At 41.3% G+C, this 56,310-nt stretch carries 65 protein-coding genes, 14 tRNA genes and 2 pseudogenes (1 of these 81 only partly in view); 25 read left to right on the top strand and 56 right to left on the bottom strand.

Annotation, left to right across the window (positions count from 1 at the left end):
• The 3 genes from ABD010_RS04505 to ABD010_RS04495 form a co-directional block, all read left to right on the top strand.
• On the top strand, positions 1–764 hold the 3' portion of the coding sequence (locus ABD010_RS04505) for a PucR family transcriptional regulator (protein WP_343810641.1). Its footprint begins 463 nt before the window's first position; the window shows 764 of its 1,227 coding nt (coding positions 464–1,227); its start codon lies off the left edge, out of view; its stop codon occupies positions 762–764.
• 107 nt (positions 765–871) lie between these two features.
• Positions 872–1,987, top strand: coding sequence for an alanine dehydrogenase (ald, locus tag ABD010_RS04500; protein WP_343810639.1), 1,116 nt, complete (start codon positions 872–874; stop codon positions 1,985–1,987).
• A gap of 332 nt (positions 1,988–2,319) precedes the next feature.
• Positions 2,320–2,481, top strand: coding sequence for a hypothetical protein (locus ABD010_RS04495; RefSeq protein ID WP_343810637.1), 162 nt, complete (start codon positions 2,320–2,322; stop codon positions 2,479–2,481).
• A 39-nt stretch (positions 2,482–2,520) separates the two neighbouring features.
• Here ABD010_RS04495 and ABD010_RS04490 read toward each other — a convergent pair whose 3' ends face one another.
• Positions 2,521–3,930, bottom strand: a complete 1,410-nt coding sequence (locus ABD010_RS04490) for a hypothetical protein (protein WP_343810635.1) — start codon at positions 3,928–3,930, stop codon at positions 2,521–2,523.
• A 112-nt stretch (positions 3,931–4,042) separates the two neighbouring features.
• Positions 4,043–4,606, bottom strand: a complete 564-nt coding sequence (locus tag ABD010_RS04485; protein WP_343810633.1) for a beta-class carbonic anhydrase — start codon at positions 4,604–4,606, stop codon at positions 4,043–4,045.
• A gap of 184 nt (positions 4,607–4,790) precedes the next feature.
• On the opposite strand from ABD010_RS04485, the gene ABD010_RS04480 reads away from it, so the two are divergent.
• On the top strand, positions 4,791–4,964 hold the full coding sequence (locus tag ABD010_RS04480) for a Spo0E family sporulation regulatory protein-aspartic acid phosphatase (RefSeq protein ID WP_343811039.1): 174 nt from the start codon (positions 4,791–4,793) through the stop codon (positions 4,962–4,964).
• Positions 4,965–5,160: 196 nt separating this feature from the next.
• On the opposite strand, the gene ABD010_RS04475 is transcribed toward ABD010_RS04480, so the two are convergent.
• From ABD010_RS04475 to ABD010_RS04465, 3 genes are read right to left on the bottom strand one after another with little or no spacing between them, the layout of a single operon-like run.
• Positions 5,161–6,519 carry an FAD-binding oxidoreductase gene (locus tag ABD010_RS04475; RefSeq protein WP_343810631.1) on the bottom strand — a complete coding sequence of 453 codons (1,359 nt, stop codon included), beginning with the start codon at positions 6,517–6,519 and terminating at the stop codon, positions 5,161–5,163.
• A gap of 18 nt (positions 6,520–6,537) precedes the next feature.
• Positions 6,538–6,924 carry a VOC family protein gene (locus tag ABD010_RS04470; RefSeq protein WP_343810630.1) on the bottom strand — a complete coding sequence of 129 codons (387 nt, stop codon included), beginning with the start codon at positions 6,922–6,924 and terminating at the stop codon, positions 6,538–6,540.
• A gap of 43 nt (positions 6,925–6,967) precedes the next feature.
• Complete coding sequence (locus ABD010_RS04465; RefSeq protein ID WP_343810629.1) at positions 6,968–7,576, bottom strand: hypothetical protein; 609 nt, start codon at positions 7,574–7,576, stop codon at positions 6,968–6,970.
• Between the two features lie 146 nt (positions 7,577–7,722).
• Here ABD010_RS04465 and ABD010_RS04460 point away from each other — a divergent pair, with 146 nt between their 5' ends.
• On the top strand, positions 7,723–8,307 hold the full coding sequence (locus tag ABD010_RS04460) for a TetR/AcrR family transcriptional regulator (protein WP_343810627.1): 585 nt from the start codon (positions 7,723–7,725) through the stop codon (positions 8,305–8,307).
• Positions 8,308–8,319: 12 nt separating this feature from the next.
• Positions 8,320–9,579, top strand: a complete 1,260-nt coding sequence (locus tag ABD010_RS04455) for an MFS transporter (protein ID WP_343810625.1) — start codon at positions 8,320–8,322, stop codon at positions 9,577–9,579.
• Positions 9,580–9,611: 32 nt separating this feature from the next.
• On the opposite strand, the gene ABD010_RS04450 is transcribed toward ABD010_RS04455, so the two are convergent.
• From ABD010_RS04450 to ABD010_RS04440, 3 genes are read right to left on the bottom strand one after another with little or no spacing between them, the layout of a single operon-like run.
• Entirely contained in the window at positions 9,612–10,355 is a 744-nt protein-coding gene (locus ABD010_RS04450) for a hypothetical protein (RefSeq protein WP_343810623.1), read from the bottom strand.
• 32 nt (positions 10,356–10,387) lie between these two features.
• A complete protein-coding gene (gene csaA, locus ABD010_RS04445) occupies positions 10,388–10,717 on the bottom strand; it encodes a chaperone CsaA (protein ID WP_343810622.1) in 330 nt (109 codons plus the stop codon).
• Positions 10,704–10,910, bottom strand: coding sequence for a hypothetical protein (locus ABD010_RS04440; protein WP_343810620.1), 207 nt, complete (start codon positions 10,908–10,910; stop codon positions 10,704–10,706). The genes csaA and ABD010_RS04440 overlap by 14 nt, the downstream gene beginning before the upstream one ends.
• A 316-nt stretch (positions 10,911–11,226) precedes the next feature.
• Here ABD010_RS04440 and ABD010_RS04435 point away from each other — a divergent pair, with 316 nt between their 5' ends.
• Entirely contained in the window at positions 11,227–11,670 is a 444-nt protein-coding gene (locus ABD010_RS04435) for a DUF5392 family protein (RefSeq protein ID WP_343810618.1), read from the top strand.
• Between the two features lie 317 nt (positions 11,671–11,987).
• Here the strand turns inward: ABD010_RS04435 and fosM are convergent, their stop codons facing one another.
• Positions 11,988–12,401 (bottom strand): FosM family fosfomycin resistance protein, encoded by a 414-nt coding sequence (gene fosM, locus ABD010_RS04430; RefSeq protein ID WP_343810616.1) that lies wholly within the window; start codon positions 12,399–12,401, stop codon positions 11,988–11,990.
• A gap of 97 nt (positions 12,402–12,498) precedes the next feature.
• Between fosM and ABD010_RS04425 the strand changes: the two genes are divergently transcribed.
• On the top strand, positions 12,499–12,909 hold the full coding sequence (locus ABD010_RS04425) for a DUF6376 family protein (RefSeq protein ID WP_343810614.1): 411 nt from the start codon (positions 12,499–12,501) through the stop codon (positions 12,907–12,909).
• 221 nt (positions 12,910–13,130) lie between these two features.
• Here the strand turns inward: ABD010_RS04425 and ABD010_RS04420 are convergent, their stop codons facing one another.
• The 7 genes from ABD010_RS04420 to ABD010_RS04390 all read right to left on the bottom strand — a co-directional run bounded on the left by ABD010_RS04420 (position 13,131) and on the right by ABD010_RS04390 (position 16,954).
• A complete protein-coding gene (locus ABD010_RS04420) occupies positions 13,131–13,319 on the bottom strand; it encodes a hypothetical protein (protein ID WP_343810612.1) in 189 nt (62 codons plus the stop codon).
• 306 nt (positions 13,320–13,625) lie between these two features.
• The gene (locus tag ABD010_RS04415; protein ID WP_343810610.1) at positions 13,626–14,084 is read right to left on the bottom strand and encodes a GNAT family N-acetyltransferase; all 459 of its coding nucleotides are present in this window, start codon (positions 14,082–14,084) and stop codon (positions 13,626–13,628) included.
• Between the two features lie 70 nt (positions 14,085–14,154).
• The gene (locus tag ABD010_RS04410; protein ID WP_343810608.1) at positions 14,155–15,021 is read right to left on the bottom strand and encodes a phosphotransferase family protein; all 867 of its coding nucleotides are present in this window, start codon (positions 15,019–15,021) and stop codon (positions 14,155–14,157) included.
• Positions 15,022–15,034: 13 nt separating this feature from the next.
• Positions 15,035–15,547 (bottom strand): GNAT family N-acetyltransferase, encoded by a 513-nt coding sequence (locus ABD010_RS04405; RefSeq protein WP_343810606.1) that lies wholly within the window; start codon positions 15,545–15,547, stop codon positions 15,035–15,037.
• Positions 15,548–15,604: 57 nt separating this feature from the next.
• Entirely contained in the window at positions 15,605–15,775 is a 171-nt protein-coding gene (locus ABD010_RS04400; RefSeq protein ID WP_343810604.1) for a hypothetical protein, read from the bottom strand.
• Positions 15,776–16,095: 320 nt separating this feature from the next.
• Complete coding sequence (locus ABD010_RS04395; protein WP_174616032.1) at positions 16,096–16,248, bottom strand: small acid-soluble spore protein P; 153 nt, start codon at positions 16,246–16,248, stop codon at positions 16,096–16,098.
• Between the two features lie 73 nt (positions 16,249–16,321).
• On the bottom strand, positions 16,322–16,954 hold the full coding sequence (locus tag ABD010_RS04390; RefSeq protein ID WP_343810602.1) for a YczE/YyaS/YitT family protein: 633 nt from the start codon (positions 16,952–16,954) through the stop codon (positions 16,322–16,324).
• Positions 16,955–17,097: 143 nt separating this feature from the next.
• On the opposite strand from ABD010_RS04390, the gene ABD010_RS04385 reads away from it, so the two are divergent.
• Both ABD010_RS04385 and betB read left to right on the top strand, forming a co-directional pair.
• The gene (locus ABD010_RS04385; RefSeq protein WP_343810600.1) at positions 17,098–17,268 is read left to right on the top strand and encodes a hypothetical protein; all 171 of its coding nucleotides are present in this window, start codon (positions 17,098–17,100) and stop codon (positions 17,266–17,268) included.
• A 177-nt stretch (positions 17,269–17,445) separates the two neighbouring features.
• Entirely contained in the window at positions 17,446–19,026 is a 1,581-nt protein-coding gene (betB, locus tag ABD010_RS04380; protein WP_390351110.1) for a betaine-aldehyde dehydrogenase, read from the top strand.
• Positions 19,027–19,251: 225 nt separating this feature from the next.
• On the opposite strand, the gene ABD010_RS04375 is transcribed toward betB, so the two are convergent.
• Complete coding sequence (locus tag ABD010_RS04375; RefSeq protein ID WP_343810595.1) at positions 19,252–19,800, bottom strand: SLOG family protein; 549 nt, start codon at positions 19,798–19,800, stop codon at positions 19,252–19,254.
• A gap of 46 nt (positions 19,801–19,846) precedes the next feature.
• Positions 19,847–20,443 (bottom strand): Dph6-related ATP pyrophosphatase, encoded by a 597-nt coding sequence (locus ABD010_RS04370; protein WP_343810593.1) that lies wholly within the window; start codon positions 20,441–20,443, stop codon positions 19,847–19,849.
• A gap of 112 nt (positions 20,444–20,555) precedes the next feature.
• Here ABD010_RS04370 and ABD010_RS04365 point away from each other — a divergent pair, with 112 nt between their 5' ends.
• The 6 genes from ABD010_RS04365 (at position 20,556) to menC (ending at position 25,790) form a co-directional block, all read left to right on the top strand.
• Positions 20,556–20,927 (top strand): hypothetical protein, encoded by a 372-nt coding sequence (locus ABD010_RS04365; RefSeq protein ID WP_343810591.1) that lies wholly within the window; start codon positions 20,556–20,558, stop codon positions 20,925–20,927.
• The gene (gene yidC / locus ABD010_RS04360; RefSeq protein ID WP_343810589.1) at positions 20,873–21,646 is read left to right on the top strand and encodes a membrane protein insertase YidC; all 774 of its coding nucleotides are present in this window, start codon (positions 20,873–20,875) and stop codon (positions 21,644–21,646) included. Before ABD010_RS04365 ends, yidC begins: the two co-directional genes overlap by 55 nt.
• 234 nt (positions 21,647–21,880) lie before the next feature.
• A complete protein-coding gene (locus tag ABD010_RS04355; RefSeq protein WP_343810587.1) occupies positions 21,881–22,723 on the top strand; it encodes a MurR/RpiR family transcriptional regulator in 843 nt (280 codons plus the stop codon).
• A 21-nt stretch (positions 22,724–22,744) separates the two neighbouring features.
• On the top strand, positions 22,745–23,881 hold the full coding sequence (locus ABD010_RS04350; protein ID WP_343810585.1) for an amidohydrolase: 1,137 nt from the start codon (positions 22,745–22,747) through the stop codon (positions 23,879–23,881).
• Positions 23,871–24,653, top strand: a complete 783-nt coding sequence (locus ABD010_RS04345; protein WP_343810583.1) for a GNAT family N-acetyltransferase — start codon at positions 23,871–23,873, stop codon at positions 24,651–24,653. The genes ABD010_RS04350 and ABD010_RS04345 overlap by 11 nt, the downstream gene beginning before the upstream one ends.
• 21 nt (positions 24,654–24,674) lie before the next feature.
• Positions 24,675–25,790, top strand: a complete 1,116-nt coding sequence (gene menC / locus ABD010_RS04340) for an o-succinylbenzoate synthase (protein ID WP_343810581.1) — start codon at positions 24,675–24,677, stop codon at positions 25,788–25,790.
• Between the two features lie 197 nt (positions 25,791–25,987).
• Here menC and ABD010_RS04335 read toward each other — a convergent pair whose 3' ends face one another.
• Together ABD010_RS04335 and ABD010_RS04330 are read right to left on the bottom strand one after the other, a co-directional pair.
• Positions 25,988–26,920, bottom strand: coding sequence for a manganese-dependent inorganic pyrophosphatase (locus ABD010_RS04335; RefSeq protein WP_343810580.1), 933 nt, complete (start codon positions 26,918–26,920; stop codon positions 25,988–25,990).
• A gap of 69 nt (positions 26,921–26,989) precedes the next feature.
• Positions 26,990–27,541: a hypothetical protein gene (locus tag ABD010_RS04330; protein ID WP_343810578.1), complete on the bottom strand. Its 552-nt coding sequence runs from the start codon at positions 27,539–27,541 to the stop codon at positions 26,990–26,992.
• Between the two features lie 175 nt (positions 27,542–27,716).
• Between ABD010_RS04330 and ABD010_RS04325 the strand changes: the two genes are divergently transcribed.
• Both ABD010_RS04325 and ABD010_RS04320 read left to right on the top strand, forming a co-directional pair.
• Entirely contained in the window at positions 27,717–28,829 is a 1,113-nt protein-coding gene (locus tag ABD010_RS04325) for an NAD(P)/FAD-dependent oxidoreductase (protein WP_343810576.1), read from the top strand.
• Between the two features lie 94 nt (positions 28,830–28,923).
• Positions 28,924–29,082: a hypothetical protein gene (locus ABD010_RS04320; RefSeq protein WP_343810574.1), complete on the top strand. Its 159-nt coding sequence runs from the start codon at positions 28,924–28,926 to the stop codon at positions 29,080–29,082.
• Between the two features lie 43 nt (positions 29,083–29,125).
• Here the strand turns inward: ABD010_RS04320 and ABD010_RS04315 are convergent, their stop codons facing one another.
• On the bottom strand, positions 29,126–29,773 hold the full coding sequence (locus ABD010_RS04315) for a YczE/YyaS/YitT family protein (RefSeq protein WP_390351177.1): 648 nt from the start codon (positions 29,771–29,773) through the stop codon (positions 29,126–29,128).
• A 270-nt stretch (positions 29,774–30,043) separates the two neighbouring features.
• Here ABD010_RS04315 and ABD010_RS04310 point away from each other — a divergent pair, with 270 nt between their 5' ends.
• The gene (locus ABD010_RS04310; protein WP_343810570.1) at positions 30,044–30,592 is read left to right on the top strand and encodes a DUF3231 family protein; all 549 of its coding nucleotides are present in this window, start codon (positions 30,044–30,046) and stop codon (positions 30,590–30,592) included.
• Between the two features lie 118 nt (positions 30,593–30,710).
• On the opposite strand, the gene ABD010_RS04305 is transcribed toward ABD010_RS04310, so the two are convergent.
• From ABD010_RS04305 to ABD010_RS04290, 4 genes are all read right to left on the bottom strand, one after another.
• The gene (locus tag ABD010_RS04305; RefSeq protein ID WP_343810568.1) at positions 30,711–31,157 is read right to left on the bottom strand and encodes a GtrA family protein; all 447 of its coding nucleotides are present in this window, start codon (positions 31,155–31,157) and stop codon (positions 30,711–30,713) included.
• A 12-nt stretch (positions 31,158–31,169) separates the two neighbouring features.
• On the bottom strand, positions 31,170–32,297 hold the full coding sequence (locus ABD010_RS04300; RefSeq protein ID WP_343810565.1) for a glycosyltransferase family 4 protein: 1,128 nt from the start codon (positions 32,295–32,297) through the stop codon (positions 31,170–31,172).
• Positions 32,298–32,315: 18 nt separating this feature from the next.
• Positions 32,316–33,464, bottom strand: coding sequence for an NAD-dependent epimerase/dehydratase family protein (locus ABD010_RS04295; protein ID WP_343810563.1), 1,149 nt, complete (start codon positions 33,462–33,464; stop codon positions 32,316–32,318).
• Between the two features lie 183 nt (positions 33,465–33,647).
• Positions 33,648–34,220: a GNAT family N-acetyltransferase gene (locus ABD010_RS04290; protein ID WP_343810561.1), complete on the bottom strand. Its 573-nt coding sequence runs from the start codon at positions 34,218–34,220 to the stop codon at positions 33,648–33,650.
• A 329-nt stretch (positions 34,221–34,549) separates the two neighbouring features.
• Here ABD010_RS04290 and ABD010_RS04285 point away from each other — a divergent pair, with 329 nt between their 5' ends.
• Both ABD010_RS04285 and ABD010_RS04280 read left to right on the top strand, forming a co-directional pair.
• The gene (locus tag ABD010_RS04285; protein ID WP_343810559.1) at positions 34,550–34,894 is read left to right on the top strand and encodes a MarR family winged helix-turn-helix transcriptional regulator; all 345 of its coding nucleotides are present in this window, start codon (positions 34,550–34,552) and stop codon (positions 34,892–34,894) included.
• A 12-nt stretch (positions 34,895–34,906) separates the two neighbouring features.
• Positions 34,907–36,112 carry an MFS transporter gene (locus tag ABD010_RS04280; RefSeq protein ID WP_343810557.1) on the top strand — a complete coding sequence of 402 codons (1,206 nt, stop codon included), beginning with the start codon at positions 34,907–34,909 and terminating at the stop codon, positions 36,110–36,112.
• 345 nt (positions 36,113–36,457) lie between these two features.
• On the opposite strand, the pseudogene ABD010_RS04275 reads toward ABD010_RS04280, so the two are convergent.
• From ABD010_RS04275 to ABD010_RS04215, 13 genes and pseudogenes are all read right to left on the bottom strand, one after another.
• A pseudogene (locus ABD010_RS04275) lies at positions 36,458–37,052 on the bottom strand (ATP-grasp domain-containing protein); the annotation flags it as partial.
• A gap of 22 nt (positions 37,053–37,074) precedes the next feature.
• On the bottom strand, positions 37,075–37,242 hold the full coding sequence (locus tag ABD010_RS04270; protein ID WP_343811061.1) for a hypothetical protein: 168 nt from the start codon (positions 37,240–37,242) through the stop codon (positions 37,075–37,077).
• A gap of 383 nt (positions 37,243–37,625) precedes the next feature.
• Positions 37,626–38,252 (bottom strand): annotated as a pseudogene (locus ABD010_RS04265) (HAD-IC family P-type ATPase); the annotation flags it as partial.
• Positions 38,201–38,551: a hypothetical protein gene (locus ABD010_RS04260; RefSeq protein WP_343810555.1), complete on the bottom strand. Its 351-nt coding sequence runs from the start codon at positions 38,549–38,551 to the stop codon at positions 38,201–38,203. The gene ABD010_RS04260 and the pseudogene ABD010_RS04265, both read right to left, overlap by 52 nt.
• A gap of 194 nt (positions 38,552–38,745) precedes the next feature.
• On the bottom strand, positions 38,746–38,955 hold the full coding sequence (gene copZ, locus ABD010_RS04255) for a copper chaperone CopZ (RefSeq protein WP_343810553.1): 210 nt from the start codon (positions 38,953–38,955) through the stop codon (positions 38,746–38,748).
• Between the two features lie 119 nt (positions 38,956–39,074).
• Positions 39,075–41,459, bottom strand: a complete 2,385-nt coding sequence (locus tag ABD010_RS04250; protein ID WP_343811037.1) for a heavy metal translocating P-type ATPase — start codon at positions 41,457–41,459, stop codon at positions 39,075–39,077.
• A 13-nt stretch (positions 41,460–41,472) separates the two neighbouring features.
• The gene (locus ABD010_RS04245; RefSeq protein ID WP_343810551.1) at positions 41,473–41,775 is read right to left on the bottom strand and encodes a metal-sensing transcriptional repressor; all 303 of its coding nucleotides are present in this window, start codon (positions 41,773–41,775) and stop codon (positions 41,473–41,475) included.
• Between the two features lie 184 nt (positions 41,776–41,959).
• A complete protein-coding gene (locus ABD010_RS04240) occupies positions 41,960–43,093 on the bottom strand; it encodes a CAP domain-containing protein (RefSeq protein WP_343810550.1) in 1,134 nt (377 codons plus the stop codon).
• A 234-nt stretch (positions 43,094–43,327) separates the two neighbouring features.
• Positions 43,328–44,041: a 3-ketoacyl-ACP reductase gene (locus tag ABD010_RS04235; RefSeq protein WP_343810549.1), complete on the bottom strand. Its 714-nt coding sequence runs from the start codon at positions 44,039–44,041 to the stop codon at positions 43,328–43,330.
• 113 nt (positions 44,042–44,154) lie between these two features.
• Positions 44,155–44,814 (bottom strand): SDR family oxidoreductase, encoded by a 660-nt coding sequence (locus ABD010_RS04230; protein WP_343811035.1) that lies wholly within the window; start codon positions 44,812–44,814, stop codon positions 44,155–44,157.
• Positions 44,815–44,908: 94 nt separating this feature from the next.
• Positions 44,909–45,304 (bottom strand): MerR family transcriptional regulator, encoded by a 396-nt coding sequence (locus ABD010_RS04225; RefSeq protein ID WP_343810547.1) that lies wholly within the window; start codon positions 45,302–45,304, stop codon positions 44,909–44,911.
• A gap of 11 nt (positions 45,305–45,315) precedes the next feature.
• Positions 45,316–45,639: a hypothetical protein gene (locus ABD010_RS04220; RefSeq protein WP_343810544.1), complete on the bottom strand. Its 324-nt coding sequence runs from the start codon at positions 45,637–45,639 to the stop codon at positions 45,316–45,318.
• Positions 45,640–45,691: 52 nt separating this feature from the next.
• Positions 45,692–46,273, bottom strand: a complete 582-nt coding sequence (locus tag ABD010_RS04215; RefSeq protein WP_343810542.1) for a TetR/AcrR family transcriptional regulator — start codon at positions 46,271–46,273, stop codon at positions 45,692–45,694.
• 145 nt (positions 46,274–46,418) lie between these two features.
• Between ABD010_RS04215 and ABD010_RS04210 the strand changes: the two genes are divergently transcribed.
• From ABD010_RS04210 to ABD010_RS04200, 3 genes are all read left to right on the top strand, one after another.
• Complete coding sequence (locus ABD010_RS04210) at positions 46,419–47,180, top strand: SDR family oxidoreductase (RefSeq protein WP_343810539.1); 762 nt, start codon at positions 46,419–46,421, stop codon at positions 47,178–47,180.
• A 308-nt stretch (positions 47,181–47,488) separates the two neighbouring features.
• Positions 47,489–48,004, top strand: coding sequence for a hypothetical protein (locus ABD010_RS04205; protein WP_343810537.1), 516 nt, complete (start codon positions 47,489–47,491; stop codon positions 48,002–48,004).
• Positions 48,005–48,305: 301 nt separating this feature from the next.
• Positions 48,306–48,644, top strand: coding sequence for a hypothetical protein (locus ABD010_RS04200; RefSeq protein WP_343810535.1), 339 nt, complete (start codon positions 48,306–48,308; stop codon positions 48,642–48,644).
• Between the two features lie 80 nt (positions 48,645–48,724).
• Here the strand turns inward: ABD010_RS04200 and ABD010_RS04195 are convergent, their stop codons facing one another.
• The 4 genes from ABD010_RS04195 to ABD010_RS04180 all read right to left on the bottom strand — a co-directional run bounded on the left by ABD010_RS04195 (position 48,725) and on the right by ABD010_RS04180 (position 53,419).
• Positions 48,725–50,095, bottom strand: coding sequence for a sensor histidine kinase (locus tag ABD010_RS04195; protein ID WP_343810533.1), 1,371 nt, complete (start codon positions 50,093–50,095; stop codon positions 48,725–48,727).
• 92 nt (positions 50,096–50,187) lie between these two features.
• Positions 50,188–51,381 (bottom strand): beta-ketoacyl synthase N-terminal-like domain-containing protein, encoded by a 1,194-nt coding sequence (locus tag ABD010_RS04190; protein WP_343810531.1) that lies wholly within the window; start codon positions 51,379–51,381, stop codon positions 50,188–50,190.
• A 224-nt stretch (positions 51,382–51,605) separates the two neighbouring features.
• On the bottom strand, positions 51,606–52,778 hold the full coding sequence (locus ABD010_RS04185) for a toxic anion resistance protein (RefSeq protein WP_343810529.1): 1,173 nt from the start codon (positions 52,776–52,778) through the stop codon (positions 51,606–51,608).
• On the bottom strand, positions 52,775–53,419 hold the full coding sequence (locus ABD010_RS04180) for a 5-bromo-4-chloroindolyl phosphate hydrolysis family protein (protein ID WP_343811033.1): 645 nt from the start codon (positions 53,417–53,419) through the stop codon (positions 52,775–52,777). Before ABD010_RS04180 ends, ABD010_RS04185 begins: the two co-directional genes overlap by 4 nt.
• A 317-nt stretch (positions 53,420–53,736) precedes the next feature.
• Here ABD010_RS04180 and ABD010_RS04175 point away from each other — a divergent pair, with 317 nt between their 5' ends.
• On the top strand, positions 53,737–54,531 hold the full coding sequence (locus ABD010_RS04175) for a fumarylacetoacetate hydrolase family protein (protein WP_343810525.1): 795 nt from the start codon (positions 53,737–53,739) through the stop codon (positions 54,529–54,531).
• Between the two features lie 272 nt (positions 54,532–54,803).
• Here ABD010_RS04175 and ABD010_RS04170 read toward each other — a convergent pair.
• From ABD010_RS04170 to ABD010_RS04105, 14 genes are all read right to left on the bottom strand, one after another.
• Positions 54,804–54,885, bottom strand: a tRNA-Leu gene (locus tag ABD010_RS04170).
• 6 nt (positions 54,886–54,891) lie between these two features.
• Positions 54,892–54,965: transfer RNA gene (locus ABD010_RS04165), tRNA-Cys, on the bottom strand.
• Between the two features lie 16 nt (positions 54,966–54,981).
• Positions 54,982–55,056, bottom strand: a tRNA-Gly gene (locus ABD010_RS04160).
• A gap of 4 nt (positions 55,057–55,060) precedes the next feature.
• Positions 55,061–55,135 (bottom strand) — tRNA-Gln (locus ABD010_RS04155).
• Positions 55,136–55,151: 16 nt separating this feature from the next.
• Positions 55,152–55,227, bottom strand: a tRNA-His gene (locus tag ABD010_RS04150).
• A gap of 14 nt (positions 55,228–55,241) precedes the next feature.
• Positions 55,242–55,315, bottom strand: a tRNA-Trp gene (locus ABD010_RS04145).
• A gap of 10 nt (positions 55,316–55,325) precedes the next feature.
• A tRNA-Tyr gene (locus ABD010_RS04140) sits at positions 55,326–55,410 on the bottom strand.
• A gap of 7 nt (positions 55,411–55,417) precedes the next feature.
• Positions 55,418–55,493, bottom strand: a tRNA-Phe gene (locus ABD010_RS04135).
• Between the two features lie 84 nt (positions 55,494–55,577).
• Positions 55,578–55,654: transfer RNA gene (locus ABD010_RS04130), tRNA-Asp, on the bottom strand.
• Between the two features lie 22 nt (positions 55,655–55,676).
• A tRNA-Met gene (locus ABD010_RS04125) sits at positions 55,677–55,753 on the bottom strand.
• Between the two features lie 14 nt (positions 55,754–55,767).
• Positions 55,768–55,843: transfer RNA gene (locus ABD010_RS04120), tRNA-Val, on the bottom strand.
• An 8-nt stretch (positions 55,844–55,851) separates the two neighbouring features.
• Positions 55,852–55,926, bottom strand: a tRNA-Glu gene (locus ABD010_RS04115).
• Positions 55,927–55,934: 8 nt separating this feature from the next.
• Positions 55,935–56,026, bottom strand: a tRNA-Ser gene (locus ABD010_RS04110).
• Position 56,027: 1 nt separating this feature from the next.
• Positions 56,028–56,102, bottom strand: a tRNA-Asn gene (locus ABD010_RS04105).
• Positions 56,103–56,310 lie beyond the last annotated feature (208 nt).

Raw genomic sequence — 56,310 nt, 5'->3', positions numbered from 1 at the left:
AGGAATTTTTCTGGCAGCTGTTATCGGGAAATGTCCGTAATAAAGCAGATATTGAACGTCAAGCCAAACGCTTCGGTATAGAATTTAACGGAAAACTGGGTGTTACACTGATGGAATTTGGTACCGATGTTACAGAAATGATCGAGCGGCATGCTTATTATTTAACAGAAACACTGCAGCAGGCCCGGGTGATTTTTCGGTTATTTGACCAAAATCAGCTGATTATGCTGACTCAGCTCGGAACGGATAAAGATTCGTTTCATGATTTTACAGCAGATTTCATTCATAAAATGGAAGAAAGACTGCACATCAAACCGATAAAAGGAGCATACGGACTGACATATGATTCCCCGGAACATATTACAAACAGCTATAAACAGGCATTAAAGGTATTGGAACTGAAGGATCAATTTCCCGAAAACCTGCAGGGTATTCACGGTTATCACGACCTTGGAGTTTTTCAGTTTATTAATGAAATCCACAAAATCCGAACCCGTGATGTTTATTACAATGAATCACTTGAAAAATTGAAGCAGTATGATAGGAAACACCGATCAGAGTTGCTGGTTTCCTTGAAAATATTTTTGGAATGCGACTGTAACGTTCATAAAGCTTCCCAATTACTGCATATTCATATCAATACACTAAATTATCGACTAAAGCGAATATCAGAAATTGGTACTATTGACTTACGGAATTACAACCAGAAGATGACCTTGTACCTTGACTTGCTTGTGGATCAAATGGAAATGAACCATTTGTGATTTTTAACAAAACGACTGGTATGCATTTATATTTCCAAATGAAGAATAGTTGTGAAACAATGTGTATAATTAGTACTATATTCAAATTATCAAAGGGGATGTTGTAAATGATTATCGGTATTCCTAAAGAAATCAAAAATAATGAAAATCGTGTTGCTATCACGCCAGCAGGTGTCGTGCATTTAACAAAAGCCGGACATAACGTCTTGGTTGAAACGGATGCTGGTCTTGGCAGCAGTTTTACAAATGAGGAATATAAAGAAGCTGGTGCCGAAGTTGTTGAAAGCGCTTCGAACGTATGGAACAAATCCGAAATGATTATGAAGGTGAAGGAGCCGCTTGAGTCTGAATTCGACTATTTCCGTGAAGGACTGATTCTCTTCACATACCTTCACTTGGCAAACGAGCCGAAACTGGCGGAAGCGTTGGTTGAAAAAGGTGTTACAGCGATTGCGTATGAAACCATCACCGTAAACAACACATTGCCGCTCTTAACACCAATGAGTGAAGTTGCCGGTCGGATGGCTGCACAGATTGGTGCACAATATCTGGAAAAAGCAAAAGGCGGTAAAGGAATCCTGCTTAGCGGACTTCCTGGCGTTAACCGCGGAAAAGTTACTGTTATTGGTGGCGGCATGGTTGGTACCAATGCAGCGCGTATTGCAGCCGGTCTTGGTGCGGACGTAACCATCCTTGACCTGGATCCGAACCGCTTACGCCAATTGGAGGAAATGTTCGGTTCAAGTGCGCAGACGCTCATGTCCAACCCAGTTAACATTGCGGAATCCGTCAAAAATTCCGATATGGTAATTGGGGCTGTATTGATTCCAGGGGCGAGAGCGCCAAAACTGGTAAGTGAGGAAATGGTTAAGTCCATGCAGCCCGGATCTGTCATTGTCGATGTTGCGATTGACCAGGGTGGTAACTTCGGAACAGTCGATCATGTGACTACACACGATGATCCAATCTACGTAAAACATGATGTGCTGCACTATGCAGTTGCAAATATTCCTGGTGCAGTTCCGCGTACGGCAACAATCGGCCTGACCAATGTGACCGTTCCATACGCTGAAAAAATTGCTGCAAAAGGTGCGGAAGAAGCCATCAGGAGTAACGCAGCAATCCAAACCGGCGTAAACGTCCTTAACGGCAAAGTAACCTATGAAGCCGTCGCAAAAGATCTCGGATATGACTATGTATCTGTTGAGGATGCGTTAAAGTAAGGCGCTCCGATAAATTTATGTCGCAAAACACTCTCTGCTACCACGCAGAGAGTGTTTTTTATTGCATAGGAAACTATAAAATTTAATACTTGTGGATAATTTTTATATTAATGAAAAGCCACGTCCGGCTCCAGCGCCCAGCAACTAGCAAACTTCACACTTCCTCACTACGATAAGTCAACATCGGTTCGCTTTCAGCTTACCGTGTTTCCTTTATCTCATTGCGGAGTGCTCCAGTTTGTACGTTGCTAAACGGGCGCTTACGCCTTTGTTCTAACCATTATATTTTTTTCCGTTTTTGGTAAAACTAATCCGGAATGGAGGTATAAAAGATGAAGAAGGAATTTCGTGAGTACAGAACAGGCCAAGGAGTACCGGCCAGCGGGTATTACATGTGTCAATCAGGTGAAAAGGCAAAACTTGATAAGGATGAAAAATTTCCGTCGTGTCCTGTTAACGATGACGAGACCACCTGGAAATACGAACATTCATAATCGTTCAACAGGTGTCACCGCCCGATTTTTTCGAATAATTTATAAGTGTATCATCAATTGTACATACACCTGAACCATTGCATACATCATAATGGCATATTTATAATTGAATTTAAGTCCATTGGTAAATGCGCTCAATCCATTCGTTCCGCTTAAAACAATAGTTGGCATCAACAGTGGTGACAGCAGAATGGACAGTACACTGCCGGAAGTCACGGAAAGCACAACCAATTCCGGTGAATACGGGAGAGAGATACTGTTCAATATTCCTGTAACGAGCACCATTACGGTCAATGGCCCCAATCCCATGAATCCCATAATCACAACAATCAACGGCAGCAATAGTAATATATTGGCAAATGGGATTGTCTCCTGCAAGTAATACATTCCATCAACAATTGCCGTACCGAATCCGGTTTGATTTAAGCCGAAAATCATTATGCCGACTGACAGCATAACACTGAATTGATACCCTTGAGGAACCAATCCATCCATATAATATGTTTTTCCTTCCCTGAGAAAATTTCCTGGTTTCCTTTTAATTATGTAGTATAAACATGCCCAAACAAAAATGACCACCGGAATTATCATCATCAACTCAATATTGACCAGTGCATGAAGAAGAAAGATGGTCCCAAACAAAGAAATAAACAAAAAACCAAACTCCAGCGTTTTTCTGATTTGTTCTTTTTTACCGGAAGCATGGTTTAATACTGTTCCCATTTCAGCTGTAATTTCCTCTGTTAAGTTAATACTATAATGCTTTTCTTCAAAATAGGAAAAAACTGCAGCAAGAAAAACCCCACAGATGGATACCACGATACCTTGCAAAATCGTGATCCACAAGGAAGCATTGAGTGTCTCCACTGCAATCGTAAAACTTGGAATGGTTACGACCCAGACAGTTGTCAGGGCATACGCCCGCAAAAGTGCCGTGCCTTTAAAATTTTCCCATACTTCCCCCCTTTGATTTTTCAATATCTTGTTAATAAATTCATACATCATTGGAATCGCACCGAACAGCAGGAAAAAAGAGATGATCTGAGTAAACGAAGCTATTCCAAAATATAACTTTCGGCTCGTATTCAATAGTTTATGTGCAAGCCCCATCATCTCTTCAATATAAGGTTCCTCACGAAGCACCCAGCCAATCAGCGGGACAATAATTAGTAATCCAATTACATTCCGCATAAGCAACAGTCCATCCTCGAAGCCTGTCAAAAAAGTATCACTGTATACGATGATTAACGTTATCCCTGTCACTGAAAGAAAGAGCGGCAATTTAAAATTCTTTAGGCCCAACCGGAATCCTGCGAATAGTAGCACCATCAGTCCGCTCAGAGCCTGAACTTGCAGCAGGAACGAAAATTCAATAAAATATGTTAAAAAATGCAATAATGCAAATAACAAAATAAACAACCGTAAGCATCTGGTAATCAATGAACTCATGCAATATTCCCCTCAATCCGTCAATTCCACACTGTCATCGATTGTACCTGCAACGCCAATAAAAATAAAGAGAAGCAACTGCACATTGCTGTACGGTTGCTTCCCGTCAAATTTAGTCTTCATATCCATTTACAACAGTTTCGAGTTTACCTGTTTTCGGATCAATCACCAATCCGTGAACCGGCACGTCAGCTGGCATAAGCGGATGATTTGTAACGGTTTTAACGCTGTGTTTAACGCTTTCCTCAACATTATCAAAGCCTGCCAAAAACTGATGAACATCCACACCATCTTCTTTGATCGTATCAAGTTGTTCCTTGCTGATGCCGCGTTCTTTCATTTTGTCAACAAGATCTGCCGTATTTACACTCGACATCCCACAATCTTTATGGCCGACCAGAAACATTTCTTCACACTTTAATGCATACACCCCAACAAGAATTCCCCGCATGATACTGTCATACGGATTGGCAACCACTGCACCGGGGTTTTTAAGTATTTTTGCATCCCCATTTTCCAGATTCATTGATTTCGGCAGCAGCTCAATCAGCCTTGTGTCCATACATGATAAAATCAGAAGCTTCTTATCCGGAAATTTCCCTGTTTCAAATGGTGCGTACTCTCTTCCTTTTACAAACTTTTCATTATACTCCAGAATTTCGTCTAATAATTTCATTTTTTTCACCTCTACCTTATATTACTAATAAATCGAAAAAATGAAAAGGCATGTCGGATTGTGTAACGTTATGACAACCTTTGTTGAATCTATTGAATTCCCTTAGGATAATAGGCATACTAATAAGCGGTGTTTGTCAAAACTTCAGGATAAATTTTTAAATTGAATGAGAGGTAGAAGATTGATGGTACGATCGAATTTTGACTTATCAACAGCGGTTTCGGCAAAAAAACAGGAAATGATTGAGCTCGGCTTGAAATACGGCCTGACAGATGAACGAACGATAAAATGCAGCCAGCAGCTTGACATCCTCTTGAATATATATGTCGATGGTGAGTGCTTTGGCCTTACGGGATGAAAATCAGGAAACGCTTCGGATTTGCTCCGAAGCGTTTTTGATTAGGATGAAGCGCTGGCTAGGACTTAAATGGCTAGCCGGGATTCATTCGTATATGCTCGGTTTTGTTGCGGATATGTTCGTTTTTGATGGCGATATGCTCGTTTCACACCCAATATGCTCGATTCTATAAATCCAGAGCTGACCTTTACCACTATCAAACAACTTTCCCAGGATTCAGCACGCCATCCGGATCAAGTGCGGTTTTGATTTTACGCATGACCGCCAGTGCATTGCCATGTTCTTTTTCCTGGTACTTGCGTTTGCCAACACCTACACCATGCTCACCTGTGCATGTGCCGCCCCGTTCGAGTGCATATGCAACTATCCGCTCATTAACCTTATTGGCTTTTTCAATATCAGTTGGATTGTCCACATCAACCATTAATAGAATATGATAGTTTCCATCACCGACATGCCCGACAATCCCGCCTTCAAGTCCGGACGCATTCACCGCTGCCCTGGCATCTTTCACCGCACCAGCCAATTCCGAAACCGGAACACAGACATCGGTTACCATCTGTTTTTTGCCGGGATGACCGTGAATATATGCGTAAGCGACATTATGGCGTGCCTCCCAAAGCCGATTACGGGCGGCTGTGTCTGATTCAAATTCGATCTCCTGACAGTTCATGTCTTTCACGATTTCCTTCATAAATTCCACATCCTGCTGCAGTCCTGCTTCATTTCCGTGGAATTCGAGAAACAGTGTGGGAACCGCATTATAATCGGTATCGCTGAAATGATTCATCTGCTTAATCGACTGTTCATCGACGAGTTCAACTCTGGCAATCGGAATTCCGGCCTGTAATATGGAAATAACCGCCTCGACGGCATCATCGACGGTTGAAAACTCCGCTCTGGCAGCCATGATGTTTTCCGGTATGCCATACACTTTTAACGTTAATTCGGTAAAACAGCCAAGTGTACCTTCTGAACCGACAAAAATACCATTTAGGTTATAACCGGATGAAGATTTCGCCGCCATGTTGCCGGTATGAATGACCGAACCGTCCGCCATAACGACCTCCATATCACGGACTTGATCACGCATGATTCCATAGCGCACTGCTGTCGTACCACTTGCGTTCGTGGACGCCATTCCACCGAGTGTCGCATCTGCTCCGGGATCGACGGAAAAAAACAATCCATATTTTTTCAGTTCTTTATCAAGCTGTGAACGTGTAACACCAGGCTGCACTTTGACTAAGAAATCATTTTCACGGATTTCCAGCACTTTGTTCATCAACGAAAAGTCCATGACAATACCGCCATCGTACGGGATTACATTACCCTCCAGACTGGACCCGAAACCATATGGCACTACAGTTGTATCATGCTCCTTTGCAATTTTAACAACGGCACTTACTTCATTGGTGTTTTCCGGGAAAACAATAATCTCCGGGAGATTCGGTGTATGGTAGGATTCATCCGAACTGTGCTGCTCCAATAATGTTTGATTTTCGGAAACGCGATCCGGTGAAAGTGCACTTTCCAATTTTTCAACTAGTTTCATAGAAAACATCTCCTTACATTATTTTGCTTGTGAAATCTGAATCAGGTTTCCGCATGTATCATCAAATATTGCAAATGTGACAGGTCCCATTTCTGTTGGAACTGCTGTGAATTTAACGCCAAGATTTTTCAAGCGTTCGTATTCTTCCCCGATATTGTCCACTACAAAAGAAGTTGTCGGGATTCCATCATCATAGATAGTCCTTTGATATGTTTTTGCTGCAGGATTATCATTCGGCTCAAGCAGCAGCTCCACTCCATCCCGGTCCTCCGGTGATACCACTGTCAGCCACTTAAAGTCTCCAGCGGGTATATCTGTTTTTTTCTCAAACCCAAGTACTTCCGTATAAAATTTCAATGCATTCTCCTGATCTTCCACAAAGATACTTGTAATGTTAATTCTCATATTGGGTCCCTCCTTATGTATTGAATCTCACGAACAGATTTGACTATTTTAATGTAATCGACATAACATAGACTTGTTCATATGCAGTCGCATGCATCAGTTGCTCATTGGTTTCAATTGTATTTAGTATGGTTGTGGAGTTTTGGTTAGTTTGGACCAGCGTGCCAACAATTTGCTGTTCACCAATATCAAGAGAAACCGGTTCCGTAATACCTCCCCATGCGGTACTGCTCATCTCCTCCCTATCACTTACATCCAAAGTTTGTTTCGTGGTGGAACTGCCGTCCGCTGTCATGACAGCTGTAATCCATTCTTCCTTGTTTTTGACCGGTGACCGGCGTATAAACGTTATACGGATCGGTTTTTTTATATTTTGCTTTGACAACGATACATCTGATTTGGATACAACATTTTTCATTTCACTGTTTTCATAATATTTTATCGCCGCATGTAATTCACTCACATTTTCACTGTTGATATCGATGTCAAAGCTGAACGTGTTTTGGCCGGCCAATTTCATCATCGAGGATTCGAACTCCGACAATTCCGCCTGCTTAATCGCAGCAGTCGGATCTGTATCTTCAGGTTCCCCCGAACAAGCGGCCAATACTACTATCAAGAATATGCCGACCACTATCTGTAAAACTCTCATCAGCTTCCTCCTGTATGGATAGATACATATCCACCTTAATCTTATTTCGACGATTTTTCAAAAAATTCCTCTTTTGTTCTTGAATTATGCTGCCAGATTCATTATAATAATGATTGATTAATCAATCATTAAAAGGAGCGTCGATCATGGCGAAACCAAAATCACCGAAAAAACGGGAAGAAATTTTTAATGCCGCATTAAGGCTTTTTTCACGTAATGGCTACTCCAAAACAACCATAAAGGATATTTCTGAAGAAGCCGGTGTCAGTTTCGGCACTGTTTTTACCTATTTTGAACATAAAGAAGCACTTTTTCATGCGTGTGTAACGGAGCCCCTGGACGAATTCAGAAATCATTTACTGGATGCAAAAGAATCATTGGACACGTTAACTATCGACAAACTGAAAAGTCTCGTCGCCCAACATATAACATTCTTTTTGGAAAAAGAAGACTATCTGCGTGTCGTGCAATATGTCATCGGACAGCCTGAACGATTCTCCGAAATGGAAATGCTCGATGAGTTTGCCGAACAATTTATGGAATTAGTGAAGGCCATTGTTACAACCGGCATGAGGAAAGGGTTTCTGCCGGAAAGCGATCCTGATGAAATAGGATACGGCTATCTGGCGTTCCTGATGGGCGCACGCCTGACATTTACCGACCATGCCAACGTACAGCTGACCAATGCTTTCAAAAATCAGGCTTTAAGACTGTTTGGTGTACTCGATTAGGAGGGATTTTTTATGGCAAAATTTCAGGCACTCCACCAGTCGATAAAAATCCGGTTACTGCTTCAGTTTGCCACAATACTGGCCAGCACGACCATCATGCCGTTCATTGCTATCTATTTCACATCGCTGGTTGGAGCAAAAATAACCGGGTTGCTGGTAGTCATTGTAATTTTAGCGGGGATTACAGGCGGTTTCCTGGGCGGATTCTGGTCTGATCAGATTGGTCGCAAAAAACTGCTCGTTCTTGCTGAGCTGGGCCTTGGTATTTCCTTTCTGGCAATTGCATTTGTTAATTCAGCATGGGCGGTTTTGCCATATGTCAGTTTTGTTCTGTTCATCATCAATATGTTCTGCAACGGCATCTACATTCCTGTTTCCACCTCCATGATCCATGACCTCGTTAAGAAGGAAGAGCGAAACTTTGTTTTTACTGCTGTGTATTGGATTGGCAATTTAGGCTCCGCGCTTGGAAGTATTACCGGAGCATTTTTGTTTGAAGACTATCATTTTTACCTATTCTTGTCCGTAGCAGGAATTACCATGCTGGCTTCTCTCATCACCTACCTGTTCATCGGTGAAACATTTATCAAACCGGCAGAATATGAATCAACAACTTCCCCAACCATCTGGGCAAACTATAAAAAAGTCTTTCAGGATCATACCTATATTATCTTCTTAATCGCAACGCTTTGTGTCGTTTCGCTGGAAAGCCATCTGACTAACTATATTGCCGTTCATTTGGAGAAAAATGTGGAGGAAACGTCCTTGTTCGGGTTGTTCACCATTGACGGGATTAATCTTGTTGGTGTTTTACATGCGGAAAACACACTTCTTGTTGTAGTGGCAGTCGGTATCGTATCCTCGATGGTCAAAAACCTGTCCGATCATACACGGATGTTATTCGGCATGAGCTTGTATGTTTGCTGTTACGCGGCCCTTAGTTTTGCTGCAATGCCGATCGTGCTGCTTGGATTGATGGTGTTTATCAGTATTGGGGAGCTGATGTACATCCCGGTAAAACAGAGCTTGCTTGCAGAATTAGCAGTTGATTCCCGGCGCAGTTCCTATCTCGCCCTTCATAGCTTTATGGGACAGGGAACCATGATTATCGCGGGTGCAGCCATTACACTGGGCAGTATCATCCCTCCCGCCGTTATGAGCAGCACATTTCTGGCAATTGGCTTGATTGGTGTCAGTCTGATGGCATTCGTTATTCGAAGAGTCCAGCAGTCGCATGGCACCACCGGAATTTTGTCGAAGGATATTGAGTGAACATTAAAGATAAAATTCACTGTGAACAATCTTTAGTACGGCGGCTTATCACCTTTGCCAATTTCGCGTGCTGTCATGGAATTCCTTTCAACTTTATATGTATAATACCTGGATCCGGATTTATTTTCCTTCTTCCAAGTCTCCGTGAATTTCACGATATACTTCTCATCCGCAATCTTTTTCACACCTGTTTTCCGAACTACATGATAGCCGCTGATTTCACCTTCCCATTTGCCCACTTTATCCGGAAACCGTTCAATAAACGTTCCTTCACCGGATCTGGCATACTCCACAGCATCTTCTGCCGTGTATGGCGGAGGTGAGGGCGATGCCAGCTGCAATACTCCCCATAAAAGACCGTACACGGCAAATGGAATCAGCAGCAAGTAGAGCCTGTTTCTTTTACCCTTTTGTTTACGGGCAAACAGCCAGCGGTCAATGACAGCATAAAACAAAGCAGCCACTGCACCCAATATTGCAAATATAAACCCGCCGAACAGCAAACCATTCGCTAGTCCAAAGATTCCATGCAATAATATGTATAACCAATCACGCGGTCTGCTCCAGTTTTTTTGCCAGTATTCCAGAAAAACGGAAACGAGATTTCCATAGATTAAAACGATTGGTCCGACATACACCATGTAAAAAATACTCCACAGCATCAGCTTGTTACCCGTGTCATATTCAGGACGTCCGCCCAACACATAACTACATGCAAAAAACAATGAAACGAACATTACAACAAAAAAAGTGGTTATTAATTTTCGATAAAACATCTACATTGACTCTCCCAAAAATTTTTCATAGCTTACGATATCTTCGTTCCATTTGGTACATTCTCATCCGGTTTGAGCAGCACAACATCCCCGTCCTCCGGCACACCACCAATAATGAGCACTTCCGATTTATACCCAGCAACCCGCATCGGTGGAAAATTTACTGCTCCCACAACTTGTCGTCCAGTGAGTTGTTCAGGTTCATAGCGCTCCGTAATCTGAGCTGATGACTGTTTGATGCCAAGTTCCCCAAAATCCACTTCCAATTTGATTGCCGGCTTTCGTGCCTCTGGAAATGGTTCCGCCTTCACAATCGTTCCAATACGAAAATCCAGTTTCATAAAATCGTCAATTGTTGCCATGATCATTACCTCCCTGGTCAACTCCCGTACCCTGTTTGCCCGGGAGCTTATGATGAATTCGTTTTAGATTCGTGTTAATGTTATTCAACGTAATCAAAATGAATCCAAGCATCACAAACGTTACAATCTCACCGGTGATGATGGACAATACCGCCAAAATAATTGCATAAATGATATATGGCCCGTTGCTCATTATGAATTGCTTCCCCCCTTAACTTTACTGTATCATGAATTACCTTACAACAATCTTCTGTTTCCAAGCATTACATATGACAATTCGCGCTGCAAGGATTATAATAGATATATATTAATATTCCTATTAAGGGGAGTAGCTTTAACAGCAAAGTCGTCATTACAGAGTGGATCCGCTCTCGGCTTTGTTGGCAACCAGCCGTTGTTAGCAAGACCTTGCCAATTTAATTGGTCAGGTCTATTTTTATAACTGATAACACCAGCAAGTTTTAAGTACGCTTGTCAGTATAATCGATTGTTATGGAGTGATGATTTGTATGAATAATTTTATGATGACCAATGTACCCGCATTTATTGAAAAAGAAATGCAAAAAATAACCGAAACAATCAAACCCCAGTTAAAAAAGAGTTCCAGATATTCTTTAATTGCATTGCCACTGCTCGCAATCTCGATTACCAATCTATTCTTCTCCTTGATATCAGGCGGTTGGAATTTGGATAACATGGTCATTCTCGGCATTTACGCCTTAATGGCCGCAGTCGGCATCGCGCTCTTTAAGGAGTCCAGGCATGTTAAGAAGGAAATGTACAAAATCGGCATGGAGCACATGATTGAACGCATTAATCAAAGCGAGCATGTGAATGATTACTCGAAGGAACAATATATTAATAATATTAAAGCACAACCAAAGTTTGGCATCCAGACTTTCTTTAACTTCCTAACAGAAGAAAATAACCGCAAAGAACGGATGTCGGAATAAGTTAAAAAGAACCTTGGATAGAGGTTCTTTTTTTATGGTTAGATATTGCTTGATTACGAATGTACATTCGTGTGTTATTTAATTACAGAAAAGTGCAAAATTAATAAGGCGTGGTATATTGGTGTTAACAAAGACGATATTCTCGCACTTACTTATCCGGATTATTTTCATTTATCGATAATATATTGCAATTGTCTAAAACCCTAACAAGATTGCTCACTGCACCTCAAAACCTGGCACAACCCGACATAAGAGAAACTCAGTATTTGCTTCGTCTCTAGCGAATGCCGAGGTTTTTCTTTTAAAGTCAGTTCACCTTAATCATAGAATTCCATATGCGTTTTTTCTGTTTTGTAGTATTCGATGCGGTCTTTTAATGATCCGGTGTGAAATTCAAATTTATGTCCATCCGGATCAGTGAAATATATCGATTTTTTATCACGTTCGTCCCGCCCCCGCCCCGGTAATATATTCACACCAAGCCGATTCAGCTTTTTATACACATCATCAAATTCCTCTTCGTTAATGGAAAATGCGGTATGTGTATACGACTGATGGATTTCATTACGCGGAATATTCTTTTCAACATTTAATGCAAGCCATACGCCATCCAGATCAAAATAAGCGGTGTTGCTCCCTTTCACCAACAGCTTTGCATCAAACACATTTTTATAAAACTCAATGGATATTTCCAGATTGCTGACTGAAAAAAGCAGATGATTAATTTTCATATGAAACCTCTCCAATACTTTTTGCGTAATACGAATACCAGGACATTTCCTGAAATCCATGGTATGCTGCGATTAGTGGAATGAAAAGGAGAATCTTATGAAGAAACTTTTAAGTATTATGGTAATGGTGTCGATTATTGCTCTCAGTGGTTGTTCATTGTTGGAGGAAGCAAATAAATCAATCAATTATGCAACTGAGGCTACAGAATATATCAACGAATTGAGTACATTTGCTGAAAAAGCGTCGAATATCGAAGGCGAAAATTTAAAATCTGAGTTAGAATCTCTAGAAACAACCATCAAAGACTTTAAGGAAACAGAGCCGCCTTCTATTGCAAAAGATATTCACAAGGAACTGGAAAATAAAAGCCAGACATTGCTGGATGCGATAAATAATGTCCAAAAAAATGGTGAAGTTACCATTGAAAAGTTAAAGCAATCGAATGTCTATCAAACCATTGAAAATATTACTGAATTGAAACAACAAATTGAACAGTTAGGATCATAAATATGTATCCCTGCTCAGTTCAGAAAGATGCCATAAATCGTTTATGGCATCTTTTTTATATGTTGCCTGGTATTATAAAACCTGCCTCTAAAATTGTTCCTTTTTACGCTTACGTTTATTAATAAATTTTTTGATCATCGGATAAACAATCGGGCCGTATTTAATAGCCATTCGCAGTAGCTTTTTCATTTTATCTCCTCCATTGGTGTTGTTCCTGAATGTCAGGAATTCCCTGTTGCCAGCGTTTCTTTTTCAAGATGCTCCTCTTTAATATCTACAATATCTGTTCCTTCATATTTAAATGTAAAATTAAAGCACCCTGGCTCGTCCAGCATTTTGGGCAAAAAATGCTGGACATTCTGGACGACACCTGTATTCTCCTCATGCATCACCATGCATAATCTTTCCAATCCAGGATTCCTTCAACTGTCCCTATCGGTGTAGGATACTCATAGTTTTCCGGAAGATTAGCAATAAATACATACATGCCACCCAGATCCTTACCATTCGCTTCTTAGAAAACTTGGTTGTCAACAAGCCTTTAGGTGACAGCCTTAGTTGCACTTATGCAGTAAGAAAGGATTTTTATACTTTCTTAACTTCCCAGCAAACGTTACCTTTAAACTGCACTTCACTTGTCACAATATCCGGTTCTTCTTTTATCTCACGAAACATGCATGCGATCGGACTTTCTTTTTCTTCTTGTCTTCCTCTGCTTACGACTGTAATAAAATTGACAGCCGCACCATATCCCGGCATTGAATCCCATTTTCATAAATTGGTTCGTCATAGTTTTTGATAAAGTAATCACGGCGGATCTTCACCATTCGAAACCCGCATTGCTGATAAAGTTTGAGTTGATGGATGCTTGAGTTGCCTGTCCCAACGTCAATGAACCGGTAACCTTGCAGTTGTACGTTCGCGATCGCATGCTGTATCAGTTTTTTTCCGATGCCCTTGCCCTGATAACGTTCCAAAACGGCAACATTGACCAGTTCCATTTTCGTACGCATCGTGTGAACAAGAACATACACACCGATGATGAATTCGTCTTCTTTGACAACGTAACACTGCCCGTTGGATAAATATTCATTAATGTTTTCCTCTGATGGATCCGCTGTCAGAAGTAATTCCATTGGAGGTTCTTCGGTCGACTTTAAACGTTGAATTCTCATGTTGTACTCCTTTATTCCTTCCATTTACTACATTCCATCATACCAAAAAGAATACCTGATAGGGAATAAACTACATGTAATCCTGCATGCCAGCCTTAAACGCCAATTCGTCGTTATGTTCGACACCATGGAGAGCCTCAAGCAATGCAAAGGTTTTTTGATAAAATAAAGCACGGTGTTCAATGCCGGTTTCATTATCATCATAAGTGTCAACACACCGTTTAAAAAATTCATAGCCATAGCTTGCCAAAACACCCGCGAAATCATATGCGGGGTCCCCTATCCCGGATTCACCGAAGTCAATAACACCGACCAATTCGAGACTTTTATCGTCCCAGAGCAGATTGGATGCACCAAAATCACCGTGGATCAGGACCGGTTTAAAATGAAACGTATTGATCTTCGTGAAAAAATTCCCAAAAAATCCGGACACTTCCTTTTTTGCATCTGGCCGCATATATGGAAAAAGCTTGCGTTGAATTCTGTCAAAAAGATTGCTGTATTCCGCTTCCGGATCAGGTGCCGCTTCATCCAATCCATCAGTTGAAGCCGCGTGTAACCGCAGCAGGAAATTTACTAATGAAAAAGAGCGTATCTGTGTCTCAAGTTCTCCGGCTTCGGTAATATCAGGCCTATACAATGGAACGCCTTCAATTTTACGATATCCGGAGAAAACTTTTCCGACCTCTTTTATATTAAATGACTGATAAATCGGTTCCGGAATCGCACAATTTCGCATTATTTTTTTTGCATTTACCAAAATATCTGTTTCATGGATAAGTTTGTCAATGCCTTCTTTATATTTAGGGAAGCGAAAAATCAATGAATCGTTAATCTCAAGGACATCGTTGTTTTGTCCGGTATCAATCTGCTTCACTTTTTCGATTGCCAAATCAGGATAGACCTGCTTGATTCTGTTTATGTAAGTTGATCGCATGATGTTTTCTCCTTTATTTTCTAAACTGAGTTAATTTCTTCCATCCATACGCAATCTCGGTTAATTTCACACCGTTAATTTCCAGTTCATCCGTGCCAATTCTTTTTCCGCCGATCGATTCATAAAAATACGTTGCTGGATTGTCTTGCAGAACCCAGATCAACATAGAATGGAGTCCTTCCTTCAAAAGCGAATCCACAACAGCAGCAGTCAATTGTCTGCCGATGCCATCCCCCTGATATTCCTGTAAAATATAGATCGCATACAGTTCCCCGTTATAGCCATCAAATTTACCCTGACGTTCCCTGCCGCCATTTGCAAAGCCGACAATCGTATCGTCATCCGTTTCCGCCACAAATACATTTTGTTCGACACTTATCTTTTGCCAACGCTTCGTCCGTTCCTCATAAGACATCCCATCTAAAAATGAATCAGGAACAATTCCCCTGTATGTCGTCCGCCAACTGTCAACATGAACCTTGGCTATTTGAGCTGCATCATTAACAGTTGCAGTTCGTATTTTCATAACATCGCTTCCTTTCCTACTCTCCTTCCAAAAAATTCGACATCTACCCAAAGGATGTTAGTCCTTATCCACGTCATTATAACGATTATCACGTGATTTATTATACCGTGTTAAAATTGCTTTGCCGGTTTCAGAATTATCTATCCCATGCCTCACAGCGACTGTAATAACCAGATACAGAATAAACAAACCGATCACATACATGAGAATCGAAATAACCGCCTCCATGAAAACGCCTCCTTTTTAATTTAATGATACCTGTAATATGTTTATAATGCCAGGGGTTGTTGGTCGGGTGATGTAAATAAAAACAACATTTGAATGAACTAAATCATCCGCATATGCTCGTTTTTGAACCGTATATGCTCGGTTTCGGAGTGGATATACTCGTTTTTGGATCATATATGCTCGATTCTGTACTATTTATGCTCGATTTTTGATAGTAGTGTTGAATTACTGTAGATGATTAGCTTCGATAGGAATTTTTAAGAGAAGCTGCAGCCGCCTGCCGCCCCATGAAAAAAAGACAGCTGCAAACTGTCTTTTTCTTACATATCATGATCTGATTTTTGTTTTTGCCGTGAATGATTCCGCTGCTTTACTTTATGTGACCCGTCAAGCGGCTCGCCATATGGCTGTTTTGGACTTTTTGGCAAATCAGGACTTTCCTGCTGCTTTGGCCCTTTTCGATTTTTGCTCATAAATAACACCGCCTCCTTCCCTCTCGTAGTTTTTGGAGAGAAAAGGATTCTATGCATATAATTGGCGCCTTCGTCAGGATGCCATTTTATCGCGATGTTTCCCCATTCCATTCCGAAGTATTTTTACATATGGCAGGAACAAATTAATAAGCACCCCGGAAATGAGTGCATTAATCAAGGTGCCGATTCCAATTGCTCCACCAAAAACAAAGGCAACAATGACGAGTCCTCCACTGACTGCAGCCCTTGAGTACGTAACACTCCAACCGGTCAAATCCGAAATAACCAGCATGGTGCGGTCCATCGGGTTTGGGGCAAAATTCGACTGTAAATAGAAAGCCACACCAAGGCCAATTAAAAAGATACCGGCTGAAAGTGCAATCCACTGTCCAACCAGTGTACCTGGGGCAACCCATTCCCGTAAAACGAGCAGCCACGAGTCAATTCCAATTCCGGTTACAAAGGAAGTGACTAAAGCCAGGAATTCCGGTCTTCTTTTAGCGGCCAGCGCATTGCCGATAACCATTGTAAAGCCAACAACAATTTCCCAGCTTCCAACAGTTAATCCAAATGTCCGGTGCAATCCGACCAGAAGTGCATCAAACGGCGAGGCACCCAATGTCGATTGGATGGTGAGTGCAATTCCGAGCGTTAAAATCACAATGCCTATCAAATAAAAATGAATTCCATCCCGAATGAACCGCATGTCACCACTTCCTTTCCGATATTTTGCTCCCTATAGTGTATCAAACCCCGCAGCTAAACTAAACAAAATGATTTCAAAATGATTCCGACGTGCACCAGTGTCTGTTTTCGGTAATAAGCTGTAAGCAAGAGAGGAGAATTTTCATGAAAATTTCTCAGATACTATACTGGATTGCGTTTTTTCTAATACTTGCGGTTCCTGTACTGGTAGCACTGTATTTATACAGCTCATTCGAGCAATCAACCGGAAACGGAAATAGTGGGAACTCCCAAGGACCTCATACCGTCACCCATATTGAAGATGTCTGTATTTAAAAAGGAAGCCCGATCAGGAGGCTTCCTTTTACTGTTATTCTACTCATTTCGGGCCATCAATTAGCACTTCTGCTTTCAATTAGTTCACCTTTCTTATAAATTTAACATCAACGTATTAAATGGTTAACTACAGCTCCCGCTTTATTTTTCTGTCTATTTGCGAGAAAATGTTTATACATGCTCTTTTTGACAAAAAAATTCATCCGTGGTAAATTATATTCATTCGAAACGTTAAATATTTTTTTAATAAATTTAACAACAATCAAAGGAGGGTCCACATTGACTGTTAAACAGCAATTTATTAATGGGAAATGGGTGAATTCCTATTCCAATAACGTGCGTGATATTATCAATCCATTTAACCAGGAAATAATCGCACATGTAACAGAAAGTGATGATACAGATACGAAAGCTGCAATTTCCGCGGCAAAAGAGGCGTTTGACCACGGTGTCTGGCCAACCACACCAGCTACCGAACGCGGCTGGATTGTCGGTAAAATTGCTGCATTAATTGAACGTGACAAGGAAGAACTTGCTGAACTGGAGTCACTAGACACGGGTAAAACTATGGAAGAAAGCCGTGGTGATATGGAAGATATTGCCGGTGTATTTCGCTACTTTGCGGAAATTGCCGATAAAAACCGCGGAGAAGTGATCGACTCCCCTATCCCGAATTCCATAAGCAAGGTGGTACATGAACCTGTTGGTGTTTGCGGACAGATCACCCCATGGAACTATCCGTTGCTGCAGGCATCCTGGAAACTGGCACCTGCACTAGCGGCAGGAAACACACTGGTTATGAAACCGAGCGAAATTACACCACTGACGTCCATTAAAGTTTTTGAACTGATGGAAGAAGCGGGCTTACCTGCAGGTGTGGCAAACCTTGTACTTGGACCAGGAAACACAGTCGGTGCTGAACTCTCCGCCAATACCGATGTTGACCTGATCTCTTTTACCGGCGGAATTGACACCGGAAAAAAAATCATGCAGGCGGCAAGTGGCAATGTGAAAAAACTGGCACTTGAACTTGGCGGAAAAAACCCGAATATTATTTTTGCTGATGCCGACTTTGACACCGCGGTCGACCAAGCCATGAACGCGGTCTTTTTCCATGCCGGGCAAATCTGCTCAGCAGGCACCAGATTAATAGTTGACGAAAGGATCCATGATGATTTCGTAGCATCCCTGGTTGAACGGGTCAAAAAAATCAAACTCGGCAATGGTTTTGATGATACAACCCAAATGGGGCCGCTGATTTCCAAAGAACACCTGAATAAAGTTGTTGACTATGTGGAAAACGGTAAACGGGAAGGTGCTGAAGTTGCTGTTGGCGGCGAGTGCCCGGATGCCCCTGAATTGAAAGACGGATTTTTCTACCTGCCAACCGTCTTAACAAACTGCACAACTGATATGAGTGTTGTTCAAGATGAAGGCTTCGGCCCGGTTATTACGGTTGAAAAATTCTCTTCAGAGGAAGAAGCTGTGAAACTGGCAAATGATTCCATTTATGGATTGTCAGGAGGCATTTGGACACAGGATACAGCCAAAGCTGAACGCTGTGTAGCCAAAATGCGGATGGGTACTGTCTGGATTAACGATGTAAACCTGTATTTCCCGCATGCACCATGGGGCGGTTTCAAGCAGTCCGGTATCGGCCGTGAACTTGGCAAAACCGGTCTTGAAGAATATCAGGAAAGCAAACACGTTTTCCACAATCTGAAACCTGAGCCAATGAATTGGTTCGGTGCTGAATAAATCGAAAGACCATTATTAGATAAAGATGGAGCAACTTGGCTTTAGCCCAGGTTGCTTTTTTTGATGTAAGCATTTTTTTGGAAATGATCTCAATTGTGAACTCCCAGCGATTAAGTTGTGAACTTCTAGCAATTTATTATGAACTTCTAGCAGTTGACTCGGTATTTCTAACACTTTTATCGTGAAATCTAACAGAAGACGTTCTTCAATCAAAAAGTTTCACTCCTAGTAATCCTCATTCATCATTTGTGTCTCCTCGACGATTTCATCCAGATCCGCCGGTGTAATCAAGTAAATCGGATAATCGTCACCTGCTTTCTCGGCAGCTTCATGGAAAAATCGGTTACTGCCTGGAAATTCTTCATCAAACAACATCAGGCAGCCATCACTCTTGTCCACCAGCCACATGTTTTTTGCCTGAAATTGATAGGCTCCCTGATAATCGCCTTTGTACAATGGCTTGTAAAAATCCGCTCCGGCCAGCAGCTCCTGATACAACAACTGAACCTGTTCGGGCCACCTCGATTCCTGATTTTCAAATGGCGGGATGACAGCAAGTTTAATCGGATATCGCTCCTGCATGTCCAGAACGACCTCACCGGCCCATAATTCCACACCCATTTGTCCGGAGATGAGCACCCACTCCAGGCCTTTTTCAGCAAAATCTATTAGACGCTTCTCAATGGCCCCTTTGACAAAAGCAATCCGAGCGTCATCATGCTTAAAAATATTCAGTTCCATTGGTTTATATCCTGTTATAGTTAAAATTTTCATATGTTATCATTCCCTGCTTTTAATAAAGTACCGAACAGCAGTACTCTCAATCACTGTTAAAAATTGGTCCGTCCAGTACCGTTGTATGGTATTCCCCGGACTCACCCATCGGACAGACATCAAACCGGGCAATATCATCGGCAAAATCCTGGTTGACCGGTCGTCCCGTCCAGCTTTCCGGAAGCCGATCCGAATCCACCTTTATCACTTTCGCCTTAAACCCCGCTGCAATAACCTCACGCAGCAGCTGCAGCATGTTTTCCTCTTTTGTCCAAAGCGGATAAACAGCCTCCACTCCAGCTGCAGAGGCCACCTGCTCCCCCCACTCCCGGTGTCCTTCCAGATAAATGTCACCAAACGCAACACCGTCAATTCCATAGCGCATTTTCAAATTGTTCACAGCTGACACAAAATCCGCAGTATATGTATCAAAATCAGTCTCGATAAAATAAACCGGAATTTCTGCCCGCCTTGCCTGTTTCTTGATTCGCTCCCGCTTCTCATCATGGGCGACGGTACTGCCGCTTTTTTTCCAGATGGTTGTAAGCAGACAGGCAACTTCAACACGCTTTTCCTGTAATTTATATAAAGCAAAACAGCTGTCCTTTCCCCCGCTGAAGGAAAGTGCGACTTTTTCCACCATAACCTGATCTCCTCTCCTTTAGCCAAAATATCCTCACTTTAAATTACGTGAAACCAATGCTATCATTATAACGTATTACAGGTAGCAAACATAGAAAAGGGGGTGAATACAGTTGTTTTTTGAGCTATTATATGATGTTGTCGGAGAAATTTCACCAATCTATTTCTATTTGAGTATCATTTTCACCCTGGTCTGCAGTTACCGGATTATGAACATGAACATCCATCATCCCATAATTCGTAATCACGATTATGCGAAAGAATGTCACGCCATCTATATCAAGCTGTTGCCGATAAATGTGACGATTGGTCAAATTGTAGAAATCCACAACTGGATAACCCATACGACAAAACGCATTGATACACCAGATGATGATTCGGATCACCATTCCTTCTCGTTACAAAAGAAATTATTACGAGGAGGACAAATATGGGGAAAAAATCTGTATTCACGTTCAAGTATAAGTATGGCTTTATCGGATTAATTCTGATATTGCTGCTGACCGGGTGCGCGACAAACGAACCAATCGACCCGGAATCAGCCAACTTTTTTGAACACTATTTTATTCTGCCGTTTTCCATTATTATAAAATACGTGGCAGCACTGTTGAGTGATAACTTCGGCCTGTCCATTATCGTCATTACGCTGCTGATTCGGCTCGCCATTATGCCATTCATGCTGAAACAAATGAGAACAAGCAGAGACATGCAGAAAAAAATGAAAGCTTTAAAACCGGAATTGGATGCCATTAACGAAAAATACAAAGGCAAAACGGATATGGACTCCAAAATGGAAAAACAGCAAGAAATGCAAAAACTTTATCAAAAGCATCAACTGAACCCGCTTTCTTCAATGGGATGCCTGCCGATGCTCATTCAGTTTCCAATACTGATTGGCTTTTATTACGCCATCCGGAGAACACCCGAGATCGCCACACATAGTTTTCTGTGGTTCAATCTTGGGCATACCGATCTCATTCTGACTGGTTTAGCGGTATTAATCTATTTTGCTCAGTCGCGGGTTTCACTAATCGGAATGGATGAAAAACAGAAAAAGCAGATGGCATTATTCAGTTTTATCTCACCAATTATGATAGGTATTGTTTCACTGAATGCCCCTGCTGCGCTGCCGCTGTACTGGGCGGTCGGCGGATTGTTTCTTATTTTCCAGACGATTATTTCTAGAAAACTTATCACTCGCTAAACCTTTATCTTAGTCACACGATGCGTATAAGGACTTATCTGCCCAAAAACAATTCTTTCCCGGTCTGCAAGTTGACCGGGATTAATTTTGCCCGCCCAATTTTTAAATAATTCTTAAAATTACCTTGCGAAAATTGATGAATCATGATATCTTTCATATAAATAAAGTGTATACTTTTTTATAAAAATACAATAAAGCATTTCCTTCTCAACCTATATGAATTGGGGATTATCAATGGAAAAATTATATGCAAAAATTAAGCAGCGCCAGGCCACCTTTTCAAAAAGCTTTAAGAAAATAGCTGCCTATGTATACAATGACCCATCTGTTTTTGCCATGGATTCAGCCAAAGAAGCCGGCAAACGCATTGGGGTTAGTGAAACAACGATTATTCGCTTCGCCCATACACTTGGTTATCAGGGGTACAGTGCTTTGCAGCAAGAATACCAAAATCGGATATTCCGAAAAAAAAGCAGTCTTGACAACTACCGGAACCAAAAATTCTCGCCCACTAAGAGCCGGCAGACTATTAAAAATCATATGTTTCAAGATATACATGCCATCGAAAGGGTTATGGAACAGATTTCCGATAGTGAACTGGAGAAAGTCGTGGAGAAATTGCTCCATTCCAGCAATACGGTTATTACTGGGGCTCAAGCGTCGTATTCCCTTGCATACTGGTTTACCTTTACACTTGATATTGTTGCAGGCAATGCAAAGCAGTTTTTGCCGGGAATGGACAGTTTAAAACGAATCAGCGAACTGGATAAGGGCAGTGTTCTTGTCGCTTTTTCCTTTCACAGATACAGCAGTGAAACGACCAAACTTGTCAGAGCTGCCAGGACCCAGGGAGCGACCGTTATCAGCTTTACCGATAATGCATTTTCTCCAATCTCGGAACATTCGGATATAACGCTTGCAGTACATACTGATGAACTTTCAACACTGGATATAGTACCTGCTGTCTTCTCACTGATAAACAGTATTATGTCCGCTATATCCAGACGCAATCCTGAATCATTCCAGCAAAGTATTGAAGCTTTTAATTCCACAATTGCCAATGAATTTTTTGAATGATCATGCAAAGGAGGTCCAACGATGCAAGCCATCATCAACACATTAAAGCCAAAGTTATCTTCCATCTTTACCTATTTGCACGAACACCCTGAGGTAAGCTGGAACGAACATGCTACAACTGCATATATTAAAAAACTGCTCAGCGACTATGACTGCCGCATCATGGAACTTGACGGGATACCAGGTCTTATCGTTGAAATTGGTCACGGGCAGCCGGTGGTTGCAGTGCGCGCAGATATGGATGCATTGTGGCAGGAGGTGGACGGTAAATTTCAGGCAAATCATTCTTGCGGACATGATGCACACATGACCATTGCACTTGGCACGCTGTTGATACTTCCTGAGGTACTGCCACCCACCGGTACATTCCGATTCATTTTTCAACCCGCAGAGGAAAAAGGTACAGGTGCCTTAGCAGTCGTAGAGCAAGGTATTGTCGATGATGTCGACTTTTTATACGGCATGCATTTGCGACCTGCTGAAGAGCTCGCTGATGACCAGTTTGCACCGGCAATTCACCATGGTGCTGCGTGTTTTATTGAAGGGGTCATCCATGGCGAAGATGCCCATGGTGCCAGGCCGCACCTCAATACCAATGCCATTTTGGTTGGTTCGGAAATCGTGCAGTACCTCAATAATCTTCAACTTAATCCGAACATGTCCTATTCCGCCAAAATGACCGCTTTTCATGCTGGAGGTGAAAGCAGCAACATTATTCCCGGAAATGGAACCTTTAAGCTGGATTTACGTGCCCAGACAAATGACATCATGGACAAACTGATGATCAAGGTGGAGCATATTGTCAACATGCTGTCAGATTATCATGACATATCGATCGAATTAAAAATCGGGGCTAATATCGCTGCAGCTGTTGTCAACAATGAAGCGGCCGGAATGATGGAGCAGGCTATCATTGATCGGGCGGGACCTGAACGAATGAAGCCAGCAATCACGACGACTGGTGGTGATGATTTTCACTTTTACACAATTGAAAAACCACATATAAAAGCAACCATGCTGGCCATCGGATGTGATCTAAAACCAGGCCTGCACCATCCCCATATGACGTTTAACCGGGATGTTATTCCAAAAGCTGTTAAAATTCTTACGGATGTTCTGTTAAAAACTGTTGAAAGAGGTGCTGGAATTGACCAATGACATCACAATCCGCCCGCTAACTGGAATGGATGAACTGCTGGAAATGCAGAAAATCGAAGAAACGGTTTGGCAGATGTCACCCAATCCGGTCCACCAGACATTCACAGCGCTAAACAATGGCGGAATCATTCTGGGAGCTTTTGATGATAATAGCATGATTGGTTTTTTGTACAGTTTTGCAGGATTTGATGGACAAAATGCGTATCTTTGCTCCCATATGCTAGGAATTTTACCAGCTTATCGAAGCGGTGGACTGGGTATGCGAATGAAACGGATGCAGGCACAACTTGCTGGTAAAATGGGCTATTCAATAATTACCTGGACATTCGATCCGCTCGAAAGCCTGAATGCGTTTCTTAATCTGCATAAGCTGGGTGCTATCGGCGCAGCATACCACACTGATCATTATGGTGTTATGGATGACAATTTGAACAAAGACCTTCCAACCGACCGGATCCAAATTGAATGGACCATTGGTGGACGGAAATATATCCCGAAAGTAAAAGTTGCACCGGACAGACTCCTTACCGATGTGAGTGAACACAATGAACCCATCGGACGACCAACTATTTTTCAAGAAAATCATGACGAATGGTTTGTCGCCATTCCAACAAATTTTCAATCAATTAAACAGGAAAACATTGAACTTGCCCGGCAGTGGCGGCAAGTGACCCGGGAAGCATTCCAACTGCTTTTCAGTCAAAAATACATAGCAAGAGATCTTTTACGGGATCAAACAAAAGAAATTAGTTATTATTATTTTTCCAAATAAATTTGCCTGGAGGCTGCTAACATGACAATACCAATCACTCAAATTAAATTGCGAAGGCTGAAAATGCAGTTGAAACATCCATTTACAACAAGCTTTGGTACGATGCAGGACAAGGAATTTTTTATAACGGAAGTACTTGATGATGCTGAAAGTCACGGTTTTGGCGAGTCTGTTGCCTTTTCCAGTCCTTGGTACAGTGAGGAGACCGTTCAGACCAACTATCATGTTATGAAAGATTTTTTAATTCCCTTACTGCATAGAAACGTCATTCACCATCCTGATGATGTACTGGATGTTTTCCGCCCAATAAAGCGGAACAACATGGCCAAGTCCGCATTGGAAGGCGCTATTTGGGATCTATATGCGAAGCGGAAAAACATGCCGCTTGCCGAAGCACTTGGCGGAAAAAAAGAAGAAATCGATGTGGGCATCAGTATCGGCATTCAACCGACTGTTGATGACCTGCTGAGCACGGTTGACCGATACGTTCAGGAAGGATTCAAACGGATAAAAATCAAAATTAAGCCGGGTTGGGACTATGATGTACTTGCTGCAGTCAAGAAGAAATTTCCGGATGTTCCGGTAATGGCAGACGCCAATTCTGCCTATACATTGAAGGACATTAATCAATTACAGCGTCTTGATGAGCTTGAGCTGATGATGATTGAACAGCCGCTGGCACATGATGATATCGTCGATCATTCTAAGTTGCAGGCTGTTATGCGAACTCCTATCTGTCTTGATGAAAGTATTCATTCACTGGAAGATACCAAAAAGGCTGTTCAGCTGGAATCGTGCAGAATTATCAATATTAAAATTGGCCGTGTGGGCGGTTTATCCGAGGCAAAACGGATCCACGACTTTTGCAGAGATCACGGAATCCTCGTTTGGTGCGGCGGCATGCTGGAAGCTGGTGTCGGGCGCGCACATAATATTGCCCTCACCACCCTTTCACAATTTGCACTTCCAGGTGATACTGCCGGCTCATCACGCTACTGGGAGCAAGACATCATTGCTCCTGAAGTGACCGTGGAAAATGGAAGAATAACAGTTCCAAAGACGGCTGGAATCGGCTATGATATCAATGAGGACGCACTTAACCGATTTACGGTTGAAGAAGAAACCTTTAATATGTAACACCGGTCAAGACGGCTGATTTATTGTGAATGCTGGTTTGAGTGTTCGCACGTTTGGCATCGAGTTCGCACGTTTGCGACTGGACTTCGCACGTTTGACGCCGAGTTCGCACGTTTGGGGCTGGTTCCTCATTCAAGTCCATTAAAAAAACGCCCCCTTGCCACCTGGCGGAGGGCGTTTTTTTAATGCAATTCTTTTTATTTGCTGAACGCTTCTGTCAAAACAGTCACGATTTGTTTCTTACGGGATACAACACCTTTCAGCAATGCTCTGTTGTTGTCATCCAGTTTCTCATCGAAGGCTTTTTCAACAATTCCTTTTGACTCCCCTGCTGCGAACACTTCTGAATCATTGTTCAGAATGTCCGTTGCGACGAACAGGAAGAGATCAAGTCCTTTTTCCTCAATCGTTTTGTTGATTTCCGTTTCCAAATCTGCCTGAAGCTTGTAAATTTCACTGATATCCACCGCATTGACCTGGGCGATTTCCACTTTCGCATCACCCATGGAAAATTCTTTGGCATCCATTGTAATCATATCGTTGGCAGATTTATCGCTGATATCCGCTCCGGCTTTAAGCATTTCCAATCCATATGTTTCCATATTTACACCAGCAATGTCAGCAAGTTCGTAAGCTGCTTCGACGTCATGTTTCGTGCATGTTGGTGATTTTAATAGTAAAGAATCAGAGATAATAGCTGATAAAAGCAGTCCTGCAATATCTTTCGTTACTGCAACACCATATTCCTTATACATTTTGTTCAGGATAGTTGCTGTACAGCCGAATGGTTCAGCACGGAAATACAACGGTTCTTTCGTTTCGAAATTGGAAACACGATGATGGTCAATTACTTCCGAGATTTTCACTTCACTAATATTATCCACACTTTGCTGAAATTCATTGTGATCAACTAGAATAACATCCGTAACATCAGAACCAACTTTTTCAATCAATTGTGGTGCTTCCACACCGAAATAATTCAGTGCAAATTGAGTTTCATTATTTACTTCCCCAAGCCGTGCAGGTTCTGCATTTACATCGGCTTTCTTTTTTAAATCTGCATATGCTAATGCAGAGCAAATCGTATCTGTGTCGGGACTTTTATGCCCGAAAATTAACGTCTTGTCCATGTTTCATTACTCCCTTTTGTCTGTTCATTTCCATGTATAAGATTATCATAAATACATGGTTGCTGTGTACTAATTTGATGTTTTCAATGTTTCAGTCACACCCCAGATTTTATCATAGGCCTTGTAATTGTTCAAAGCGATATCAAGATCATGAAACATCCGGTGCAAATAACGAACCTTTTCTTTATCTTGTTCGGTTTTTACTGATTTTGCCAGATCACGTATTCGTTTCAGATCCGACTTTAAATCCCCCTGCTTCACCCCGGGAAAAAACTTGTCCAGTGAGGCAAGTATTTTTTCTGCTCGTTTCTGTTGCTGCTCCCAGTCCAGTGAAGCAATGTCACCATATCCGGTTGTATCGTTGTAAAAATCATGCGTTTTGGACACAAACGTCCCAACCTGTTGATGTGAATTACCGACAGTTTCACTTATCTCCTCCACCTTTTCCCGGGTTTCCTTGGAAATCGGCTCATCCGCCCCTGATGCCTGGCCGTCAAACAATGAACTGAACCCAAATACATTAAAGAAGAATAATGATGAAGCTGCGATGGTAAGTAAAAATACACTGATAACTGCCCAGCCGAACCAGCCCATTCCAAATTTATGAGTGCGTTTAGTCAAACAGACAACCCCTTATTATGATATTGTTAGTGATTATAGCAAACAACATATGTTTTGCGGCTTTTGAATGAATGCCTTACTATTGTTTTCGATGAATAGTATTTAATTCCTTTTTTAATTCACAAATTGTTATCATATTTTTATAGTTCGTTTCAGATACAGAAAGGATTTTTTGATGAAAAAAATAATTGTAATTGGCGCTGGTATATTAGGTGCTTCCACTGCATATCAATTGGCAAAGTCGGGCGCAGAAGTGATCGTTGTGGATCGGCGTGATCCAGGCCAGGCTACAGATGCTGCTGCAGGCATTGTTGCCCCGTGGCTTTCGAAAAGACGCAATAAAGCATGGTACAAGCTTGCAAAAGGCGGTGCGCGTATCTACCATGATTTGATTAAGGAGCTGGCTGCAGATGGAGAAACAAACACCGGTTATGCCAAAGTAGGAGCGCTAAACCTTCACACAGATGACGAAAAGCTGGCAGCCATGAGGAATCATGCTATAAAAAGGCGTGAGGATGCCCCGGAAATCGGTGAACTTACCATTCTGAATCACAAGGAGACAAAGAAAATGTTCCCCCTTATGTCTGATGAATATAGTGCCCTGTATGTAAGTGGTGCTGCCCGGGTAGACGGCCGAAAACTGCGGAATGCCTTGTTGCGTGGTGCTGAAAAACACGGTGCATCAATTATCCATGGCGATGCCTCCCTAACCTATGAAAATGCTGACATCACAGGAATTCATGTTAATCATGAATACATTTACGCAGATGAAGTGATCGCAGCAACCGGTGCCTGGACACCACAATTGCTGGAGCCCCTGGGCATACAGTTTGATATTCGTCCACAGCGTGCTCAAATTGTTCACCTGCAAATGCCCGGAACGACGCCGGAAAACTGGCCGGTTGTAAAACCACCATTTAATCAGTATATGCTTACATTTGCGGACCGGATAGTCGTCGGAGCGACGCAGGAGAATAACGTTGGCTTTGACAGGCGAATTACAGCTGGTGGTTTGGAATTCACCTTGAAAAACGCCTTTGAAATTGCACCGGAGCTGAAACATGCAACTGTTTTGGAAACGCGTGTCGGATTCCGCCCGATGACACCGGAGTCTGTACCAGTCATTGGCAGACTTCCCGGCTTCAATAGATTACTTCATGCAAATGGACTGGGGTCTTCCGGGCTTACCATGGGGCCGTATGTTGGCAAGCAGCTTGCTGACACAGCACTTGGAAATACCCTGGAAATCGACCTGTCTAACTATGATATGAGCCGGTTAGTTCAATGATTATGAACAAACTTTGTCCATTCCAATGCCTTTATTTACAGGAAGTAACGCGTTTGCTACTCTTAAAATAAGGAAAATAAGGGGGATGACGGATTTGGGAGGCAGAAAGTTTGTTTTATTGATTGTTGCTGTGACACTGATTTTAATAATCACAGTCTGGTTAACCCTGCAAAGTGTTATGGTTAACTACGATGTCGATCGGGATACATCACAGCCGGATCACACATCTGAATTACAATCGATTCGGCTTTAAACAAAGAATGCCCGGGACCATAATTCGGGTCCCCGGGCATTCACTATTTTGCGCCTGACTTATACAGATTACCTTTCACATTTTTGGAATTCAGTTTTTGGATATAATGATCTATTTTTAAAAAAGTATATTGAAAAATCGGGCTTTGGATAAAGGTGAAAATAAACGTGAATATAAAAACCGGACCACCAAGAACCAATCCCAGCACCAATACAGAGCTCTCCGTTATGATCCGCACCCTGCCTATCGGGGCATCAAATTTATCGGCCATCGACAGCATAAACCCATCACGCGGACCGGAACCAAGCCTTGCTGCATTATACATTCCGCCACCAATCCCCATAATTATAATACCTGAAAGCATGAAAAAAATATCTGTCAACACATGACTTGCTTTTGGAAGCAGATCCAGCCACATAAAGAGATCGACAAACATTCCAACCATAAATGCATTCAGAAACGTGCCAAGTTTGATATAACGTTTATCCAGAATCCAGGAGATAATAATCAACGTCAATCCGCAAATAATATTCCAGGTGCCAATGGTAAAGCCGAACTTTTCATGCAACCCCACATTCAGTACATCCCACGGGTGAATCCCCAAATGCTGTACATGGATTGCCACAGATATGCCAAAACTGAACGATATAAGTCCCACAACAAAAAAAGCCACTCGAATCGCCGCAACCAATCTCCTCACCCTGCTTTCATCACCTATTGTTATATAGTGCAGCAGTTTTGTTAAATGTGCAAGATTTCCGGTTTAGAATGTAGTGAATTAGTCAGCGTAAATGAGCAATTCGAGGAAGGTCCTTTATATCCTTGAATCCGGCCACCCCCCCCCGCCGTTGCAACGATATTATCACCAATATACGGCCCGCACAATACACGGGGCATAAATGGCATTTCAGGAATATCATAAGCATCTGCCGCAAATAATGATTAGCAGGAGGTGTGGTTAGTGGCGAACCCTTTTGAAAGTGCTGTAAAATTATTAAAAACAATGGTTGATGATGAACCAAAGCCACCATTACATGTCGGTGAAACCTATTATTGCTGGCTCTATGTCACAACTATGCACGAGGCAAAAATCTATATGGACATTGCACTTAACACCACAACTGATGATGATTTACGAAAAATAGTAAAGAAAAGTCTGGACCAGTGTGCATCACAAGCCAATCGGATGGAAAAGTTTTTATTAAAGGAAGGCGCTCCAATGCCACCAATGCCGGAAAAAAAAACTGATTCCAATCCCAGTGATGTTCCCCTTGGTGTCAAATTAACCGATGTGGAGATCGCCAATGGAATTTCGGTGAAAACAGCATATGCCGTAACATTATGTGCAAGCGCAGCTGCTCAGACTATCAGAACCGATTTGTCTATCATTTTTGCGGAATTTTTAGCAGAAAAATCATTGTTCGGTGCGGAAATGAAAGTGCTCATGCGAAAGCGCGGATGGATTAAAGTATCGCCGTATTATTATCCACCTGGAATGCCACAGAAATAGCAGAAGAGGTTAAATTATAATTTTAGGATGTTGGAAAATATTATCATTCATTGAGTTTTCTTATAAGGTCAACCATAACTTATCATTTCTGACGTAAAAAAACTGAGCATCGATCAGCTCAGTTTTTTCCTTTCTTTCTCCTGAACACAACATACTTAATCATAAAATAACTTGCCAAAAATGACAGGAACATAGCCAGACCTTTGGCGACATTATAGCGAAGCCAATTCGGAATACCGATAACCTCCATTAAGGCATTTGCTCCAATAAAGACCAGATTATTCACTCCCAGACTGACAATAGCCTGGATGATGAATAAAATCCGCTGCCTGTTACTGCCCTTCGCAGTATGCTGAAAGGTAAATCTGGCATTCCAGAAATAGCTGTTGATAATCGCCAATGTATACGCGACAGTATTATACAAAAGCAACATCGCTCTGTCATCTGTATAAAATAAAATAAGCAGCAGGTTCAGTGCCCCAATATCGATTAACGCATTGGCAACACCGATGACACTGAACTGCATGAATTGAAATGGACCGCTTTTCCGTTTATGCTTTGTCATGAGAAACCTCGATTACATTACCTTTCTTTTTTGCGTTTTTGCTATCTCTTTATAATACGCAAGTACCTGGCTCGATTGACTGTCCCAGCCCAAATTGGAAATCTCCTCATGTGCTGCCTTAGCGAGACGTTTCCGTAATGTTTCATCCTCAAACTTCAGAACAGTTTCCGTAAAATCGCCTGCTTTTCCTGAGTCATACAACAGGCCATTATGATTATCCTGAATCTGCTCACATGTTGGACCACTTTCAGCCGCAACGAGTGGCAAGCCTGATGCCATTGCCTCACTAATGACAAGTCCAAGCGTTTCAGTTGTTGACGGAAAAACAAATACGTCTGAGGATGCATATGCGGCGGCGAGCTCTTCGCCATGCAACAAACCGGTAAATACCGTGTTTGTGCCATTAAAATGACCTTCCAGGGTTTTGCGATGCGGACCGTCACCTACAATCGCCAGGACAAAATCATCTGAACGCTCCAGCACAGATCGGATTTTTTCAATTTCCTTTTCCGCTGCCAGTCTGCCAACATAAAGCAATAACCGTTTTTCAGGCTGATTATTCGTTAGCTTATCCCGCATTTCCTGATTATATTTATTCGGGTGAAACAATTCTGTATCCACGCCTCGCTTCCAAACATGGACGCGTTCGATACCACGTTCCTCAAGTTCTTCTTTAACCGTATTGGACGTACAAAGGTTCAATTCTGCCTTGTTGTGCAACTTTCGGAAATACCACCATATCAGCCATTTAAATGGAGAAAGCTTGTAGTAATCCAGATATTTTGCCACGTTGGTATGGTATGAAGCGATCATCGGATAGCCCAGTTTTTCGGCATAATAAACCCCTGATGCACCCAGAATCGCCGGATTGACAACATGAACAACATCCGGATCGTAATTCAGCAAAAGATCTTTAACATTCCGGTTGGGCAATGCAAACTTTTTGGACCGGTAAAAAGGCAGTGTCGATGCAGGCAACCCATCAATTTTCGCCCCTTCAAATTCATAAACGCCAAGATCCGGTGCGATAACCCGGACATCATGGCCTTCCCGGAGAAAATAGCGGATACAGGCCTTTAATCTGGTAACAACACCGTCCGTAGATGGCAGAAATGTTTCGGTTATAATTGCAATTTTCAATGATGACACGTCCTTATATTACTTCCAGGTTACTTGCGGCAGTACGTTTTCTTTAATCACACGATCTTTATGGCTGATGACGGTTTTGATAATGTCGCGAATGACTTCTTCCGTCAGCAGATTTGGTTCAAGCCCCAGATCCTGCAATTTTGTATTTTCGGCTTGAAAGAAATGCTCTTCCAGTTCGACTCTTGGATTTTCCAAGTGGGCAATCTCGGTATTAAGCCCTTCTTCTTTCGCTGCATTTACAACCATTTTTGCCAAATCCATTACGGAAAATTCTTCGGTAAATTGATTAAACACTTGGAATTCACCATTTTCCGGCGGGTTCTCAGCTGCAATTTCAATACAGCGAACCGTATCTTTAATATTCAAAAACCCGCGGGTCTGACCACCTTTACCATAAACTGTCAAATCATGGCCGATAGTTGATTGGATGATAAAACGATTCAGTGCCGTTCCAAATACCCCGTCATAATCAAGACGGTTGGCCAATACTGGATCCATCTTCGTCTCGTCCGTATCCAGACCGTACACAACACCCTGATTTAAATCAGTCGCTTTAATGCCCCAGATTTTGCAGGCAAACGTAATATTATGGCTGTCATGAACTTTCGACAGATGGTAAAAAGAACCAGGCTGTTTCGGGAATGGCAAAACATCCTTCCGTCCTTTATGCTCAATCTCAATATACCCTTCCTCAATCGGAATATTCGGAGTACCGTACTCGCCCATCGTTCCCAGCTTGATCAGATGACATTCCGGAACAATTTCCTTGATACCGTATAACACGTTCAGCGTACCGGTCACATTGTTATTTTGAGTGAATACAGCATGCTCACGATCGATCATCGAGTACGGGGCTGAGCGCTGTTCCGCAAAGTGGGCGAATGCTTCAGGCTGTTCTTTTTTTAAAACTTCCCGTAAAAAATCATAATGGTTCAAATCACCATCGTAAATCCGAATTTCTTTTCCTGTCAGTTCTTTCCACTTCGCAACCCGTTCTTCAAGCGATGCGATAGGAGTCAATGAATTCGAATGGAGTTCATTGTCCCATTTTCTTCTTGCCATGTTATCAATAATGGCTATGTCATGCCCCTGTTTTGATAAATAGAGTGCGGTTGGCCAGCCACAGAAGCCATCTCCCCCAGCTACAATTATTTTCACGTCACTTACCTCCAGTTTTCTTTACGTCAGCTGCATAAAACACAGCGATTTCATAAGTTATCAATCTAAAATTATCATTATATGTACCATTTTACAAATGATGTACTATAATCGGTGTATGTTTACAGCCGTTCGAAAATTAAAGTACGATTGTGAACTTCTAAATATACTTTTTGAGTTTCATCATTTTTTGTTAACACCAAACTCATCTGCCAAAACCGAATACATCCGCAAGTCCCAATGTCTGCCTTTTGCAAACATGGCTTTTCGCATTGTCCCTTCGTGTGTCATGCCAACTTTCTGCATCACTTTCTCCGAACCAGTGTTTTCCACGAAGCAACGTGCCTGGACACGAATCAGTCCCAATTGGCAAAATCCGTATTCCAGCACTTTTTCAGCAGCCTCTGGCATGAAACCCTGTCCCCAATAATGCCGGGATAGTACATAGCCGATTTCACCAGTTTGATGCTTTGGTTTCCAGGAAACATAATTGATTGTCCCTATCAGCTTTTGACTCGTTTTTAAAACAATCCCCCAAAATACTGGAAGCACTCCACGACTATATTCCTCCAGCACTGTTTCAACAAACCTTTTTGTATCCTCCATCGATTGATGTGTTGGCCAGGATACATATGCGGATACTTCATCACTGGAGCCATACTCATACATATCTTCCAGGTCATCCATGCTGATTTTGCGAAGTATCAGACGCTCCGTCTCCAACACCGGAAACTTTCCATCCCCTTTTTCTTCCATAATAGTCCCCCACCGTTAATTCATTTTCCTCTGCCATTATATCAAAGTCAGAGCTATTCGTGTTGCGCAACCATAATGGATTAATTTTAAATTACTGGGGTGTTCTCATTTTTGATAATTCAACCAAGAAAACTGCACCACAGTTATGGATCTTTATTCTGTCTAAACTGGACAATTTTCATCAAAATTGATAAACTAACATAGTTATTCACGCTAACTGTTAGGGACGCTAATTATATAAGGAGGTTTTTTCCATAAAATCCACGCAAAAATTTTTTCATCAGCTTATCTTATTATATCGCCCATTTGAAAATCGTCTGAATGAGCAATTGAGCAAACACAACCTGCACCGGGCACAATGGACCGTTTTATATTACTTGTATAATTATGGTGCTTCAACGAATGTGGATATATCACACTATCAGGGAGTTGAAAAGCCTACTACAACCAGAACCATCAACCGGCTGGAAGAATTGGAATATGTCGAGCTGGTCAAAGGTAAGGACAAGCGTGAAAAACGTGTACAGCTTACAGAGATTGGGATAACCGTTTATGAATCCGTTCGTATTACGATTGATCAGTTTGAACAAGAGATGTTAACCGGCATAACAGAAGAACAACAGCAGGAGACCATTCAAATAATGGAAGAAATACGAAACAACATGAAGAAATAGGGAGAGAGCATCTTGAATCAATCAAAAGCAAAACTATGGACCAAAGATTTTATCATAGTGTCATCAGCAAACTTTTTCTTATACTTAGTCTTTTATTTATTATTGGTGACAATGGCCGTTTATGCAGTCGAACAATTTCATGTTTCTGAAAGCAAGGGTGGACTTGTAACAGGTATTTTTATTATCGGAACATTGATCGGGCGCCTGTTTATCGGCCGAATGATCACTACAATCGGCAACAAACGAATGCTCTATCTGGGCCTGATCTTATTCGTACTCATTTCAGTCTTGTATTTTATTAAAATTGGAATTACCTTTCTGCTGATCACCCGTTTTCTGCATGGAATTGCACTTGGAATAGCAAGTACGGCCACCGGAACAATTGTGGCAGAGGTTATTCCGGAAGTACGCAAAGGAGAGGGAATCAGTTATTACAGCATGAGTATTACACTGGCTACGGCAATTGGGCCTTTCATCGGACTGTTTATGAGCCAGCATACAAGTTTTTCAGCGATTTTTGGCTTCTGTTTGGCATTGGGAATCATTAGTTTCATCATTTCCCTCTTTGTAAAGGTACCGGAAGTAGAAAAACCTGCAAAAGCTGCCAAAAAAGTGAAATTTAAACTTTCGGACTTTGTCGAACCAAATGCATTGCCAATCGCCGTCGTCATTCTTATCCTGTCACTTGGTTATTCAAGTGTCCTTTCGTTTATTAATTTTTATGCGATTGAAATTAATCTGGTTGAAATGGCCAGCCTGTTTTTCGTTGTTTATGCTGTGGCAATCCTGGTATCGCGCCCATTTACCGGCCGATTAATGGACATCAAGGGCGCAAATGCCGTCATGTACCCGGCGTTTATTCTGTTTACAACAGGGTTAATTTTGCTAAGTACAGCGGAATCCAGCATTCCGTTATTACTGGCAGGTGTTCTGATAGGTTTCGGATTCGGGAACATGCAATCAACGACACAGGCTATTGCAGTCAAGGTAACACCACCTTACCGAATTGGATTGGCAACATCCACCTACTATATCGCACTTGATGCCGGTCTTGGGTTTGGACCGTATGTGCTCGGCTTCATTATTCCGATAACCGGTTACAGTGCCCTGTATACAATAATGGGCGTAATGGTACTGGCAACCATTATACTGTACTACTTTATGCATGGAAAAAAAGAGAGTACGGCATTGTCGGGGGTAAGCCCATCCGAAGCATAGTAAACAATACTGCTTGGGGAGTAATGCCCCAAGTGAAAGTGCTTGAAAAATAAAATCGCACATATGTGATGGGAAAGCGCACATATCTGGGCCAGAATCGCACATATATCGATGCATAAAATGGAATCGAAACAGCATAAATACGGATATCGCAACTATTTACAGCGGATTTGCGATATATTTTTCTGATTGCCAAAAGAGGAGCACCTGACTGGCTGGTTCTCCTCTTCATCCTAATTCTAGTGACTCGATTCCTTTTTCAAATTCCTCATGATATTAAACCTGAACAGCAATCTGTAATTTTTCAAGTTCCTTCCCTAAGTATTTTGCAACTTCAAGCATGCCCTACTGTCCGTTAATTACTTCCGCTTCACTGTTATAATTGGTGTTCGTATTAATATCATAGATAAAAATAGTTCCCTCTTTATCCTCGATAAATTCAATTCCGGCAATTTTAATTTTATTAGCTGCCAGCACACGTTCATATTTTTCAATAATCGGATGATCAAAGCCTTCCCGGACCTGAAATTTGGCCAGCTTGGTACTTTCGCCGCCTGATGGGTAAGATAAATCATCAAGACTGCATGCATCGGCAGGGCATAATTCAAAACCATCCGACGTGTCAACACGAACGGCATATAAAAATTTGCCGCCGATAAACTCACACAGGTGATTCAATATATCCCTGAAGCAGTGTTATACCGTCAACCGATTCTTCAAAACTGTCTCCCTTAATGTAGCTATTTAGTGCATCCATTGAGTTAAAAAGCTGAACGCCCAACCCTTTACCAGCACGATTATGTTTGGTAATAAATTTTTTTCCGTTAAATTTTTCCGCTGCCTGAAGCATTTCGTCTTTGCCAACCGCTGCAACCGTCCTGGGTGTCCTGATACCGTACTTTTCAAGCTCCAGATACTGCAACACTTTGCTCACATCTAACAGCCAATTGTCCAATTTTCTGTCAAAGGTCCCAGTGATCTTCTCTTCTTTGTTTTGCCTCTTTCTTTTTAATTCGATTCGCCTCTGCACTTCCAACCTCTTTGGAGAACGCAGAATCCCTTTTACTGGAATCAAATCCATCCTTGTTCTTTTGGTCAGCATCATTCTTCTTCGTACGCTTTGCCATCATATGCCCTCCTTTTTACGCTTAGTATGAAAAAATACAGAGGAAATATGCGGAATTGAACCATTTCATCTAGCGTATTTCTTGTGAACACTGGCATTTTGCTTGTAAACTTTGTGATTGACTAATTTCTCGCTCGATTCAGGTGCGGTGTCGCTCGATATTGACTGCCACTCGCTCGATTTAGATGGCGTCTCGCTCGATTTTGATAGATTCCCCATTCTTTCTTTTCACCCGCTTCAAAATAAAAATATCCCAGGTGGATCAATCCCCTGGGACATTTAACCATTCTTCTGATTTATTTAACTGGCTTAAGTTCGCTTTCAACAACCCATTTATGATTAACAACATAGTTTTTTGTTAGTCATCACAATCCTCCTCAAATTTATTTATTGTTTGTCATACGTAAACATCCGGGCATTGATCGCCACTATCACCGTACTCAGGCTCATTAATACAGCCCCTACTGCCGGGCTGAGTACGATTCCCAATGGGGCTAAGACTCCTGCAGCAAGTGGTATTGCAAAAATGTTATACCCGGTTGCCCACCATAGATTCTGAATCATTTTCCGGTAGGTTTGTTTGGATAACCCGATTAAGGAAACAACGTCTTTTGGGTTACTTTTCACAAGAACAACGTCAGCAGTTTCCATGGCTACATCTGTACCGGCACCAATAGCAATTCCTAAATCGGCGGTTGCTAAAGCAGGGGCATCATTTACCCCATCACCAGTCATGGCAACTTGCCATCCTTTTGTTGACTTAATTTCCTTCACCTGGTCGGCTTTTTTATCTGGTAAAACTTCCGCATATACTTCGTCAATATCCAATTGGTTGGCGACCCAGTGCGCAACTTTTTTATTATCACCTGTTAACATGACCGAATGAATACCCTTATCTTTCAGGGAAGCAATCGCTTCTTGGGCTGTCTCCCGGACCATATCAGCCAAGGCAATCATGCCAACTAATTCATCCTCAACCAATACAAATACAACCGTTTTTCCTGTTTCCGACAAAATTGCCAGTCAACACCGATGAAAACCTGTATCATTGGTGACAAAATTAGAATCGGAATCGTAACGACTACGGAAATATAAAACCGTTTTTTGAATTCGTTCACCATATCCCCATGGTCGTGGTGATCGTGATCGCCGTGATCATGCCCTTCATGATTACTGTGTTCCTGATGGTTTTGAGGATCATGGTGGTCATGATTTTTGGTGTTGTGCTCTGCATGACCATCATGGCTGTGATGACCATGTTTATGCTGATGATTATGTTGATGGAATTTGTGTTTTTCATCGTTATTTGCCATACGATCACTCCTTTACATTTAACATTCCTTAAAATTTTTAGGTGATACTTTAATCCAATATGAGTCTTACCGCTAAACAAATTAATAACATTATACAATACCCCTGTATGGTATTATATACAAACAAAAAAACAATTGCAAACTTGTAACATTTAAAAGCTGGTCCCCTATAAGGAACCAGCCCATATGTGAAGTTATGCTACAACATCATAACCTTGCTCTTCCACTGCTTCACGCATAGCTGCCATCGTGACTTGCGCATCATCGTACGTAACATCTACTTTTCCACTGGCCAGATCAACTTCAGCACCGCTGACTCCATCTAATCCTTTCAGTGCACCTTCAACAGATGATTTACAATGGCCACATGACATACCTTGTACATCTAATGTCACCTTTTTCATCCTGATTTCACCCCCCTTCAAAAGTCCGGTAAAAAAGCCATGCACTGACGGAACAAATTTGTCATTGTGAAAATCAGAATTTCGCAAGCTTTTTATCACCGGACTCCAAAACACCGTTATTATATTTTAACCCGCTTCAATCGCAGGGAATTGGAAACGACACTGACTGAACTTAATGCCATTGCCGCACCAGCAATCCACGGTGCAAGTAATCCGATTGCTGCAACCGGGATTCCCGCTGTATTGTAGCCAAATGCCCAGAACAGGTTTTGCCGGATATTTCGAATTGTTGCATGGCTGATTCGAATCGCTTTCGGTATGAGCAAAAGTTCCCCGCCAAGAATCGTAACATCAGCTGCTTCGATGGCAACTTCTGTACCAGTTCCAATGGCAATTCCAATATCCGCAGTGACTAATGCAGGTGCATCGTTCACACCATCACCGACCATCGCGACCTTTTTATCCAGTGCTTGAATTTCTTTCACTTTATTCGCTTTTTCTTCAGGTAATACTTCCGCAATCACCTGATCAATACCCGCTTGTTTTGCGATGGCTTGTGCCGTCCGTTCGTTGTCACCTGTCAGCATGATCACTTCGAGGCCCTGCTCCTGCAGTTCTTTAATTGCTTGTGGTGCGGTTTCTTTCATCGTATCCGCAACGGCAATAATTCCGCGATACTGTCCTTCAATAGCAATTAACATCGCCGTTTTCCCTTCCACTTCATAATCAATCAATTCTTGTTCCGCACCACCGACATCGACCTGATGATCTTGCATTAATTTTCGGTTTCCAACAAGAACGTGTTTTCCGGAAATCTTCGTTTCAATGCCATGGCCAGGTATAGCATCAAATTCATCTACTTCCACAAAATCAATATCCTTCTCTGTTGCATAAGCAACAATGGCCTCTGCAAGTGGATGTTCCGACCCTTTTTCTGCACTGGCCAATAATTGAATTGCTTCTTCATCACCAGTAAAATTCGTTACTTCCGGTTTTCCCTTTGTAATCGTTCCTGTTTTGTCAAGAATAATTGCTTCCAACTGATGCGTTTTCTCCAGGTGTTCTCCGCCTTTAAACAAGATTCCGCTTTCGGCAGCTTTTCCTGTACCTACCATAATCGAAGTCGGCGTCGCGAGCCCCAAGGCACATGGACAGGCAATAACAAGTACAGCGATTGCCGCAACCAAGGCGGATTCAAACTGACCAGGCTGGACGAAAGCTATCCATATGATAAATGTAAGAAAGGCAATTCCTACAACAATTGGTACAAAATAGCCGGAAATAACATCAGCTAACCGTTGAATTGGAGCTTTCGATCCTTGCGCTTCTTCCACCACTTTAATAATCGATGCCAAGGCAGTATCTTTCCCCACCTTTGTTGCTTCCATTTCAATCGATCCATTTTTGTTTATCGTCGAACCGATAACGGCTGCATTTACATCCTTTTCGATCGGAATGGATTCACCAGTGATCATCGACTCATCAACAGATGTTTTTCCTTTTGCAACTATACCGTCAACGGGCATTTTTTCTCCCGGCTTTACAACTAATCGATCACCAACAACAACTTCCCGGGCAGGAATCATGATTTCCTCGCCATTTCTTATAACGCGGGCTTCTTTTGCCTGCAAATTCAGCAAAGAGGAAAGTGCATTTGTTGTCTGGGTTTTTGCTTTGGCTTCCAAATACTTGCCAAATAAAATCAAGGTTATTAACACAGCACTCGTTTCAAAATATAAATGCGGCATGTATTCCGGATTGCCGATAGTCTTAAGTGCTTCGTATAAACTGTAAAAATAAGCAGCACTCGTACCCAATGCAACAAGCACATCCATATTCGCTCCGCCATTACGAAGGTTCTTATATGCACCAACATAAAATTGCCATCCAATGATAAATTGAACGGGTGTTGCTAAAGCAAATTGAAACCATGGATTCATGAAGATTGCCGGCAGGTTCATGCCAAATAAATGAACAAGCATCGTTACTAACAACGGTGCAGACAGTACAGCGGAAATAATCAGCTTTGTCTTCTTTTGCTGCAGTTCTCTCTCTTTATGGGACTGTTTTTCCTCTGCTTCTGCCTTTGGTTTGGCATCATAGCCAATATTTCGGATCTTTTCAATCAAAGCATTTGGATCGACTAATCCCGTGTTATACTCAACAGTTGCACTTTCCGTTGTTAAATTAACGGTTGCATTCTTAACACCCGCTTGTTTATTTAAAACTTTTTCGATCCGATTGGAACAGGCTGCGCACGTCATCCCCATCACATCCAGTTCAGCCTTTTCTGTCAAAACACCATAACCAGTATTTTCTATCTTCTCGGTAATATCATCAATCGAAGCTTTATTCGAATCGTAATCGACGGTGGCCTTTTCCGTTGTTAAATTGACTTGGGCTTCCACTCCATCCATTTTGTTTAAAACTTTTTCTACACGATTGGAGCAAGCAGCACAGGTCATTCCTGTTATACCAAGCGTTTCATGATTTGTTTCGCTCATCATCGTTCCCCCCCTACTTGGAAAACTGCTTCATCACACTCATTAATTCCTCAATGGTTTCCTGACCTTCCCCTTGTTTAATCGCATCACTGACACAATGGTTGATATGCCGTTCCGTGACATTGAAACCAACATTTTTCAATGCGGATTGAATGGCGCTGATTTGCACTAAAATATCCATACAATATCGATCCTCTTCCACCATCTTCTGGATACCGCGCACTTGACCCTCTATACGTTTTAAACGGTTAATCGTCTTTTCCTTTTCATCCCGTGTTCTTGGTTTACTTGGTTGATCATGTAAGAATTTATCCAAATCAATCACTTCCTTTTTGTTTATATCTATACTATACCCCCACATGGTATATATGTCAATATAAAAACTCTCAGCTTTGCGACAGATCCTGAAAATCGCTTTCACATTTTATTTCCTTCACTTTTAGAAGAAAAAGGACTTTTAAAAAATCAGCTCAAACCAGCGCAGAAAATTCATTGTCGTTCTATGAAACGGAGGGACCACTAAAAAATGTTTCCGTATAATAAGGTTGTGACTCATTATTAAATGCCACTCCAACCCCTAAGTATTCATAATCTTCCCGGAGAATATTTTTTCTGTGCCCTAAGGAATTCATCAACCCTTGATGGGCAAAAATGCTGCTGAACTGACCGTATGCCAGGTTTTCACCGGCAGAATAAAAACGAATATTGTCTTCCCTCATACGATCAAATGGCGATTCGCCTTGTAAATTTACATGGGAAAAATATTGATTCTCTGCCATGTCTGAACTATGCCCCCGTGCCGTATTTCTCGCATCATTATCCCATGTTAAGATGGGGAGGTCATATTTTGCCCTTGACGCGTTGGTTAAATCAAATAACTGATATTCCAAGCCTTCTTTCAGTTCCTCATTTGGTTTAGTATAAAATGCATTTTTGTTTTGTTCGAGTTTTTCACCGATAATCTGAATCGCTGCAACTGTATTGTTTTCATGTTTATCATAAAAAACTGTGATATAGCTGTTGTCAAGCCGGAACACATCATATTCCCCATTACTGTTAATCCTATAGTTAGTCAAACCTTTTCTGATGCTTGACTCCGGTGTACCGAGTTTCTCCCGGACCAATTGTTTATCGCTCCCCTGTTTTATTCCTGTTGATGAGGCGATCAAATCCTGATTCGTATAAAGGCCGCGAACACTATTTTCTTCACCATAAGCAACCATGATAAAATTTTCATAGTTATCATGATAGGCTGCCCAGTTAACACCATATTCATTTTCTGAAATTCGCTGCGGTTCCCCAGCTTCCTGCTCGACCTCTGCTTTGGAATCGCCTAATTCAATATTATGAATTGAAAATGTTTGATCTTCAGGAACTGATAATTCCGGTGTTTTCACGTTTGTATCATTTGATTCTGACGAGAAATTATCAATGTTCGCAAACAGGGCGTTCAATTGCTGATTCAACGTACCAATTACCGAATTGATATCCGGATTATCTTTTATTGAATCAACTGCGGACTGAATGGAATCCCCTACAGATGAAGGAACAAATTGTTGAACCGGTTCTTCCCATAACGGCTTTGAAACATAACCAATAATCACAATCATTAACAATAAAATAAACCGTTTCACAATTACATTCCTCCGCATTTTAATCATTCTATAATAATTACCCTATAACCAGTATATCCCCTGGCGTATTCTCTAAGTCAAGCGTTAAATTTTACTAGTTAAATGTAAAAAATAATGCACCGAATCACTAATCCGATGCACGTTTATTGAATATTATTTACCGATGTTCACCGATTGACAAACTATGTTATTCTGGCGTTCCCGGGTATTGACCAAATTACACTATGTTCGCCATTAAAACGGATTCGTTGCCCAAATAGCTGAAGTCTTAATGAACGATCGCTGCTCCAGTTTAAGAAGGCTAGTCATATATTCAGCCAGGTCTTCTGCCTGCGTAAATTTATCAGGGTTGCGCTGTCCGTCTCCCCGCGTCAAATCCGTTTCGACAAGACTCGGCGTGAGCACACTGACACGGATATTGTTGCGCCGTACCTCCTGCATTAACGATTCACTGAGACCGATAACCGCAAATTTTGATGCACTGTAAGCACTGGATCCTTCTGTACCCTTCAGCCCGGACATGGAAGAAACATTAATAATGTCGCCGCGGTTCTGCTTGATCATACCCGGCAATACGGCTTTTGTGACATGAACCAATCCCATCACGTTTGTATCAAGCACCTTCTTCCAATCATCCGTTGCGAGTTCCAGAAAAGATCCATGCGCCCCGACTCCCGCATTGTTAATAAGAATATCGATCGAGCCAAGCGAATTTTCGATTTCGCCTACTGCTTTTTGAACTGCTGCTTCGTCGGTCACATCAGCAGCAGCCGTTGTGAAGGTAGCACCTGCTTCGGTTAATTCCGTTCTTATTGTGTCAAAGCTTTCCTCAGAACTTGCTATCAGGCCAAGTTCGACACCTTCATTCGCTAGTTCCAGTGCTGTGGCTCGTCCAATTCCACGGCTCCCTCCAGTGATTAATGCTTTTTTGACCTGTAATGATTGCATAGTTGAGCACCCTTTCTATTCAATGTTGTTTGGCAGTCACTTTCCTTATGAAAGATACAGCAATAAGACAATTCGCCTTATGGGCAAATTGTCTTTTGTTTAGATGCTATCCGTTAAACCAATTTTATTGCTTCATTGACAGGTGTGTTGCCGCCCACAACCTGAAATTCCTTTCCGACCGTTGTTTCATCCTGTAAGCTTGCCAAAATAACACGTGCTATGTCCTCTCTAGGGACCTCACCTCGAGTCACTTTTCCCGCCAACTCTACTTGATTCGTTCCTGTATCATTTGTCAACAGGCCAGGATGAACAATTGTATAATCCAAATCGGTCTTTCGCAGCCAATCGTCTGCATAGTGTTTTGCAATGACGTATGGAGCAAAGGATTCATTTGCCTCCTGAATGGCTTCACGGGTTGTGTCAAACGAACTGATCATAACAAAGCGCTTTACATTAGCAGCCTTGGCCGCTTCAATGGTTTTGACAGCGCCATCCAAATCAACCATAATCGTTTTATCTTTTCCTGTATGGCCACCGGAACCCGCTGTGAATACAACTGCATCGACACCGTCCGCAGCTTGTTCAATTGGCTCAATCTCTCCTTCTAAATCCACAACTGCCGTTTCCGCACCCAGATTTTCAAAGTATGCTGCCTGCTCCTGCTTGCGAATCATTACTTTAGCTTCAAAACCATCGCTTTGCTGTATCAATGAAACAAGATGCTTTCCAATTTGACCGTTTGCACCTACAACTAGAATTTTCAATTTATCCATCCTTTCAAAAAAAGATTTCACACTTATATGATATATTAATGACAAAGACATTGTCTAAATTCCCGTTTCACAAATCAAAATGAGCAAGCGGATTTTAATCCCCTCCATTATTCTTCTGAAGCAAGAACTCTATTTTGTGATCCGCTGACTTCAGGACCTGTTTTACTTCTTTTATTTTTTCTTCCTGCTGAAGGATTTGCTCATATTTAACTTGAAACAAATCCTTTATTTTTAACAGATTTTGGATTTCTTCTACTGTCAGCTCCCTCTCATGGTCGGCATCTTTTGACCAATCGAAAAGAATTTTTATTTCTTTTAATGAAAATCCGGTGCCTTTCAGCTTGATTATTGTATCTACGTTTGATATGTCCTGATTCGTATAATCACGTTGATTGTTATGTAATGCCGGATGAAGAAGGCCGATCTTTTCATAATATCGAATTGTATCCTTACTAATACCCGTTAGTTGTGCGAATTCACTTATTCTCATCGTTTCACCTGCTAATTTATATATTTAAAGACTAAGAAAATCAGACCGATATGAAAAGCTAAACGAATTGCATGATGACGATAATGAAGTACCCCGTTTCTCTTTAACCCTTCTGTCACTGCCAGAATGTGCAATATTATAAAAACAGTGACCAACAAAAAAAGCATTGTATTTACATCTGGAATCCATAAAACTGCCAACAGACTGACTGCTGTAATTACAAATAACAACGAACGAACCTTATAATCCTTTTCTTTCCACTGTATAACACCCGCAAGACCTGTTAATCCAGCATACAATCCAATCAACACATAGGTGACAATTGCCAATCCCATCACTTCCCATCTTTTAATTATTGTTAGTGTAAAAGATGGAGTTCACTCCATGTCAATCATTTTTACGAAACGGACTGTTGATGGATAAAATGTCAAATAGCTGCTTATTCAACTCTTGGATGGAGGTTTTGTAACTTTGACGATGCCATTCTATTAAAATTCCCAGGATGGCATTGGTCTGATAGCTGATAAGATAATCTGAATTCATGCCAGGTTCTGCCCTCTGCAAGGCTTCATCGACAGATTCCCTCATAAACGAACGGATTGTATCGAACAGCAAGTAATAATACATCATCGGTACCCGTTCATCAAAAACAATTTGATAAAAATCCTGATACTCCTTAACATGATGGAAAATTTTGATCATGTCTGCCTGGATTTTTTCAATCTTATAGTTTGTTTTATGATATGGCTCCTCATACGACCTCCACAAATCTTCGACGATGACTTCCACATAATGTTTAAAAACACCATGGACATCCTTATAGTGCAGATAAAATGTACCCCGATTTATTTTTGCCAAACGGCACAGTTCCGCAATTGTAATGGATTCCAGCGGTTTTGATTTCAATAATTTCAGCAAAGCATAACGCAGGTTTTCCTGTGTTTTTATTATCCGCAAATCCTGTTTCAAATTTTTCACCCCAATATTGAACGCATTTAAAAATAAGTGTCCATTACTGAACACTAGTCGCCTTTTCCGTTGTTTGTAGTTTGCTTCACTATCCAGTATAATTTTTATTAGACAGATGTTCAATAAAAGTTGAGGAGGAATGAAATTGAAATTAAAAGATAAAGTAGCGATCGTTACCGGCGCAGCTTCCGGTATGGGAAAAGAAATTGCGAAATTATATTCTGAGGAAGGGGCAAAAGTTATTGCAGCTGATTTAAATCTGGAAGGCGCTGAAGCGACCGTAAAAGAAATCACAGAAACGAATGGGCCTGCTAAAGCAGTACAAGTAAACGTTGCAAAGCAGGAAGACATCGATACCATGGTTGATACAGCCGTCAATGAATATGGAACATTGGATATTCTTGTCAATAATGCTGGTATCATGGATGGATTTGAACCAGTCGGAGATGTTCTTGATGAACGCTGGGACCTCATTTTTGATGTTAATACGAAGGGTGTTATGCGGGCGATGCGCAAGGCACTGCCGATTTTTCTGGAAAAAGAAAACGGCGTCATTATTAACACCGCTTCAACCGGTGGATTTAACGGTGCTCATGCTGGTGCGGCATACGGCGCATCAAAACATGCGGTAATTGGTATGACGAAAAATACAGGCTATATGTATGCACAGAAAGGAATCCGCTGCAACGCAATTGCTCCTGGAGGTGTAGCAACTAATATTTCATCCTCCATGGAAAACGTCAATCAGTTTGGTATGGAACGAACCAAACCGGCACAGGACGTGATGCCTCGTGTCGGGCAGCCTGAGGAAATTGCCAAAGCAGCATTATTCCTGGCTTCGGATGATGCAAGTTTTGTCAACGGTACAGTCATTACTGCTGATGGCGGCTGGACAGCTGCGTTTTAATAAGAAAAAGGCATCTCAAAATTATCCATATGAGATGCCTTTTTGCTTATTGATTGCAGTGCCTCTTTAAGTGAATATTTTATCGAACTTTATCCCAACATCATCACAAAAAAATGAAGGATGGCTTCAGCTACAGACACTCGTACGCCAGATTAACGAGTTTAGGGGGATTATGAAGCATGGATTATTGACTTACCCTCTGGAACGGATTGTATTAAAAATCTATAAACCAGCAAAGAACATAGTAACACTGCTTTCCAACGTACCATACAATACCTCCAGGCAATTGACATGGAGGCGATTATATCATGGACAAATATGTAAACGAGGTTTTATATAACTGGGAAGGCAAACCTTTGAAAGGCGCAAAAAAGATGATTGAAAAATATGATCACCCCCAGGAAGCAACAGTGAGCAGACTTATTTGGTATCATAACGGTCCGTGGAAGCATACAATCGTTCACCGGGACACCAAACCGCACAATTTCCCCCATCCTCATCCTGACTTTCTGGAACAAACCATTAATTATCAAGTGCCGCCACACTTATATGATGCTATAGCCGCATTCGATGGAAGTATTACGTTAGAACGCACAAAGGGTGAAGCCACCGCAATGTGTGATTTGGAAGCCATGAACATGTTGTCCCTGAATGTTATGAACGATATCCTAACAGGCAGATATGATGTTTGGACGGCCAAGGAATTTCTGGCACAAATTACATATAAATATCTCAAAATGGGCGAAACATCACCGTATACAGAAGAATTTCTGTTTCCAAAACAGTTCAATACCGCAGATCCAGGCATTTGCTACTTTCAATAAACATGGCGCCGCTTAACATCCTGATGAAGCATTAAGCGGCAGACTGTTTACCTTTTAAAGACAACAACCGCTTCATCCAAATCCTTTGGATAAAGCAATAATAACACCTTTCGTTAAGAATATAACCGAATTACCTGCTGCACTAACTTTCACACTTCATAACATACAACGTCTTCTCCAGTAGTATCGTCTCACGGTATTATAACATGTAAAAAATAATGTATTCTTGTTTCAGAAATCAAAAAATATTAAGATTGAAGTAGTGAGCTAATTCTAGAATGAGCAGCATGGAGGTCAGATAATGGAAGAAGCCATCTCATTAAACGCTTTAAAAGCTTTAGCGGAAAAGAAATTGAACAAAAAAATTCTAATAAAAATAATGTGGAATGACAACGAAAAATTAACGTTATTCATTACGCCAAATATGAAAATCAATTCATTTATATATGACAAAAAAGAAGGATACTTGTTTTACAATAATGACGGAAATCTTGTGGAGAGGGACATCCCATGCGTTCTTACAGAGAAAGATTTTGCAGATGGAAAAGTGATGCTGGAAGGGACAGATGGTGGAAGGGTAAAAATTAACAATGAGCCCTTATCAAATGAAGATATCGCCTTTTTAAAAGAATCTCAGTAGGCAACAATCATAATGGTGTACAAAATCTGATTGTTTAGGTTACTGCTTCAGAACAAAGGAATCTGCATTGCACAGATTCCTTAATTCATATTCAATGCTCCATTCAGCGGGAGTTCGATTCGAAAATGTGTTCCTTTTGGTGAACTATCAATGATCTCTATATTACCCAAATGTTCGATAATCGTCTTTTTCACGAAAGGCAGACCCATTCCCATTCCTCTATCACCAAATGAAATAAACGGATCAAAAACGCTCTGCCAATTTTCCGGATTAATCCCTTTTCCGGTGTCAAGCAAATGAATTATAATCATTCCATTATCAATTCCGGTGGAAATCGTGATTTCCTTCTTCTCCCTGTCATCCGGCATTGCCTCAATACTATTCTTAATCAGATTGATAAAAACTTGTTCCAGATTCGTTCTATTCACATACACCGTAAGCTGTTTAAAAGGATTCACAAACTCCATTTCGACATTATTTTCCTTACCCATAGCCGATGAAAAATCCATCGCCTGTCCGATAATGGATTCCAAATCCTCTTTTTTCATTACCTGATCTGAAGATTTCATATATCCCTTGTAATTATTCACTAGCTTTCCCAGGTGTTCAGATGATTTCTGAATCATTTCCAGTGAGCCTTTATTCTGCTCTGTCATCGTCTCACTATTATTGAGGGATTTTGAAAAACCTTTGATGATTTCGTTGGTATTTTTCACCTCGTGAATTAAACTCCCGGCTAAATTCCCGGTATAATCCAGTTTTTTCTGTCGCTCCATTAATTGGTAATAATTTTCTTTCAAGTTTGTGCTCAGCTTAATAAACTCATGTACAATAGCTGCAGAGAAAATGACAACACCGATACTGCTTGGGATTGCCCCAGTTTCGGGTGAGAAATTCAAAAAACCAGGCACTATCAACCAAATAAAAGAATGTAGACAAAACCCTTTTAAAAAGGCTTTGAAATTCTGATTGGCTATTTTCTGTGATACAACATAGACAACCAGCAAAAAAACAATAAAACTGCTCATATGTACGATATACAGCCACGCCAAAGGTCCGTATTCAGGGAAATGAATGAATGTCGTTGAATTTGTATCCTGTAACCTTAGTCCTTTTATCCCCATATTTGTCCAATTTATTAAATAAATAATTCCACTCCAAATACTAAAGAAAACAAGTGCCTTTTTGTTAAAAAGCTTAAGCAGCGTTTTCGTCAGTCCACTGGATTCTTTCAGCATGGCTGGTTGGTCTTTTATAAATATATAGGTTAGATAAAACACAACGATAATCGAAAGTGTAGGCCCAGCTCTAAACAATTTAAAAAGAAATAGAACAACATTTTCAGGGAGAACATTTCCAAAATAAAGTATTCCCACATTAAACTGCCAAATCGTTATTAAAGCCATATATATAAACAGAACGGAAGATACTTTTGACTCTTTATAAATCATCTTGATACTTAAACCCAAAACTAAAGGAATTAACCCTATTGTACAAATTAACAATCCTGTAATCGTAAGCCTCACCCCTTACTATTGCATCGCTAAATTATATGTCTTCTCACATAAGCACATGCATTATTACCGCCATACCCATGGTTGGTGATGGCAACTTCATTCACATCTTCAAATCTTGTTTCTAAAGGTATATTCATAGTTTCATAACCTTCTTTTGACGTGTGGATGGTTGGAGGTATGAACCCGTTCTGCACACTCAAAAGCGAAGAAATCACCTGTAAAATACCAACTGCCCCGAAGGAATTTCCATACATACTCTTTATGGAAGTATAAGGTATCTCATTGTTAAACAATAACTCAGAGCACTTTTTTTCAATTTGATCATTCAGTTTTATACCAAGTGCATTACTGTTAATATAATCCGGACGGCGGCCTTCTGTCACTTCTCGCAAGGCATTCATCATTTGTTCACCAGTGTCATCCAGCGAGTATATATAGACCCCGTCATTATTTGATACAACATCAACCATTTCACCTTTTATATCTGCTGATCGGTTTATGGCGTCCTCTTCTCTTTCCAATACAATAGCACCTGATGCTTCTGCCATCGCAAAACCTTTGCTTCCCTCCTGAAATGGAACAGCCCCTTCTCCAAGTGTCTGGTTGAGCGGGATTACCCTTGTTTTAGCAAAAGAATAAGTAGTTATTTTACTGATAGGACTGTCCGTTCCGCCAACAATCGCCACATCAATTTTACCGCTTTTTAAATAAAGCATTGCTTCTTCAACCGCTTCTAAACTAGCCGTACACCCGGTGGAAATTGTTTTTGTAATACCCTTTACCCCAATAGAATGAGCAATTGAGGATGTTATACTGTGATAATTGGCATAATGAGCATATGTAATGGGAATTTTTCTATAGTCCCCGTCATTTACAAATTGAATGCCATCCCGAAGAATCCTTTCTCCGGTCGATCCAAGAGATAATCCGAAGAAAATCCCCACTTTTTTATCATCTATATTTATTCTAGCAGATTTCATGGCTTCCTTTGCTGCAGAAATTCCCATTTTCGTCACTTTTGGAAGCCTGTTTATTCTTTTATTAGCTTTAAACTCTTCCAACCCTTCATTAACGACACCAAGAATGTTGGATTCCCCTTTTGGCCCTTCCTGATCCACAACCTCAAGTGAACATACGCCATTTTTTAAATTGTACAGATACTCGTCAACATTTTTTGTCTTTGGAGCCAGTATACCATATCCAGTACAAACTATTTTCATATATTTTCCACCTTAATCAGATAAATTTCCCTATACAATTATATCAAAAATATTCCTTTTTACCTATTAGCAAATGGAATCCCGCAAAAATAGTTTATTCACACTTTTTGTACTGAAACTTAAGACCTGCTGGCGCCATGGTTGAAACAGTTTTTTCAATTAAAAAACCCCCTATTTTGTAAAAAGAGAGTTTTTCTTGGTAAGCTTTTCATCTATTTTATACTCTATGAACGATTGGTTCCAAGTTCCAGGAGTTTTTGTTTCATTTCATTTTCCATTCCAGTTATTTCTTCCTCTGCCTGTTTCCGTTTTTCACGTCCTTCTGTTTGGATGCGCATTGTTTCTTCAATGGTTGATAGTAAATTTTCCTGCGTTTTCTTTAATGTTTCAATATCTACCACGCCACGCTCATTTTCTTTTGCAGTTTCAATTGTATTGGTTTTGAGCATATCTGAATTTTTCAGCAGTAACTCATTTGTAGTTTTAGATACTTCTTTCTGAGCCTCCACAGCATTTTGCTGGCGAAGGAGTGTAAGTGCAATCGCAATCTGATTTTTCCAAAGTGGTATGGATGTCAAAATCGATGATTGGATTTTCTCTACCAACGCCTGATTGGTATTTTGAATCAAGCGAATTTGCGGGGCGGTTTGCAGTGTGATTTGTTTGCTCAACCTTAAATCATGCAGCCGTTTATCAAGCCGTTCTGCAAATTGCATAACGTCATTGACCTCTTGCGTATCCATTTGATTTTGAGTCTGCTCAGCTTTTTGTTTTAATTCAGGAATGGTTGTATTGATAAGCTTGTCCCTTTTCACCTCGCCTGCTGCAATATAAACATTTAAAGCATCAAAGTAATCACGGTTTTTATAAAACATTTCCTGCAGCAAATTATTGTCTTTTGTTAATACATCTTTGCTGCGCTCCAATTTAATACTGATTTTATCAATTTGCGCACCGGTTTTTTGATATTTAGACATTATTTCATTAACCGAACCGGAAACCTTTCCGAAAACACGCGAGAATAAGCCGCGTTTTTCCGGCTGCAGTTCATCCGGATTGACTTGCTCCAGTCTTTTCATTAAATCCGTTAAGATAGAACTAATGTCACCGACATCTTTATTTTTTACATTATCGAGCATTGAATGGGAAAAATTCATCAGTTTTGACTGTGCGTCTGTTCCATATTCTGTAATAGACTGATAATTGTCCGGATCAATTTGCTCAGACAAATCCATTGCCCTTTTCCGATCCTCTTCACTTAGTGTATCCACTAATTTATTGTCTTGATCCTCCCCGCTTTCCGTTGGTGTTTGCTGTTGATTTTGATTTTGTTCACCAAATGGATTTGCTAATAAATCATCCATTGCATCGCGATTACGTTCTGTGTTTTCACTCATTCGGATATCCTCCTGTTATCATTGTTCTTATCACTAATCGTACGTCTGGCCGTTTCTAATTCAACATCCAATACTTCAAAATCGTCCCTTAACATATAATGCAAATCATTATTCACTGTACCGGTTAACATGTGCATCGTATCACGTGTATCGGCTAAGGCTTTGGACATTTCAGCGTTTTTTGCAGGCTGCTGCTGCAAATAAGCATATTTTTCTGCTATTTCCACGAGGGAGTCCAAGTTTTTATAATAAAATCGTTCTGCCTTGTAAAAACGTTCCGGTTCTTTTTTAGTATTCGTATAAATTTTGCGTACGATCTGCATTAGAAGTAAATTCTGCTTTGCATCCCGAAAGTTTCTCACACGAAATAATACCTTTTGCAAACGTGAAATCTTCTTCTTTGCTTCCTTTAAATTTTTTGTGATATAGCGGTACTCTCCCGCCTTCAACCCACTTCTTTTAATATCTAGACCCCGCTGCACACCTTTTAAGGAAAAGAAAACAAATCCCCCTCCAAAAAAAGCATATAATACAGAAAGGAAAAATCCTTGTTCAAATACAAAAAAACTGATCAGCCAAATAAAGGAGTAACCAAACACGCCGCCTATACCGCGTAATAGAAAAGCCCCCACTTGCTTCATCAATATCATCATCTCCAATTTTTATGAAAAACGGCTACCTGTGCCGAGCTCTAATGAAATGTATACTTATTGCCATTTGCGGTTGATTCAACATACTTTAAAAGCTGTATTAACTATAATTATAACATTTAAAGGAATGAATCAGAATTAATACAAAAATGCTGCCAAGGGAATGATGAGAATAGTGGCTTGTTTTTGTAATTACTTATGCTGGTTCAAGTATTAGTAAAAAGGTCATTGTTGTGCAAAATAAACGGAGATAAATTAAAAGTAAAATGTGCACCAACTTTATCAGGTGAATAAGGGGCTATATATATATGAGGATAATACAAAAAGGACAAAAAATAGTTCGTTACGAATATAATGATAAAAGGTATTACGAGATTGTTAAGGGTGACGAAATTATACAATTATCCAGTACATTTACGGAGCTTGTTAACAATGAACTTAAATATGATAGCGTATGGGTTAAATATAATGATGTAAAGATTCTGGAGCCAGTAGTCCCTTCAAAAATTGTTAATTTTGGTTGGACATATGCTGAGCATGCTCAAGAGACTGGTGGAGAAGCAGATCTCACGGAACCTTTTCTGTTTTTAAAGCCAAATTCATCTCTTATCCCTGATCAAGGTGAAATCATTTTACCACCTGCCAAATTATCGAACCAGGTAGAATTGGAAGGAGAAGTCGCACTAGTTATTGGAAAACGCGGTAAAAATATAAAAGAGGAAGAAGCATTAGATTACGTTTTTGGATGTACGATTTTTAACGATATAACAGCAAGAGATCTTACCAAATCTGACCCGCAGTTTACAAGAGGGAAAGGGTTCGATACCTTTGGACCCTTAGGCCCTTATATCGTAACAGGCATCGATCCAACTAACTTAAAAATTGTAACGACTTTAAACGCAAAAGTCGTTCAAAACAGTAATACGAATCAGATGTCACTTTCCATTCCTTACCTTATTAGCTGGATTTCAGAAGTAATGACACTGGAGCCCGGTGATATTCTCGCAACTGGTTCTCCTTCTGGAAGCTGTCCGTTGAAATCAGGAGATACGGTAGAAATTGAAGTAAATAATATTGGCAAACTTTGTAATTATGTTAAATAATCCTTCGAAGATTTTTTACTCCTTCAATGTCGGTACAATTAAGTATGGATTCTTCTAACACTCTCCTCGTAATTTTTATTATGTATAATAGTGACTTTAACACCGTTTCGAACATGTTTTAGTATTTCTCTCCATTCAATAGAAGCAAATTTTAACAGTATAGAATTTATTAAAGACAGGCGACTACGTTTAATTGTCGACGCAATCACTTAAAAAACACAAAAAACGACGTCCTAGTTTTGCTAGAACGCCGTTATAATAACGTATATTGATACCGGTGGTCGGGGTCGAACCGACACTCCCGAAGGAACACGATTTTGAGTCGTGCGCGTCTGCCAATTCCGCCACACCGGCATGTGTTGGAGGCGGTAACCGGATTTGAACCGGTGATAAAGGTTTTGCAGACCTCTGCCTTACCACTTGGCTATACCGCCAAAACCGATTATCAAATGGAGCGGAAGACGGGATTCGAACCCGCGACCCCCACCTTGGCAAGGTGGTGTTCTACCACTGAACTACTTCCGCAATATGGCTGGGCCACCAGGATTCGAACCTGGGATACACGGGATCAAAACCCGATGCCTTACCGCTTGGCTATGGCCCAATTATTGAATTATAAATGGGGCGACCGGTGGGGATCGAACCCACGTATGCCGGAGCCACAATCCGGTGCGTTAACCGCTTCGCCACGACCGCCATCATATATTAAATGGCAGGGGTAGTAGGAATCGAACCCACATCAAAGGTTTTGGAGACCTTCGTTTTACCATTAAACTATACCCCTATATACAAAATGGTGGAGGGGGAGAGATTCGAACTCCCGAACCCTGAGGGAGCGGATTTACAGTCCGCCGCGTTTAGCCACTTCGCTACCCCTCCAAATAAATGGTGGCTCCGGACGGAATCGAACCGCCGACACACGGATTTTCAGTCCGTTGCTCTACCGACTGAGCTACAGAGCCAAAATGGTATTCGTTATTGCTGAACCAAATAAATATCTTACCATTCTACAAATAAATTAATATGTATATTGAATCAAATATTAGTGGCGGTCCGGACGGGACTCGAACCCGCGACCTCCTGCGTGACAGGCAGGCATTCTAACCAGCTGAACTACCGGACCAAATTAGAAAATAGAAGTGATTTGGTTGCGGGGGCAAGATTTGAACTTGCGACCTTTGGGTTATGAGCCCAACGAGCTACCAGACTGCTCCACCCCGCGATATATAGTTTAAATGGTGGAGGATGCAGGGCTCGAACCTGCGACCCCCTGCTTGTAAGGCAGGTGCTCTCCCAGCTGAGCTAATCCTCCATATTAAGTGGTGACCCGTACGGGATTCGAACCCGTGTTACCGCCGTGAAAGGGCGGTGTCTTAACCACTTGACCAACGGGCCATTGAAAATGGCGGAGAGCGAGGGATTCGAACCCTCGAGACCGCTATCGCGGTCTACACGATTTCCAATCGTGCTCCTTCGGCCTCTCGGACAGCTCTCCATGGCTCCACAGGCAGGAATCGAACCTGCGACTGATCGGTTAACAGCCGATTGCTCTACCGCTGAGCTACTGTGGAATATACAAGTAGTAAAATCAATGCGTGAATGAATAGTGTAGTATTATTCACTGCATGACAACCTTAGCGGCTATTTCCTTGAGACCATAATCAAAGTCTTCCTAATCAATCAGCGCTAGCCATGTATGTATATTGTTGCCTGGCGGCGTCCTACTCTTGCAGGGGCAAAGCCCCAACTACCATCGGCGCTGGAGAGCTTAACTGCTGT

This window comes from Virgibacillus siamensis (assembly GCF_039522605.1).
GTDB lineage: Bacteria > Bacillota > Bacilli > Bacillales > Amphibacillaceae > Lentibacillus > Lentibacillus siamensis.
Note: the sequence above shows the minus strand (reverse complement) of the source record. Positions and strands in the feature narration are given on the sequence as shown.

Bases quoted from the DNA above. Each gene is read 5' to 3' on its own strand.
- menC (WP_343810581.1), top strand. From the start codon at position 24,675: ATGACAATACCAATCACTCAAATTAAATTGCGAAGGCTGAAAATGCAG.
- ABD010_RS04450 (WP_343810623.1), bottom strand. From the start codon at position 10,355: ATGTTTTATCGAAAATTAATAACCACTTTTTTTGTTGTAATGTTCGTT.
- ABD010_RS04195 (WP_343810533.1), bottom strand. From the start codon at position 50,095: ATGATTTATAAAGAGTCAAAAGTATCTTCCGTTCTGTTTATATATATG.
- ald (WP_343810639.1), top strand. From the start codon at position 872: ATGATTATCGGTATTCCTAAAGAAATCAAAAATAATGAAAATCGTGTT.
- ABD010_RS04325 (WP_343810576.1), top strand. From the start codon at position 27,717: ATGAAAAAAATAATTGTAATTGGCGCTGGTATATTAGGTGCTTCCACT.
- ABD010_RS04270 (WP_343811061.1), bottom strand. From the start codon at position 37,242: ATGATGGCAAAGCGTACGAAGAAGAATGATGCTGACCAAAAGAACAAG.
- ABD010_RS04440 (WP_343810620.1), bottom strand. From the start codon at position 10,910: ATGAGCAACGGGCCATATATCATTTATGCAATTATTTTGGCGGTATTG.
- ABD010_RS04225 (WP_343810547.1), bottom strand. From the start codon at position 45,304: ATGAGAATAAGTGAATTCGCACAACTAACGGGTATTAGTAAGGATACA.
- ABD010_RS04370 (WP_343810593.1), bottom strand. From the start codon at position 20,443: ATGGTGGAAAAAGTCGCACTTTCCTTCAGCGGGGGAAAGGACAGCTGT.
- ABD010_RS04400 (WP_343810604.1), bottom strand. From the start codon at position 15,775: ATGGAGGCGGTTATTTCGATTCTCATGTATGTGATCGGTTTGTTTATT.
- ABD010_RS04435 (WP_343810618.1), top strand. From the start codon at position 11,227: ATGAATAATTTTATGATGACCAATGTACCCGCATTTATTGAAAAAGAA.
- ABD010_RS04395 (WP_174616032.1), bottom strand. From the start codon at position 16,248: ATGAGCAAAAATCGAAAAGGGCCAAAGCAGCAGGAAAGTCCTGATTTG.
- ABD010_RS04425 (WP_343810614.1), top strand. From the start codon at position 12,499: ATGAAGAAACTTTTAAGTATTATGGTAATGGTGTCGATTATTGCTCTC.
- ABD010_RS04465 (WP_343810629.1), bottom strand. From the start codon at position 7,576: ATGAGAGTTTTACAGATAGTGGTCGGCATATTCTTGATAGTAGTATTG.
- ABD010_RS04455 (WP_343810625.1), top strand. From the start codon at position 8,320: ATGGCAAAATTTCAGGCACTCCACCAGTCGATAAAAATCCGGTTACTG.
- ABD010_RS04180 (WP_343811033.1), bottom strand. From the start codon at position 53,419: ATGAAGCAAGTGGGGGCTTTTCTATTACGCGGTATAGGCGGCGTGTTT.
- ABD010_RS04290 (WP_343810561.1), bottom strand. From the start codon at position 34,220: ATGGAAGAAAAAGGGGATGGAAAGTTTCCGGTGTTGGAGACGGAGCGT.
- ABD010_RS04200 (WP_343810535.1), top strand. From the start codon at position 48,306: ATGGAAGAAGCCATCTCATTAAACGCTTTAAAAGCTTTAGCGGAAAAG.
- ABD010_RS04470 (WP_343810630.1), bottom strand. From the start codon at position 6,924: ATGAGAATTAACATTACAAGTATCTTTGTGGAAGATCAGGAGAATGCA.
- ABD010_RS04460 (WP_343810627.1), top strand. From the start codon at position 7,723: ATGGCGAAACCAAAATCACCGAAAAAACGGGAAGAAATTTTTAATGCC.
- ABD010_RS04260 (WP_343810555.1), bottom strand. From the start codon at position 38,551: ATGGCAAATAACGATGAAAAACACAAATTCCATCAACATAATCATCAG.
- betB (WP_390351110.1), top strand. From the start codon at position 17,446: ATGCTCTTTTTGACAAAAAAATTCATCCGTGGTAAATTATATTCATTC.
- ABD010_RS04410 (WP_343810608.1), bottom strand. From the start codon at position 15,021: ATGCGATCAACTTACATAAACAGAATCAAGCAGGTCTATCCTGATTTG.
- ABD010_RS04350 (WP_343810585.1), top strand. From the start codon at position 22,745: ATGCAAGCCATCATCAACACATTAAAGCCAAAGTTATCTTCCATCTTT.
- ABD010_RS04405 (WP_343810606.1), bottom strand. From the start codon at position 15,547: ATGAAAATACGAACTGCAACTGTTAATGATGCAGCTCAAATAGCCAAG.
- ABD010_RS04205 (WP_343810537.1), top strand. From the start codon at position 47,489: ATGGACAAATATGTAAACGAGGTTTTATATAACTGGGAAGGCAAACCT.
- ABD010_RS04305 (WP_343810568.1), bottom strand. From the start codon at position 31,157: ATGACAAAGCATAAACGGAAAAGCGGTCCATTTCAATTCATGCAGTTC.
- csaA (WP_343810622.1), bottom strand. From the start codon at position 10,717: ATGGCAACAATTGACGATTTTATGAAACTGGATTTTCGTATTGGAACG.
- ABD010_RS04185 (WP_343810529.1), bottom strand. From the start codon at position 52,778: ATGAGTGAAAACACAGAACGTAATCGCGATGCAATGGATGATTTATTA.
- copZ (WP_343810553.1), bottom strand. From the start codon at position 38,955: ATGAAAAAGGTGACATTAGATGTACAAGGTATGTCATGTGGCCATTGT.
- fosM (WP_343810616.1), bottom strand. From the start codon at position 12,401: ATGAAAATTAATCATCTGCTTTTTTCAGTCAGCAATCTGGAAATATCC.
- ABD010_RS04230 (WP_343811035.1), bottom strand. From the start codon at position 44,814: ATGGATAAATTGAAAATTCTAGTTGTAGGTGCAAACGGTCAAATTGGA.
- ABD010_RS04335 (WP_343810580.1), bottom strand. From the start codon at position 26,920: ATGGACAAGACGTTAATTTTCGGGCATAAAAGTCCCGACACAGATACG.
- ABD010_RS04485 (WP_343810633.1), bottom strand. From the start codon at position 4,606: ATGAAATTATTAGACGAAATTCTGGAGTATAATGAAAAGTTTGTAAAA.
- ABD010_RS04415 (WP_343810610.1), bottom strand. From the start codon at position 14,084: ATGAGAATTCAACGTTTAAAGTCGACCGAAGAACCTCCAATGGAATTA.
- ABD010_RS04235 (WP_343810549.1), bottom strand. From the start codon at position 44,041: ATGCAATCATTACAGGTCAAAAAAGCATTAATCACTGGAGGGAGCCGT.
- ABD010_RS04355 (WP_343810587.1), top strand. From the start codon at position 21,881: ATGGAAAAATTATATGCAAAAATTAAGCAGCGCCAGGCCACCTTTTCA.
- ABD010_RS04375 (WP_343810595.1), bottom strand. From the start codon at position 19,800: ATGAAAATTTTAACTATAACAGGATATAAACCAATGGAACTGAATATT.
- ABD010_RS04190 (WP_343810531.1), bottom strand. From the start codon at position 51,381: ATGAAAATAGTTTGTACTGGATATGGTATACTGGCTCCAAAGACAAAA.
- ABD010_RS04480 (WP_343811039.1), top strand. From the start codon at position 4,791: ATGGTACGATCGAATTTTGACTTATCAACAGCGGTTTCGGCAAAAAAA.
- ABD010_RS04250 (WP_343811037.1), bottom strand. From the start codon at position 41,459: ATGAGCGAAACAAATCATGAAACGCTTGGTATAACAGGAATGACCTGT.
- ABD010_RS04475 (WP_343810631.1), bottom strand. From the start codon at position 6,519: ATGAAACTAGTTGAAAAATTGGAAAGTGCACTTTCACCGGATCGCGTT.
- ABD010_RS04175 (WP_343810525.1), top strand. From the start codon at position 53,737: ATGAGGATAATACAAAAAGGACAAAAAATAGTTCGTTACGAATATAAT.
- ABD010_RS04385 (WP_343810600.1), top strand. From the start codon at position 17,098: ATGAAAATTTCTCAGATACTATACTGGATTGCGTTTTTTCTAATACTT.
- yidC (WP_343810589.1), top strand. From the start codon at position 20,873: ATGGGGAAAAAATCTGTATTCACGTTCAAGTATAAGTATGGCTTTATC.
- ABD010_RS04390 (WP_343810602.1), bottom strand. From the start codon at position 16,954: ATGCGGTTCATTCGGGATGGAATTCATTTTTATTTGATAGGCATTGTG.
- ABD010_RS04495 (WP_343810637.1), top strand. From the start codon at position 2,320: ATGAAGAAGGAATTTCGTGAGTACAGAACAGGCCAAGGAGTACCGGCC.
- ABD010_RS04220 (WP_343810544.1), bottom strand. From the start codon at position 45,639: ATGGGATTGGCAATTGTCACCTATGTGTTGATTGGATTGTATGCTGGA.
- ABD010_RS04490 (WP_343810635.1), bottom strand. From the start codon at position 3,930: ATGAGTTCATTGATTACCAGATGCTTACGGTTGTTTATTTTGTTATTT.